The following is a 57671-nucleotide window of genomic DNA, read 5'->3' as shown; positions in this document are numbered from 1 at the left end:
TAGTAGCTTGAACTGGCGCTAACCAAGTAGGAAAAGCACCTTTGTATTCTTCAATCAAGTAAGCTACAAACCGTTCCATTGTAGAAACAATACCACGGTGAATAACTACAGGACGGTGATTATTTTCGCCATCTTCACCTACGTATGTCAGGTCAAAACGTTCTGGAAGTAAAAAGTCTAGTTGGATCGTTGAAAGTGTCTCTTCAATTCCGATAGCTGTTTTTACTAACACATCTAGTTTAGGACCATAAAAAGCTGCTTCTCCTTCTGCTTCAAAGTATTCTAATTCCATGTCATCCATAGCCGCTTTTAGCATTGTTTGAGCTTTTTCCCACATAGCATCATCGTCATAGTATTTTTCTGTATTATTAGGGTCGCGGTAACTTAGACGGAAACGATAATCAGTAATATTAAAATCACCATAGACAGCTAACATTAATTCCAGCGTACGTTTAAATTCTTCTTCAATTTGATCTGGGCGTACAAATGTATGTCCATCATTCAGAGTCATTTCACGTACTCTTTGCAACCCAGATAATGCTCCACTTTTTTCATAGCGATGCATTTGTCCTAATTCAGCAATCCGAATCGGCAACTCACGGTAGCTATGCACGTCATTTTTGTATACCATCATATGATGTGGGCAGTTCATTGGGCGCAATACAAGCATTTCGCCATCACCCATATCCATAGGCGGGAACATATCTTCATGATAATGATCCCAGTGACCAGAAGTCTTATATAAGTTTACATCAGCCATAATAGGTGTGTAGACATGTTGGTAACCTAAACTGATTTCACGGTCAACGATATAACGTTCAATTGTACGACGAATCGTAGCGCCTTTTGGCAACCAGAACGGCAATCCAGATCCAACTTCAGGAGAAATCATGAATAAGTCTAATTCTTTTCCTAATTTACGATGATCACGTAATTTAGCTTCTTCACGCATTTTTATAAACTCTTTCAAGTCTTTTTTATCAAAGAACGCTGTTCCGTAAATCCGTTGCATCATTTTATTGTCCGAGTTTCCTCTCCAGTAGGCACCTGCAAGAGATAACAGTTTAAATACTTGAATGCGACCTGTAGACGGCACATGGACACCACGACATAAATCCACAAAATCACCTTGGTCATACACTGTGATTTTTTCTGATTCAGGTAAAGCTGTAATCAACTCTACTTTGTAAGGATCATCTTTGAAGATATCTAACGCTTCTTCGCGAGTAACTTCTTTGCGAACAATGGGATTATTTTCTTTTACAATTGCCATCATTTCAGCTTCAATTTTAGGAATATCCTCATCTGTTATTGGTGCTTCAGAATCTGTATCATAGTAAAACCCAGTTGAAATGGCAGGGCCCACTCCAAATTTTATATCTGGGTATAAACGGCGTAAAGCATTAGCCATTAAGTGAGCAGTTGAATGACGCAAAATTTGCAAAGCATCCTCATGATCAGGTGTGATGATTTCAATCTGACCATCTACTTCGATTGGGCGTACTAGATCCACTAATTCTCCGTTAATTTTGCCGGCTAACGCTTTTTTAGCTAAACCTTTGCTGATACTTTCAGCAATATCTTTTGTAGATGAACCCGCTGGAAATATCTTTACTGCTCCATCTGGAAACGTAATTTTAATTTCTGACATAGTTTATTCCTCCATATTCTAATTTAAAAATACCATCTTTGTTCAGCTAGAAAACAAAAAAGCCCCTTTTATAGTATATAAAATACCATAAAAGGGACGTTCATTACGTGGTTCCACCCAGATTCAGAATTTAGCAAATACACTAAATCCACTCTAAGCTGTTAACGCTAGCTAAACGACCAACTGCTAATTCGACAAACGGTTCACAGTGGCACTCGAAAGGGGTCAAAACAAGAACGAAATTAGAAAACTTTCAGCAGATGTTTTCTTCTCTAAAAAAATCGCAACCAAGTTTTGGTGTCTTTCTCAATGATTTCTTTTATAACTATTATTAAAGCACTTTTTGATTCTAATTTCAAGGAGAGGATGTGTATTTTTTATTTCTTTATTGGAGATGGCGCCGATTAGAACCTAACATTTTTACTTCTTTGGCTAGATAACGAACTCTTTCCATTATTCTTTTTGCTTTTAATGGTTCATCTTCGCCTCTTTGCGTTACTCTTAAGTGTTCCTCTTCAAGTTGTTTCATATCAAAATTAGAAGAGAAAAAAGTAGGCAGTTGTTCTTGCATACGATACTGTAAAATGACTCCTAATACATCATCCCTTATCCAACTAGACATAGAATCCGCACCAATATCATCTAACATAAGTATTGGTGCTTTTTTTACAAACTCTAACTTTTCCCCGGTATTATTCTTGCCAATAGACTGTTTCATTTCCACAGCAAATGACGGAAAGTGCATAAGCGTAGAAGGAAACCCGTTTTTAGCTAATTCGTGTGCTAACGCACCTAAGAGATATGTTTTCCCTACACCAAAGGATCCTTGGAAATACAAGCCTTTATGGTAGCCTCTAGGATTCGTCATATAAGCATCGATAAAGTCGTACACCTCTGAAATCGCAAACCTGCGTTCATCCGTCAATTCAAAATCAGCTAGTTTTGCATTTCGAACATCTTTAGGCATATCCATAGAATAAATACGATTTTTGATTTCCAATTCTTTTTGCCTAGCGATCAACTCAGCAGAAGGCACATACGTTACATCGATGTAATGGTAGTTTAAAATCAATTTAGGATGGTAACCTGGTGCCATCATACCTTTGTTTAAATGAAATTTCTTTTTTTCTTGTACATATTCATACAGCTTAGCATAACTTTTGACAATCGCTTCATCGTCCAATTTTTGGCGATTGTCTTCAATAAATTGCATAACATCTGGATCATCTAATACTTCTTGGATCAATTCCTCATATTTATGATTCAAATTACGCTCTTTGATCATTCGCGTTAGGCTTTCACCAATATCTTCCATCATTATTCACCTTCTTTGCCGAAATTTTGAATTCTTTTCAATCTTTCCATAAATGCTTTTTGTTCTTCTTCACTCATCGGCTTTTCTTCTGATTGTTTATTTCCTTCTTTAGCCCAATCGGGAAGTGTTTCTTTTCTTATCGTTGTTTGATTGCCATAATTTACTTTGCCTCTGTTTTGCGTATATGATTTACTACGATTTTCTTGTTGTTGTCGTTTTTCAGCATTTTCAGAATACATTTTTTTCACCTTTTGAATCGCTTCTTCAGGTGCAACGACTTTCTCTTGCGCCCAATCATTCGCGATTTTATAGGCTAGTTTTTGATCCAATGTTGGGTTATTCTTTACAACTAGAATATAATGAATCAAAATATTGATAACGGCCGTTGGCAAGTTAGCTTTTTTGACAATCTCTTCTAGTGTCCATTCTTCTGGCTTTGTGACAAACCCGCCTTTTTGATCTTTAATAGAATTCATAAAATCAACCGGACTTATTTGCTCACTCACTTCAATAACGGCAATGTCTTCTTTGGTTAACCCTCTTTTAGTTAGTTCTGTTTCGCGCATTTTTTGTTGGTTGGAATCTACTTCTATATCTTTTTCTACAACGTCTTTTAACGAGATATTTTGTTGGTTTTTATTGTGGTAATCATCATACGCCAACTTTTTCAATCTTTTTTCGTCAATTTTACCCGTTTCTATATCCGAAGCATTTAATACGAATTGTTGCATAGCTAACTCATCTAAACCGTATAGCGTATGCAATACCAGTATTGTCTCTTCAATTTCTTTTGTAATCGAAGAACGGTTGACGTATTGGTGATTTAACCCTGTATAAAAGAATTTCAAATCAAATGTTTTAGGATCAACTTTTGGTCTTGTAGAACTTGTATTGCCAATATAAGAAACCGGTTGTTTGAGTAAGTCTTTTTCTCTTTTTAGTAATTCAGCATCAAACTGAAAAACATCCAAAAAAGACTTTGTGATCTCTTGAAATTTATTCTTATCTATGGTTTCTACAACAAAGCGATTTCTCAATTTTTTGAATTTTCGTTCTCCAACTTTTTCTAATAGCAACAAACTCAATAAATCATCCTTAAAAAAAACGTCACTCGTTTGAGGAGCCTGTAATTCATAGATAATCAACTTTGTCGGATTTGTTTGAAGGTACGTCTTAATCAGCCCTATTGCTTCAAGCTTAATTCTAGCTTGATATAACTCAGGGATACCAATATTTAACAAAGCTAGCAATTCAGAGTGCAAGATTCCTTCACTCCAGTAATTCTCTTCTTCTATCTCTGTCCACAAAGTCATATAAAGACTGTATGCAGCATTTCCTACTAAAGGTTGATACAAAAAAGTGAGAATTTTTTGATCGATATCCGAAAGCAATGCCTGTTGTTTCACTAAAAAACCATCCTTGGGACTTAAGTTTTTCCATGGATATCCCAAAACGACTCCCACCTTTCTATTTCAATTAATTTTTTTCAGTTTTTTTTCTTTCAAATTCCTGTAATTCTTTTAAAAAGACATTCATATCTTTAAATTGGCGATAAACACTAGCAAAACGTATATATGCTACCTCATCTACATCAGCTAATTTTTCCATAATGTATTCTCCAATAATAGCAGAAGCAATTTCATTTTCGCCTAACCCTCTGATTTGATTCTCTACCTCATCAACTATTTTTTCAACTTGCTCCATTGCTACAGGTCTTTTTTCACACGAACGAATCAATCCTCTTAGAATTTTTTCGCGATTAAATTCTTCTCTGGTTCCATTCTTTTTAATAACTAAAAGTGGTGTTTTTTCTACTCGTTCAAATGTAGTAAAGCGGAAATTGCAGGCTTCACATTCTCTCCGTCTGCGAATAGCACGCCCATCATCTGCTGGACGACTATCGACAACTTTAGAACCATTATTTTGACAGCGTGGACATTGCATGTTTATCATTCCTATCTTTAAGTGTTATTCTTAGCAACACTCTATTTGTACGCAATTATTTACTCTATTATACCACACAAGAACTAGAGATAAAACCGGTTAAATAAGGCGCAAATTTGATCTATAAAAAAAGAACAAGCGAAAATACTTGTTCTTACATCTCTTATTTGGCTGTTATTTTGTCTATCCAATTTATAACTTGCTGTTTCGTATTTTCAGTTGACCCGCTATTGTCAATAACGCTATCTCCAAGAACAATTTTTTCTGAAATTGGAAGTTGAGAGTTGATTTTTTGAATTGCCTCTTCTTTTCCTATCTTATCCCTCTTCATCAATCGATCGATTTGAATTTCTTTGGACGTAGATACTACCATCACTTGATCCACTTCTTTTTCATAACCCGCCTCGAATAAAAGCGGGATGTCCAAAACAAGAATCGCAGGGTCTCGTTTCAAACACTCTTTTTTTTGATCCATCATCCATTGATAGATGCGTTTAGATAAGATCGTGTTTAGCTTCTCTCTTTGTTTTTCATCTTTAAATACAATCTTCCCTAATGCAGCTCGGTTCAACGTACCGTCAGCCAAAATAACCCTATCGCCAAATTGTTTTTTTATTTCACTTAATCCTTCTGTTCCTGGTTTAACGACTTCTCTTGCTCCAAGATCTGCATCCACCACAGGAAAGCCTTGCTCTTTAAAAATATTGCTAACAGTTGATTTCCCTGTAGCAATACTTCCGGTTAATCCTAAGATCACAGTCATTCTATCGCCTCTTTTTTATTAATCAATTATTAATCGCTGACAATTAGGACAAAAATGAGTCCCTCTTTGTGCAACTTTAATCTTTTCGATTGGTGTACCACAACGAACGCATGGTAGCCCTTTTTTGCCATAGACAGACAATTTCACCTGAAAGGAGCCAGCTTCTCCTAACGCATTTTGATACGTACGAATGGTCGTTCCCCCCGCTTCAACTGCGTCCCCAAGTACTTTTATGATTGCTTCATGTAATTGAGAAACTTCAGTTTTTTGTAAACTATTCGCCGTTCTTAAGGGATGGATTTTGGCTAAAAATAGTGCTTCATCTACATAGATATTCCCTAGACCTGCTACTATCTTTTGATCTAATAAAAGAGGTTTAATCGCTCTTTTTTTTGTTTGCAAGGTCTTATAAAAAGTTGCTTCATCAAAGGTTTCTACCGTAGGCTCTGGGCCCAATAATCTTATCCCTGTTGCAGTGAATTCTTCTCCTATCGGCACAAGGGTCATTCTTCCAAATTTACGCACATCCAAATAACGTAGGTCTCTCCCATCCGTTAAATGAAAAACCACATGCGTATGTTTTTTTAGAGGTGCTGATGATTCTTCTACTTCATACTTCCCCTCCATGCGCAAATGCGAGACTAATGCCCAATGTTTAAAACGAATGATAATGTATTTGCCTCGTCTATCAAATTCCACAATTTTTTCACCCATTAAAATGCGCTTAAACTCAGTAGTTTCAATGGGTCCTGAAATGATACGATCCCAGTATACATCAACGGATTCTATCGTTTCTTTTAGTACAAGTTTTTCTAAACCTTTTCTAACTGTTTCAACTTCAGGTAATTCTGGCAACGTATTTCTTCCTTTCTAGATAAAATAAGTGTTTCTGCTATTAATAACCATAGCAGAAACACGTTCTTTATTATTTAGCTTCATACCAGCTTTTTCCACTATTGCTGTCGACTTTTAATGGAACAGATAACTCTACTGCACCTTCCATAACTTCAACAACTAATGCTCTTAATTGTTCAATTTCTTCTTTAGGCGCTTCAAAAATCAGTTCATCATGTACTTGTAACAGCATAGTTGCTTGCATAGTTGATTCTTTTAATTTTTCGTCCATTTTAATCATAGCAATTTTTATAATATCTGCTGCACTACCTTGGATAGGTGTGTTGATAGCTGTTCTTTCAGCAAATGAGCGCAAATTGAAATTTCGAGAATTGATCTCTGGTAAATAACGACGACGTTGGAAGAGCGTTTCAACAAACCCTTTATCTTTTGCCTCTCTCACGATATCTTCCATATATTTTTTTACGCCAGGATATTTTTCAAAATACGTATCAATAAATTGCTGTGCTTCTTTTCGACTAATTCCTAAATTTTGCGATAAGCCATAATCGCTTATGCCGTAAACAATCCCAAAATTAACGGCCTTAGCTCTACGACGCATCTCAGAGGAAACTTCTTCTGGTGATTCAATACCAAATACGCGCATAGCCGTACTTGAATGGATGTCTTGCCCTTCAATAAAAGCTTCCTTTAATAATTTATCGTCTGAAACATGACCCAATACACGCAATTCGATTTGCGAGTAATCAGATGCAAATATTTCCCAACCTTCATGACTAGGAACAAAGGCTTGTCTAATCTTTCGGCCTTCTTCTAATCGAATCGGAATATTTTGTAAGTTAGGATCAACTGAACTTAAACGTCCCGTTTGAGCAATCGTCTGCATGTAGCGTGTATGAATTTTTCCGGTTTTTTTATCGATTACTTTCAATAAACCTTCTATATAAGTGGATTGTATTTTAGCAATTTGACGATAATCTAGAATATGCTCAACAATCGGAGCTTGCTCTCTTAATTGCTCTAAAACATCCACTGCAGTAGAATAACCTGTTTTAGTCTTTTTAATCACAGGGTAACCCATCTTCTCAAATAAAATAACGCCTAATTGTTTTGGTGAGTTTAAATTGAATTTTTCACCAGCTAATTCATATACCCGTTGTTCAATATCTGTTAGACGAATGGCAAATTCTTCTTTCATTTCCACTAATCGTTTATCATTTACTTTTACCCCAGTGAGTTCCATTTCAGCTAAAACGATGGATAAAGGCAATTCCATTTCATTAAACAACTTGGTTTGCTCATTTTTTTCTAAGTTTTCTCCTAATTGTTTACTTAAGATACGAATCGCTTTTATCTTTCTTGCAATATGATCGTATGTCACAGTATTATCTTCTGGAATGGCGATTTTTGCCCCTTTTCCATAAACACTTTCATCTGAGGAAACCTCATAATAATCATGTTCTGTAGCCACTTCAGATAAATCTTTACTATTGTCTTTAGTATTTAGCAAATAAGAAGCCAACAAGATATCGAAGTCTATTGATGTGATATCCACATTTTGTCTCTTTAACGCAACATAAGTCCTTTTAGCATCAAATACTTGCTTTTGAGCTCCATTATCTTTTGCCCAGTTTTTAAAATCATCTGATGCAAAAACAACTTTTGGTTCCGCAACATATATATGTTCGTCATCTCCCCATCCAATACAAAAAATAGGAGAAGTATGATAGTTGTCACCTAACATTTCTACATAAAGAGCCATATTATCGTTAAACATATTCTTTGTAATTTCCGTAACGATCGTATATGAAATAGCTTCTTTTTGACTATTTTGTTCTGCATCATATTCCGCAGTATCAAGTTTACTTAAATGAGAATTAAAATCCATTTCTTTATAAAAAGAAATAAGTTTTTCCATGTTCGGCCCATTGAAACTCAATTCTTCAACGCCAACTTTTATAGGAGAGTCGGTATCAATAGTCGCAAGTCGTTTACTTAGTAGGGCTGTTTCCTTTTCATTTATCAGGTTTTCTTTCATTTTACTTTTCTTTAATAAATCAATATTTTCATAAATTCCTTCTACTGATCCATACTCTTTCAATAACTTAAGAGCTGTCTTTTCGCCAATCTTTGTTACACCTGGTATATTATCTGATGCATCCCCTGCTAAACCCTTCATATCAATGATTTGAAGCGGGCTAATACCCATCTCTTCATAAATTGATTCAGTTGTGTACCCTTTTAACTCACTAACACCTTTTACTGTAATGTCCACTCGAACATTCTCTTTTGCCAATTGTGTTAAATCTCGATCACCAGAAATAACCACTACATCATATATTGTTGGATCAACTTGTGTTGCCAAAGTTCCAATAATATCATCTGCCTCGAAGTTTTCTAATTCATAATGTCTAATTCCAAATCCATCCAACAACTCTCTTAGATAAGGCATTTGTTCTGAGAATTCTCTTGGTGTCTTTGACCGACCGGCTTTATACTCATCAAAGAAACTATGGCGAAAGGTTGTATTCCCAGCATCAAAAGCAACCAAAACATGTGTTGGCTTTTCTTTTGTTAATACACTATCAATCATATTATGAAAACCATATAATGCATTCGTGTGTAAACCGTTCTTATTTTTCATTCTTTCTAATTGAGAATGTAATGCAAAAAAAGCTCTATATGCAACACTATTTCCATCAATCAATACTAATTTCTTTTTCTCATTCATCATAAAACTCCTTTAGCTGCTACTGTTTTAATAAATTTAGTCATCTAATAATTTCTTTTGAAAGCCTTACTTATCGTTACTATTTTAACAAAAAAACAGAAGGATAGCGAACTTGATTACACTTTTCATGATTTCTCTAGTGTTGTAATTACTGAATTAAGTTTAGTAATCTTAGGATGGTCCGTTAATTAAAATGAGACATTTTTTCTATATTGGATAACAACGAATTTAGATAACGAATAGGTAAAATCAAGTTTTGAAAAAAGACCAAAAGCTATGGTTAATCTCATAGCTTTTGGTCTTTTTTCTATTCTTTTGTTAATGCCGAATGACTTAGCAATGTTTCGTATGCTAATTCAAATTTTTGAACATCTCCAGCTCCCATAAAAATAGCAACTGCATCATGATGGTCTAACAATGGTGACATATTTTCTTCACTTAATATTGACGCTCCATTATCGATCTTGTTAACTAAATCTTGTATCGTAATGTCTCCTTGATTCTCACGTACTGATCCAAAGATATCACATAGATAAATAGAGTCAGCTAAATTCAACGATTCTGCAAAATCACTCAGCAATGCAACTGTCCGAGTAAAGGTATGTGGTTGAAAAATAGCAATAATTTCTTTATCTGGATATTTTTGACGAGCGGCGTCAATCGTTGCACGGATTTCAGATGGGTGATGCGCATAATCATCAATGATTACCATGTCCAACATTTGTTTTTCGCTAAATCTACGTTTAACGCCTTTAAATGTTTTTAAGTTTTCCATTACGCCTTCTTTATCAATATTTTCATATTGGCAAATAGCGATCACACTAAGTGCATTAAGAATATTGTGTTTACCAAACGTTGGAATTTCAAAATGTCCATAAAATTCATCTCTTACATAAACATCAAATGTAGAACCTGTAGTTGAACGAGTCATATTTTTAGCTTGAAAATCATTATGATCTTCAAAACCATAATACAGGATTGGTACATTAGCTTGGAGTTTTTGTAATTGTTCGTCATCTCCACAAGCCACAATAGCTTTCTTTACTTGAACTGCCATTGATTGGAAAGCATCAAAAACGTCACTAAGACTGCTATAATAGTCAGGATGATCAAAATCAATATTTGTCATAATTGCATAATCAGGTTGATAAGCTAAAAAATGACGACGGTATTCACATGCTTCTAAAATAAAGAAGTCTGCATCCGGTACACCATGTCCGGTTCCATCTCCTATTAAGTAACTTGTGTTTTTAAGCGGACTTAACACATGTGCTAATAATCCTGTTGTACTTGTTTTTCCATGTGACCCTGTAACTGCAACACTAGTGAATTGACCAATAAATTGCGCCAAGAAATCATGGTAGCGAATAACGGTTAGGCCTAATTCATTAGCTGCAACTATTTCCTCATGAGTATCCGGAAAAGCATTCCCCGCAATAACGGTTAATCCTTGATGAATATTTTCTTTGTTAAAGTTTAACATTGGAATTTTAGCTTCTTCTATGTTTTTTTGTGTAAAGAAATACTTTTCGATATCCGATCCTTGAACTTTAAATCCTTTATCGTGCAAAATTAAAGCTAGAGCACTCATACCAGAACCTTTAATACCAACGAAATGATAAATTGTTTCTTTTTTCATTACTTTATTTCCTCCATATTCGTAAATTCAGCCTTATGCCTTTTGAATAGTTGTGTTTGAGAGAGACTATTTAATGTATCGTGTTCCAGTACGTTCTTTAAAATTATTATAGAACGATGCGTTAAAAAAAACCATCTTTGTATTTATTGTTAAAATAAGATGGTTCGTTTAGCGTTAGTAAAAAAAGACAAAATTACAACGAAATTAGTATACCATGAATTAATTTAATAGCACACTTAAAAACTCGTTTTCCTCTGACTCTTAGCAGAATGAAATATTGTGAACGGATTCAATTATACAATTGACATACTTTTTTAATAATATTTTTGTAAATGACATGTTTTTTCTAATTAAATATAGTAAACAAGACACAAAACGACCTCCAACAATCAGCATTTTGGAGGTCGACTTATGAGGAACACATTTTTCACTTTTCAGTAAAACTGTTTATAAAAATTTTTCTTCATAATCAGCTTTAGTCAAAAATACTTCGCGTGGTTTAGATCCTTTATTTCCTGATATAAAATTTTCATTTTCTAATGATTCAATCAGATTAGCTGCTCGATTAAACCCTATTTTAAATTTCCGTTGAAGTGCTGACGCTGATATTTGACCCTCAGAAACAATAAACGGAAGAACATCTTCAAATAATTCGTCTTTTCCTTCAACTGATTCTAATTTAGCCATCAATGATTCTGGCTCAAAAAGATACCTTGCAGGTCGTTGATCTTTTACATGTCTGACGATTCGTTCTATTTCTTTTTCAACATACGTTCCTTGAACACGTATTGGACGACCTGAACCATTTTCTTGGAACAGCATATCCCCTCTACCAAGAAGTTTTTCAGCTCCACCTGTATCTAAAATTGTCCGCGAGTCTACCTGACTAGATACCATAAAGGCTACTCTAGTTGGAATATTATTTTTTATTGTTCCCGTAATAACATCTACACTTGGACGTTGTGTAGCCACAATTAAATGGATACCTGCTGCTCTAGCTTTTTGCGTAATTCTTGCAATAGAGTCTTGTACATCGCTACTGGCAACCATCATTAAATCGGCTAATTCATCGATGACGATTACAATATAAGGCATTTTCAATCCGAAATCATTATGTTCCTCTGCTTTTTCATTAAAGCGTTGGATATTTCGAACTCCTGCAGCTGCTAGTTTTTGGTAACGTTCTTCCATTTCGTTTACTGCCCATTTTAAAGCTTCACTTGCTGCTTTAGGTTCAGAAATAACAGGAGAAAGTAAATGGGGAATTTCATTATAAGGAGCCAACTCAACTGCTTTTGGATCAATTAAAATCAACCTAACTTCACTTGGTGTAGCTTTATACAATAGACTCACTAAAAGCGAATTAATAAAGACACTTTTTCCTGAACCTGTTGCTCCCGCAATCAAACCATGAGGCATTTTATCGATAGTCGAAACAACTGCTTCTCCTGCTATATTAACCCCAATTGCAACCGTTAAAGGAGAATGACTTTCTTTAAACTCTTTACTTTCCATCACTTCTGATAGCATCACAGGTCTAGATTTTTTATTTGGAATTTCAATCCCTACTGAACTTTTCCCAGGAATTGGAGCTTCTATACGAATATCCTTTGCCGCTAGCGAAAGTTTTAAATCATCAGATAGGTTCGTAATTTTGTTAACTTTCACGCCACGACCTAATTGAAGCTCGAATTGTGTGACTGCTGGACCAATTGTCCAACCGATTACTTGAGCATGAATATTAAACGCATCTAAGGTCTCATTTAATATTTCAGCTTGTTCTAAAACCCAATCGTCAATTGCATTTGGTTCAAGTTTTACAGGTCGAAGCAATAGATCTACTGATGGGAACATATAATTTTCATCGTATATTTCTTCAGTCATCTCCATTAATGGAGTGATAATTTCACTGCTCATATCCATAGTATCTTCTAATTCATCACGGTTTGATTCTTCTAAGCTGATGATAGAATGAGTTTCTTCAATAGATTCAGTAAGAGTTGTATTCAGTTGTGTTTCTGGTTGTGTTTCTATGATTTCTTCAGTTTGCTCTAGTTTTTCAGATTGCTTTAAATCATTAGTTGGAAATGCTTGCTTATCTAAATAATTCATTCGACTTAGGGCTGCCATAAGTTCCATATTTTCAATTTCTTCCGAACTTTGAATTTTAGGCTTGCCAGAAACCCGGGTTGACTTAATAGAATGTTTTGCTTTTTTTGGTGTGGCTTTCCCTTCACCAAAATATCTTGCTACATTTTTCCCACGATTAAGACGGATATTTTGCTCTTCTTCGATCATACCGGCTAAAGAACGAGATAATCCACGCTTTTTCTTTGCAGAATTTAACGAGTCCTCAACAACTATTGATTCAGAATTACTAGTAGCAACTTCTGTAATTTCCTCAGATATTTCTTCTACTGGTGCTTGAATCACCTCTACTTCTTGTATCGCTTTTGCTTCTGGTAATACTTCTACCTCTTGTACAGTTTCCACTTCTGGTAGTACTACTATTTCTTGTACCGCTTCTACTTCTGGTGATACTTCTACTTCTTGTATCGTTTCTACTTCTTGAAGTGATTCCACTTCAGGTAATACTTCTGCTTCTTGTATCGTTTCTACTTTTTGAAGTGATTCCACTTCAGGTAACACTTCTGCTTCTTGTATTGTTTCTACCTCTTGAAGTGATTCTACTTCAGGTAACACTTCTGCTTCTTGTATCGTTTCTACTTCTTGAAGTGATTCTACTTCAGGTAACACTTCTGCTTCTTGTATTGTTTCTACTTCTGATAGTACTTCTGCTTCTTGTTCCTCTTCTGTATGTACAAAAGACTGGTTTGATTCATTTAATAAATGCTCTTCAAATAGCAAGAAATCTTCTGATTTCTTTTCTAATTCTAAAAGAATCGTTGTGTAATCTGTTTCTTCACTTTTCTTATTAGATCTCTTTTGAAAGCCATAATAAGGTGAAGGAATCTTTTGAACTTTAAAAGGAGTTGAACTTCTTCCTTCTTGAAAAGGTGTAGCTGCATGTTTTAACGATTCTTTTGAATAAGTCGTTTGTTTAATTCTTTTCTCAATTTGTTTTTTTTGTTTTTTCAATTCAAGTTGTTTCTGTTGTTCCTCTTTCCCAATGGTTGAGAGGTAATTTCTAACAGAAATATTGTCTTTTTGAAACGTTGTAAAGTCAATCCTAGAATTTTTTTCTTCACTTTTTTTTACTTGTTTAGTTGGTTGACTATCCTTATTTTTTAATCGGGAAGTTTTAATCGATTCTTCCTTATTCGTTGCATTTTCAGCATCACGATAGAAAGGAAATTTGAATTTTTTTTGGCGATCTTGATTTTTTTCATAACTAGGTCCATCATATTTGGGCATGATGACCCTCCTTTCCTACCTTACTACGAATCTTAGTTTACCATAAAAAATAGCGCGATTATAGGTGCTTTCTTTAAGAAACACACGATATCTTTTCAAAACAGACACAAAAAAAAGACTTTACAAAAAGCCCACTTTCAAAAAATACATTTCTTATTTTTTGAAAATGGGCTTTTGAGTCTTTTTTTTAAATTAATTCAATTGAAATTGTTCACCTGTTACGGCAGAATCTGGCAAAACTAAAATACCTTTTTGTTCTGGAACACCTGTTAAGTTTAACTCTCGAGCTGAACAAACCATACCGTGACTTGGTTCTCCTCTTAACTCTCCATCCCATATAGCCATTCCGTTAGGCATCAAAGCACCTACTTTAGCAACCACAACTTTTTGACCTTGAGCTATATTAGATGCCCCACAAACTATTTGAAGTATTTCTCCATTGTCTACCTCAGTTTGCGTAATAGATAAATGATCCGAATCAGGATGAGCGACACATTCTTTTACTTCTCCGATTACAAATTTCGGAGATTCATCTGACTCCAAAGTATCGGAAAATCCAGCCAAAGCAATGGCTTCATTTAAACTGTTTATGTGTTCCTTAGTCAAAAATACTTGCCCCGTTCCCTGAACAGCAACTAAATTAGAACTATTGAAAAAATTATACCCAACTGTTTGATTGGTTTCTTCTTTAAAAATTCGAACGACATCTTGATTTTTTTCAAAATTTTGTTCTTTTGGTTCACTATTGTCTAACATCACAATAAGAGTGTCACCAATACCTGCTTTATTATAAATACTAATCATTATTAACTTCCTCATCTTGTTTTTTATTTCGTACAACTAGAACATCGCAAGGAGCATGGCGAATAATATGTTCACTTACGCTACCCATCATCCATCTTTCAACAACATTCATACCCGTTTGACCGACCACAATTAAATCTACATGGTAATCATTTGGTATACCTTGAGTTAATTCTATTTTTGGAGTACCTTGTACCATGATTGTTTCAATGTTTTTCAGTTTATGTTTAGTAGCTCTTTGTTTATACTCATTTAAAAGATTTTCCATTATTTCCTTGTCCGTATCAATTCCGATTGCGTCTATAGCAGTTATACCCGCAGTATCTATCATTCCTAAAGCATAAGAGTTTACATCAAAAACGTGAGCAATAATTAATTCACTGTCGTTTCTTTCCGCTATTTTAATAGCCTTTGTAAGTGCGTTCTCTGAAGATTCACTTCCATCTACTGCAATCAGTATACGTTGGTATTGTTGTGTATCTAACATAATCACATCTCCTCTTATCATTTTAGTTATCCATTACAGGGTTGCTATAAACTGCTCTATTTCTTCTTTAGTTTTACGGTCTTTGTTCACAAAACGTCCAGTCTCTTCTCCGTTTTCAAATGCTACAAAACTAGGGATTCCAAAAATAGACAAATCGCCACAAAGATCAATAAATTTATCACGGTCGACTTCTACAAAATCAATTTCAGAATGGTTTTCGATTATTTCAGGCATGATAGGTTTGATAAATTGACAATCTCCACACCAATCAGCTGTGAAAAAGAAAATCGTTTTTCTTTTACTTTCTTTAACCATTATATAAAATTCCTCAACTGTATTTAATAATTCCATTTTATTAATCCTCTCTATGTTCAATTAATTATTTTTCATAATTGTTTCAAACGCACTGCGGTCTAATGTTCGTGCAACTTGCACAACCATCTCTTTTGCTGCAGCATAGTCGTCAATATGAAAAACCGTTTGATGAGTGTGGATATAACGAGCACACACCCCAATTACTGCACTTGGAACTCCATTGTTCATTTGATGAGCTGCACCAGCATCTGTACCGCCTTTAGAAACAAAATATTGATATGGGATATTATATGTTGCTGCAGTATCCAGCAAGAACTCACGCATTCCTTTTAATGTAATCATTCCCGGATCTTGAATCCTTAATAAGAAACCTTCTCCTAGATGACCAAACTTGTCTTTATCGCCAGTCAAATCATCCGCTGGTGAACAATCTACAGCAAAGAATAAATCAGGTTTAAATTGGTGAACAGCACCTTTTGCTCCACGCAAACCTACTTCTTCCTGAACGTTAGCTCCAGCAATTAGTGTATTCGGAAGCTGCTCACCTTGTAGTTCTTTTAAGGCTTCAATAACAACAGTTGTACCATAGCGATTATCCCAAGCTTTGCTTAGGATTTTTTTACCATTAGCCATTTTTATCGTTTCCACATCAGGTACGATTGCATCTCCTGGGCGTACACCAAATGCTTCAGCTTCTTCTTTAGAATCAAAACCTGCATCAAATAAAATATCAGCGATGTCTAATTTGCTCCCAGCTCCATCTTTGCCTCTTAATAAGTGAGGCGGAACGGAGGAAGAAACACACGGATAGTCGCCTTTAGCTGTTTGAAGTGTAAAACGTTGTGCTGAAACCACATACGGATTCCATCCACCTAAAGGTACTACTCTAAATAATCCTTGTTTTGAAATGCTAGCTATCATAAAACCAACTTCATCCATATGAGCTGCTACCATAATTTTCGGTGCATTTTCCGTTTTACTTTTGCGGATTCCAAAAATACCTCCAAGACCATCTTGTTGGACTTCATCTACTAAAGGTGTCATTTCTTTACGCATAATATCACGCACACGGTGTTCGAAGCCACTTGTTCCTTGAGCTTCAGTTAATTTCTTGATTAAATCGAATGTTTTATCTTCCATTATTGTTTTCCCATATAGGTACTTTTAATTCAACCTACATGATCTATCCCCCTTATAACTCTATTTATTCTATTATACCTTAAATCAAATTAATTTTAAGAAGGAATGCTTTAATTTCATTTATTTTTAAACATGGTATACTATAAAAAAATAATATTAGATTGGAGAGTTTATTAAATGGTATGTAAAACAAAAGAAACAACACCATATATTTTAGCTGGCGGCTTACTTTTAGGAGCTGGATTAACTTGCGGCTATGTTCTTCATAAACTAATCACTGCAAAAAAGACAATCCATGGAGATGCCATTTTAAAATACGTTAAACAATTATTTTTAAAAGAAGGTCCTATAGAAGGTTCATGGATAGAATTACAAAAAGTTCCCTTACAAAAATTTGCGCTTAAAACAGATGTTTATTATGGCGGAATTTCAAGAATTGAAGAAGACCAATTAATTCAATACGAATTTATCGCAGATGCTTACACAGGTAGTATCTTAGATTTATACCGTATTTAAATAAAAAAAAGCGTTAAACCCAGAATAGATTCTAGGTTTAACGCTTTTCTTATTTGGTTTTTTTAGGGAATTTTGCTACCACACGATAAATCCTACTGCCTCTCGAAGAAAATTTTTCTTCATATTCAGTCCTAACATTCCCTTCAAAGTCACTCTCATGTAAGTTTAACCATACTTGTTCAAGTGTCATGCCGTACTTTGAAAAACTGCTCAATGAATATTCAAATAGCCCTTGATTATCCGTTTTAAAGTGAATTTCGCCTTCAGATACAAGGATAGTCTCATAACTTTCTAAAAAGCTCTTATACGTTAGACGTCTTTTTTCATGACGTGTTTTTGGCCATGGATCAGAAAAGTTTAAATAAACTTGGTCAACTTCTCCTTCTGCAAAATATTGAGTTACAGAACCCCCATTAACATGTAACAGTTGAAGATTCGGTAATTGTTCCTCGATTAACCTATCTAATGCAACAACTATGACACTCATCTGAAGTTCAATACCAATATAATTGATTTCTGGGTGTAACTTTGCCATTTCAGTAATAAAACGGCCTTTTCCTGTACCGACTTCAATATGAATAGGGTGATCATTGCCAAATCTTTCGTGCCATCTTCCTACCCAATTATCCGGTTGTTCTGGTATATACTGAGGGAAATCAGCAATTTTTTGTGGTGCATTTGGTTTATTTCTTAAACGCATATTCTTATTCTCCATTCTTTTTGTATTCCATTATTTTTTACTAGTTACATAGAAAAATCCTCTTCAAAAACAGGAAGAGGATTTGAATAAATGCTAAAACTAGGTAGAGCTAATTGTTAATTAAAAAAAGTAATTTTGACCTTGATAAAGAGTTTGTAGCATCATAATGTCTTTATTCATTTCATGGAATCTGGTTTCGCTATGGTGTTTTTTTGTTTGAATCAAATAATTCATCAATGCATACCACATAATACGCGTTTTCAGTTCTTCTGTTAGCTCCGTATCATAGTGAACTAACCAATCAACCCAGTTATCTTTTGGTACATATTGGCAAAGCAACATACTCAGATCCATCGCTGGATCACATAGCATAGCTGAATCCCAATCAACTAGATAAAGACGGTTCTCATCTGATAAAAGCCAATTTTTCCGGTAAATATCTCCATGACAAACTTTTGTTTCAACTATATTCATTAATTCTACTTCAGCTTTTAGTTTTGTTATTATTCGTGATAGTAACGGATGATTGTATAAATCTAAAGGCAAGTTATCTTCATACTTTTGAATTAACTGATCAGGAGTAACAATTTCACCGCCTACACGAGCAAGCATTCTTCTCAATGTCGCAGAATTATGTATTCGACTAATGAGCCGTGCTACCTGTGGTGAGGACATTTCTGTTTTAGTAAGTGCTCTTCCGTTTAACCACTCTTGAGCGGTTAGTACATCTCCATTGCCGATGCGTTTTGTCCACATCAATCTTGGTGTAATTCCCTCAACAGATAATGCAGCTAAAAAAGGTGAAGAATTTCGCTTCAAAAAAAGCTTTTCTTCTGCCCTTGTACCCATATACGCTTGTCCAGTGTCACCACCAACGGGATGCAATTTCCATCCAGAATCTATTTCAAAATCCATACCAAATCATTCCTTGCTTTATATTCTGAAACATTTCTACACAGACGTGAAAAGCAAAACGGGATTGTAACATCTTATTCGAATAAGCGAAAAAGTTTAAACCCGTTAAACCAATAGCACTAAATCATTTATAGTTTACCCGTAAAGCCAGACAAAAAAAGGACAGATATCACAAAAGACATCTATCTTTCTGTTCATTTTCTATTTTAGATAGAATTTCTTTCTACGTCAAGCATATATACGTTCTTTTTCTATAAATACGTTTATTTTATTTCTATGAAAACGGATGATAGAAGTTGGCACGAGCCGTTCATTGCATTTTTATTTCATTTTTTTAACATCCTACTTTATTAGTGTCATTTTTTCTACAAAAAAAATCAGCCAAACAAAACAGTTCGGCTGGTTTTCTTATAATCTCTATCTTATTTGTCCACACTCTTCTTCAACCGCATCAACGTATAATTGTTGAAGATTTTCAACAATGGCTCCACGTTTTCCATGTCCAACAGGATTTCCATCTATACTTATGATAGGCATAGCTTCCATCGTTGTACTTGAAGCAAATACTTCATCTGCCTCTTTTAAATCTTCTATAGTAAAGGCTTCTTCCTTAACTAACATTCCTGCTTTTCGAGCAACCTTTAACAACATTATTTTAGTGATCCCAGGTAGAACAAGATTGCCATCTGGATGTGTATAGATAGTACCATCTTTAATCATCCATACATTTGAAGAGGAACATTCTGTAACAACACCATCGCGGTGCAGTATCGCTTCATCTCCACCTTTTTTATGGGCTTCGTGCTTAGCCATTATGTTTCCAAGTAAACTAATTGATTTAATGTCGCATCTCAACCATCGCATATCAGGTACGATAAAAGCAGACATCCCTTGATCCATTTTTTCTTGATCTCGCGGAACAATCGTAGTTGTAGCTGTAAATACTGGCGGTACTAACTCTGGATCAGTATATGTGTGATTTCTGGGAATTCCAATTCCTCTAGTTAATTGCATGTATATATTACCCGTATCGATACCATTTTCTTTAATCAAAGCACTTAAAAGCTGTTTTAGTTCCCCTTTTGTAAAAGGCATAACCAGTTCAATTTTTTCGGCACTTGAAAACAATCGATCTACATGTTCATTTAACGTAAAAAACTTACCATTATAAGCCCTTACGACATCATAAATCCCATCTGCAAATTGATAACCTCTGTCTTCCATGTCAATTTTAACTTCACTACGTTCAACAATTTGATTATTCCAAATAACTTTCATTTTTCAACCTCTTCCTTCAAAAAATAATACCTGCTAAATTTTTTCTATCATATCAAAAATCATGGTACTTTGCATTCTAAATCTTTAATTAGTTAAGCTCACTGAGTGCTTAATGCTGTAATTTGATCATTTTATTTATCCGTGACGGTAAATAAAGTTGACAAAACCCTATGTTAAACGCGACAACAACGCTTCCTGCAATCAGTACTTCTGTAAAGGATAGGTAAAAAGCAGAGACACCAATAATCAAAAAACCTTCAATCATCATAATTATCAGCATTAACTTCTTTATTGCCTGAAGTTTATTGCTTTTCTTTACAGGGTACAAAACTGTTAACGATAGATTATCAAAATGAAAATAAAGTGGCAATAGTTGAAAGGCAGTTAGGTAAAGAAATACGACTGTTAAAAAGAGACTTAATATAAATGATTGTCCTAAACTGCTAAGCAACATAGCAATAACAACCAACCGAACATATAAACCACTATATTCAGTACCCCTCACAAATGCTCTAGCATACAGATAGTAAAAAACATTTTTGTGGTTTTTTTTGATAGGATTCAAAAAAACATCTAAATAAACTCTTCTTTTAACAGACCCCTTTAATGCTGGAATATCAGTGAACAAGTTAATAAACTGATAGATCCGCTTCATTCGATTAGTCTCATCTTTTATCATTTTTTCCCATTGATACGTTAGAGCAACATTCTTTTGATTGGCTAAAAAGCGATAACTTACAGCTACAACCACAGCTCCTACTAATCCAACTATAGGACTGATAAATAGCGCAAGACTTGACACGATCAAATAAATACCAAATAAAAGAAAGCGTATTTTAATCCATTCTTTTGTTTCTTTTATTTTTAAATTGAGGACCTGAGCATTGAGATCAGTCTCTTTTAAAATAATCAACATTAGTACAAAATAAAACATATCAGAAAAAGCAAATCCAGACATTGCAACTAGTAATGGCATTAATACAGCCACAACAACTAGAATGACAAAACTAGGGAGCCACAAACTTCTCGATTTAGCCTGTTTAAAATAGTCTTCCATAGCACTTTCTTTAGGTAGCATAAATACAGCATCCGCTGGTTGAATAAGTGTCGCTAGTTTTCCAATGCTGAGTACCACTGTAAAAACGACGACTCCTATTAATTGCCCTTTTACATCATAAGACGTTAGGGTTTTCAGATAATTAGAATACGCATATCCCATCGCACCGACTAAAAATAAACACACTATGACAAAATGATCATTAAAAATATATTTCATGTACTTCATCATTTTCTTTTGGTGTTGCTTCACTCGCTTCTTCCAAATTTCTTTCATCATTTACTGTCCTCTTCTTTTGTTAATTGAATGTACAACTCATCTAGCGTTGCATCAGGCATGTTAAAAGTTTTTCTCAAGTCTTCTAGAGTCCCTTCAGCTTTTACTTTGCCTTCATGTAATAAAACAAATCCATCACATTGTCTTTCAGCTGTAGCCAATATGTGAGTAGACATTAAAATTGAAGCACCTTGTTTTTTCATCTCTTCCATAAGTTCCAAAAGGGCGTTGATGCCTAGAGGGTCCAATCCCAAGAATGGTTCATCGATGATGTATAGACTTGGCTCCACTAAAAAAGCACAAAGAATCATAACTTTTTGCTTCATTCCTTTAGAGAAATTTGCTGGGAACCATTCCAACTTATTTTCTAATCTAAATGTTTTTAATAATTTATTGGCACGTTCATAAGCGATTTCGATTGGTATATCATAAGCCATTGCTGTAATTTCAATGTGCTCTTTTAAGGTCAATTCTTCATATAAAACAGGCGTTTCAGGAATAAAACCAAATTTTTTCCGGTAATTTTCTTTATCGTTCTTTAAGGTTAAACCATCGATACTGATTTCTCCTTTTTGAGATTGTAACAGACCAATAATATGTTTTATAGTTGTACTTTTACCTGCTCCATTTAAACCGATTAAGCCAATTAATTTTCCAGATCCTACTTCAAAAGATACGTCTTTTAATACAGGAATTTGACTATAGCCTCCTGTAACATGTGTTACTGTTAAACTCATAATTAGTTTAGTCCCTTCTACACAATTTATTGTAGTAATTGTACCATAAGAACAGGAGAGAATCTTTTCTGTTTTAATGTGTTACCGTTTCACTTTCCTTAAGTTTTATGATACATTTGTTAAATAAGAGAATGTATTTCTCTATTAATTGCACATTATATATAAAGAGTTTGCAGCGGAAAGAAGGATTATAAATGTCAGACTGTATTTTTTGTAAAATTATTAACAATGAAATACCTAGCAGAAAAATTTATGAGGACAATGATGTAGTAGCTTTTTTAGATATTACTCAAGTAACACCAGGTCATACCTTAGTCGTTCCTAAAAAACATGTTGCGGATATTTTTGAATTAGATGAAAATTTAGCGGCTACGATTGGTAGCAAAATCCCAAAAATTGCAACAGCAATCAAGAAATCCAATCCTGCTATTAAAGGAATGAATATCATTAATAATAATGGTACTGTTGCTTATCAATCTGTTTTCCATTCACACATACATATCTTGCCTCGTTATGACGAACAAGATGATTTTTCTATTCATTTCGGTGATCATTCCGGTAATTTCACCACTGAAGAATTAGATAGTATCGCAGTAAACATAAAAAACAAATTGGAGGGATATTAATGTCTAATCATTTTATAAATGGGTTGATTTTAGGTGCTGCAGCTGGAGGAGTATATGGTCTTCTTAAGTCTCCACGTACTGGTAAAGAAAATAGAGCTGTATTAAAAACGTATGTTGATGACACAACTGTATTAGTAAATGACGTATCTAGAAGTGTTAATGATTTAAAAGGAGCAATAGCTCAATTAACAAACGAAGGTAAAACATTAGCAGAAGAATTTACACAAGATGTAAAAGAGTCTGTTGATGAGTTCACCTATGAAGCAGAACCTCGTATGCGCCGAATTCAAGAACATACTGAGAAACTAACCGCAGACATGGAAGATTTAACACAAAGTATGAAAGAAGCTTAGTCAGTTACTTTAATAATGGAGTTGAGACCTTTAGGTCTCAACTCCATTTGTTTATCTAAATGTAACTTTAAAGAGCTAATATAATCATTTGTAAAAAATAGAGAAAAATTCGTAGCTATAAGTGTCTATTCCATCTGATTTTTTTCAAAAACTCGATTGATTGTGCTTTTTTTGTGATTTTTAATTGACTTTAAACTAAATAATGGGATTTTAGTTTTTTTTATACAAATGAGTATGGTATATTTATATTTGTCATTAGGAAATAGTTTGGTAACGTAAAATAAAAGAAATGGATGTGTAAGGGAAATGAAAAAATTATTACTAGCTACAGCTACTATCTTAGCCGGATTAACAATTGCAGGTTGTTCAGATAGCACTGTTGCCTCATCAACTGCAGGAAAAATTACAGAAGATGAGTTTTATGAAGCAATGAAAGAAACCGTTGGAACAAGCATGCTTCAACAATTGATTATCGAAGATGTCTTAACTGATTTATACGGAGATACAGTTACAGATGAAGTAGTAGACAAACAATACTCTACTGAAGAAGAAAATTATGGTGGCGCTGAAGCATTTGAATACATCATGTTGCAACAAGGTTATACCGCTGAAAATTATAAAGACACGATTCGTTTAAATCTTTTAATTGAAGAAGCAGTAAAAGATAAAACAGAATTTACTGAAGAAGAAATCCAAGCAGCTTATGATGCTTATGTACCTTCTGTAACAGCCGCTCATATTCTTGTAGAAGATGAAGAAACTGCAAAAGACCTTATCACTCAAATAAATGATGGTGCTGATTTTGCAGAACTGGCTACTGAAAACTCTATAGATACTGCTACTGCTCCTAATGGTGGAGAAATAACTTTCGCATCTGGGGAAATGGTTCCTGAGTTCGAAGAAGCAGCTTTTGCTTTAGAAGAAGGCGAAATGACAACTGAACCCGTTGCTACAGAATATGGTTTCCACGTTATCAAAATGATTGAAAAACCTGAAAAAGGAACACTTGAAGAAGAAACGGACACAATCAAAGATCAATTATTAACTGCTACATTAGCTGATAGTGCTGCTATTCAAGAAGTAATCTCAGGTATTATGCAAGATGCAAACATCATTATTGATGATAAAGATTTAGCTACTGCAATGGACGCTTACTTGGCTCCTGCAGAAGACTCTGCTGTTGAAGAATCTACTACTGAGGAACCAGCTGCTGATAGTTCTGCTACTGAGGAATCTACTACTGAAGAACCAGCTGCTGATAGCTCTGCTACTGAGGAATCAGCTGTAGAAGACTCTGCTGCTGAATAATCATTAGTGGATCTAGCAACATTAAATAATTAAAAAAAAATGGAGTTAGGATATTCATCCTAACTCCATTTTTTTTATTTACTTTCAGTTGTTTTTTCCGATTCATTAGGTTTGTAGAATGTCCGATTATCTAATCCAAAAATTCTTTCTGTAAACATCCCTGGCTCTGTTCTATTTAATGTCGAATTTAACATATTAACAGTTGCATCTAAATTATCGATCATATATAAAATTTCAGCTTCTCTTAACTTTGGTCTAACCGGAGAACCATACTCAAGCAGTCCATGATGGGCCAATACCATATGTTTCAAAAGTAAAACATCTTCACTTTTTTCATCAATTTTTAGCGCAAGACAAGCTTTCGTGATTTCTTCATCTACTATCACAATATGACCTAAAAGATTTCCTTCTAAAGTATACTCTGTAGATATTGGTCCAGACAGTTCAATAATTTTGCCTAAATCATGCAAGATAACACCAGCATAAAGTAACGGCTTATTGATATCTTCGTATTGAGTCGCAATTGTCTTTGCAATTCTTAACATGGACACGGTATGGAAAGCTAGTCCACCAGTAAAAGCATGGTGAAATCGTTTAGCTGCTGGGTGCTGAAAGAAAGGTTTTTGGTAATGATTCAATAAATAACGTACAATCCGATTCATATTCGCATTTGTAATCTCAAATAATGTATCGTTTATTTCTTCCATCATATCTTCTTTCTTTAATGGTGCTCTTTCAACATATAAATCAGGATTATCTGGATCTCCCGATTTTGTTACTGCAATTTTAAATAGTTTGATTTGAGGATTTCCTTGATAAAGCTCTCTTTTACCTGAAACTTTCACCACTTTTCCAGCAGTAAATGCTGCAATATCATCTTCTGAAGCATCCCAATATTTACCATCCATTTGACCGCTTGTATCTTGAAACGTAAAAGCAATAAATTTTTTACCATTTTTAGCAACTCGAATATCAGCTGATTTGATTAATAAATAAATGTCGAAGGTATCATCATTCGTATACTCAAATAATTTCTTTTCCATTTGACTCCCTCTTTCTATTTGCATCTTTTCTTTATTATAACATTTCTATCTGCTCTTTTCGAAAAACATCTGTTACAGATTCATCAAATGTAAAATAAAATACTTGTATGTCTTCACTAATTCTCTGTAATAGTTGATACATCTCTTTTTTCCTTTGGTGATCAAAATTTACAAATCCATCATCTACTAACAACGGCAATTGAATTAAGTCACTAGCATTTTTTACGAATGAAAAACGCAGAGCCACATACAGTTGTTCAGCCGTTGCTTGGGAAATTTCAGAAGCCTCAAATAAAGTGCCGTCTTTACGTTGAACCGTTATCGTTTGGTCTTTTAAGAAAACTTTTTGGTAATTTCCATTTGTCAAAATAGCAAAAAAGTAGGTCGTATCACGAATAGTAGCTGGGAAACGATCTTTCCTAGCTTCAGTTAACGTTCGTTCAATAAGTTCTGCAGCTATTTTATATGTTGTCCATTCATCAACTAAAATTTGTGTTTCACTCTTTAAATTAGCATATTCTTGCAATAATTCAGAATAAGCTCCACCAACTTCTAAATTTTTTAATGCGACTTCTGTTTTAATTTTTTTATTTAATTTGCTTTCAATCAATTCTTTTAATTGTTGCAGATTCGCTTTTAAACCTTGGATGCTTTCAATTAAAGCAGCCTTATCACGATATTTTTCTAACAATGCACTGTATTCACCAACTTGCTGTTCTAACAAATTTAAACGAGCTTTTTTTGTTGTTAATTCTTCCTCTAATACATATTTTTTCCGGAAGTCTTCTTCAGTTTTAGCTTTAACAGTTTGAAGAAGATACCTTCTCTTTTGTTCAAACTCTTTTTGTTGCATAATGAGCTGCTCGATATGCTGATGCGCTACTTTATGCTGCCTTATAAGATCTTTTATTTTTTCCTCATCAGCTGTAACTTCTTTAAAAAATTGTTTTATTCCTTCAATTAGCTGCATATTACTATTCCAGTCAACAAAAATAACCGGCTGCAAATAACTGATAGATTCTTTCCACTCAATTATTTCACTTTCCATCTGGCTTAATTGTGTTTGTTTTTCATAAATACTGTTTGCTTTTTCTCTTATTGCTTCGAAAATATCCGTTTCTTGCATCAATTCGCTTGTTGAATACTCTAGTGGATAACCACATACTTGTTTCCATGATCGAAATTCTTTTTCAATATGAAGTTGTTGATTTTCAGCGTCTTCATATTGAGCCTGTTTCTCGTTTAATTCAAGAATGACTTGATCAATTTCTGCAAGTTTTTCTCGCCATTGTTTTCGAATTTCCGTTTGTTGAATATATTCTTCAAATGAATACGAAGTCTCTCTAATCTCTTCTATTTTATTTGGTATTTTAGTTTTTTTAACGATTGACCAAATACTATAGAGTAGGAGGCCTAAACCAGCAGTTGTAAGAACTAAACCAATTCCATTAGACATATACAGGCCTAAAATACTTATCATTAACCCGACAACTAGGTTGATGAGTTTTCCTTTACTTAATTTTTTCTCACTTTGCTTATCTACTTTATTATACGCACGTAGATCAGGATTATTTTTTTCTAGTTGATCTTCTACTTTTTGATAGGTTTGATTATCCCATAGTCTTTTTTCTAATTTATCTAGTTGATTTCCTAAAGATTCTTGCTGGAAGTTCAAAAACGCTATACGTTCTGTTAGTTGTTTTATTCTTTGCTCAACTTGAGCTTGTTTGACTTGTAAATCATTTAATTTAAACCGACTTTCCTCAGTCATAACAGCTGGTATAGCTTGTTGTTCCTCTAGACCTAATTGTTGTTTTTCACGTAAAAATTGGTGTTGTGTAGCCAAAATGGTTTCTTTAATAAAAGTAGTTTCTTGTAACTTAGCTTGGATATGATCCAGATTTTCCATCAATTGGATCATTTCATCTCTATGTTCAATAAACACTTTAAGTTGCCTTGTTTCCTCTGTTTTATCTCTAAGATAATGCACTTTTTCTTGCTGTTGCGTAATGGTTAATTTAAGTTGATTTATTTCTTGATTGTAATGATTGAGCTGGTACAATCCATCTTTCGGCAATTCTTCCAGCTGTTCCTTTTTTATTTGATGCTGAATGTCTTGCATCTCACTAAAAAGTACCCAATTTGATTCTAATTGGTTTAACTTAAATACTTTATTTTCATAATGTGTCCGTTGTTCTCGTAGGCTGATCAACTCTTTTTCAAGATTATCTTTTTCAAGCAGCCAATTCATGTACTGACTATTCTTTTCTTTTGCTAGTTTTACTTGCTTCCTTTTTGCTTCAACATCGGCCATTTTTTTATTAATAACGGTCACTCGTCCATTGGGCTTAAACAACTTGCTCGCTTCCGTTTGAAATTTATCTGCAACCTTTAACAACTGTTCGTTCCCAATTGTTCCTACACTTAAAAAATAACGATTCAATTTTTCACGATTTAATTGTTGGACTTTTTGAAGACCCGCTAAATTAAAAGAAAATAACGCTTGATAAGTTGTCTTATCAAGCCCAGATAATATTTTTTCAAGCCATTCTTCGCCACCTGTTTCTCCACTAGCAAAAGTTACCGTAACCGTGCCGTTTGCTTTTCCTCGTACACGCTCAATTTGAACATCCCCATATTGTGTACCAGTTAAAAAGAGCCTTCCTCCGTATTGGCTGCTACTCTTAGGTTCATATCTTAGCTCAGAACTCATCTTAGAAGGAAATCCAAAAAGAACACTGTGAATAAACGACATTAAAGTTGTTTTTCCAGCTTCATTTTCTCCATAAAACAATTGCAAGTTAGTTATATCCTCGATTTTGTGGTCTACCCATTTTCCATAACCATATATTTCCATTGATTTAATCTTCAAGGTCATCACTTCTTTCAAATCCAAGTTGATTGCGAACCAACTCTTTAGCATCTTTTACAATTTTTTTTCGGTAATTTTCTTCACGTGTTTCCACAACTTCTTCCATTCCTGGGAAATCAAAAAGAGCATTCGTTATTTCATTAAATAAACTTTCTTTTTCAATTTCTTTCTGAATTTGTTCCCATTCATTTGGAAAAATCTTTTGGATAGCTGGTATCCGATTTTCAACTACTGTCTGCAATTCTATTTTGTGGACCCATACGAAAGTATCTGTTTTTGGAATTTGTTGTAAGGCTTCTAATAATTCACCTTGATTGATTTTTTTTAGGACTCCTTCAAGCAAATTCTCACTATCCACTAAATGAATGGAAAGGAATAGACTATAGAAATCATTTTTTTGTTCTTCGATAACAGTCTTCAAGACTTTGTAAAGCTCATCTAAACTCTTGATTTCTTTAATTGAAAGGTCAATTGTCTTCCATTGAATCGTTGAAGTCGGTCTAAATTCCATTGACACTCCAGATTCAGTCAAGCTTACTAATTCAAAACCTTTTTCTCCACTTTCCTTGCTGCTTCTACCTTGAGTATTTCCAGGATAGATGACAGGTGGATTTTCAGCTAACTGTTGTCTCTTATGAATATGACCTAAGGCCCAGTAATCATATCTCTTACTTCTCAACTCTCCTAATGAGAATGGTGCATAGTTTCCGTGTTCTGAATCTAAGCCTTCAGAGAAGCCGTGTAACAGTCCAATATGATACTTTGCATGTGGATATTTTTCTGGATACTCCTTAATTTTTCGTTCAAGGACCCATCTTTTATCGTAACTAAAACCACTAATGGCGACCTGATCCTTTTCCGTTGTCGTATACCACTTTGTTTCCACTGTTTCTGTAAATAAAACGACATTTTCGGGCATTTCTAAGTGTAACCCAGTATTTTCTATGTAATCATGATTTCCATGTAATAGATAGACTGGTATTTCAGCTTTATTCAATCGTTCCATTTCATTTCGTAAATATGCTTGAGCTTTCACACTACGCTCATCATTATCATAAATATCTCCAACTAGGCAGATAAAATCCACCTTTTCTTGTATCGCACTATCCACGATTGTAGTCAAAGCTGAAAAAGTAGATAAATAAATAGCATTCCAAATAAAATCAGGTAACGTTTTTAAGCCAATAAAAGGGCTATCCAAATGCAGATCAGCTGCATGAATAAATTTAACCATCGTATCCACTCTTTCCTTTCTTTTTATAGCCTCCAGCTTATGAAGGGCACATACGTTCCTTTAATATCAGAAAAAAAAGAACTCACTACTCTTTTATACTAGTGAGTTCTTTTTTGCCCTCTATTGCTTAACCTTGGTAAACATCTTGAACAGGTTTCATAATGATGCGGTTTAAATCTTCGATCAATGTGCTTAAACGTTGTTCAGCTTCCATCAATTCTTTGATAACATCATTTTCTCCAGAAGTTTGAGCTAAGTTTTGAGCTTCAGCGATTTCTTCTTCAGTAATTTGTTCACCTGACATTTGTTTTTGTTGTAATTTAATTTGAACTTCTTGGAAGTCAAAGTACATTTTGCTAGCTGCTTCGTCTTTTTTCACTTCATCAAAAGCTGCTACTAAAACAGTGTATTCTTCACTATCTCTTAATTCTTTTTCTAAAGCGTTGGCTGTATCATAAATATTTGTACTCATAATATACTTCACTCTCCAATTCAAATAATGGTTTCATCTTAATAACTATATCATTTCACGCATTATTTTTCCAATATTCTCATCTAAATCACTAACTTTTTTTCTATTGCGTCACTTTATTTTTAAATTGATCAAGCAAGTTTCCAATTTTGTCTTTAACAATATCCGAACCTTCCTTTACTTTTCCGCCAATTGAATCAATTGTGTCTTTTACACCTTGTTTCCAGTCATTAGAACCTGCTTCATTTTCTGCTTCTGCAGCAACAATTTCTTGGGCACTCTCTGTATTGAAAGCTGTTAGTTCAGTGTATGGAAGAATATTCTCCATTTGTTTTTTAAACAAAGGTCCTACACCAGTGGAACTACCTGTTGTCATATAATGTTCTTCATCAGTTGGGTCAAATCCCATCCAAGTTGCAACTACAATATCAGGTGTATAACCAACTGTCCATTGATCCGTTGTACCACCCTCATCATTAAATGTTACTTCTGTACTCCCAGTTTTTCCAGCTATCGTATAACCAGATGGTTTATTATTTTGTGCTGTACCATTTGTAAAGACGCCCATCAGCATGCTCGTCATTTGATCTGCAACTTCTGGAGTAGTCACTTTTTTCATTTCGGGTTCTGTGTTATCAACAATGACTGCGCCTGTGGCATCAACGATTTTAGTAATGAAATGTCCTTCACTCATCACACCGCCATTAGCGAACGTTGTATAGGCACTCGCCATTTGAAGAGGAGAGACTCCTTTACTTAATCCACCTAGAGCTAGCCCTAGATATTCATCCCCTTCAGTTCCTTCTGTTAGAGGAATACCGAAATCTTCAACTTTTTTAAATCCTTTGTTTAACCCGATTTCATTTAGAAGCCAGACCGCTGAGGTATTCTTACTCTCTGCCAATGCTTGATACATCGGTACTTCTCCTTCATACTCATGGTCAACATTTTCAGGAGTATACTTATCTTTTCCATAAGAAATTGGCTCATCAACTAACATTGAATCAATGGTGTATCCTTGCTCTAAAGCAACAGTATAAACAGCTAATGGTTTGATGATAGAACCCGGTTGTCTAACCATTTGAGTCGCATAATTAAAGCCTCTAAATGTATGTTCTTTTCTCCCCCCAAAGATGGCGAAAACTCCTCCAGTCTCAGGATCTAATGCAACAGAACCACTTTCTAACAACGTTCCATCTGCTGCATTTTGGAATAAGTAATCATTTTCATAAGCTAAATCCATTGCGCGTTGGTAATCCTGATTTAATGAGGTATAAATTTTATACCCTTTGTTTAAGATTTGTTCTTCACTTAAATCATAAGTGTAAATAGCTTCATTTACTACTGCATCAAAGTAAGAAGGGTATTGATATCCTTCTTTTTCTGAGTACGCATCAACTAGTGTTAACCCTCCAGCTTTTGTAGTGTCTACTTCTTCTTGAGTAACAATCTCGTTTGTTGCCATTAAGTCCAAAACAACGTTTCTTCGTGAAATAGCATTATCATAATCATCAATAGGATTATAATTTGTAGGTGCCTTCAACATACCGGCTATTGTAGCGGCTTCTGATAAAGTTACTTCTGCTGCAGATTTCCCAAAGTATTTTTGAGAAGCATCTTCGACTCCCCAAACACCATTTCCAAAATAAGAATTATTGAGATACATTTCTAGTATCTCATCTTTTGTATAAACTTTTTCAATTTCGATAGCTAAAAAAAGTTCCTTTAATTTCCGAATAAATGTTTGATCCAATGTCAGATAAGCATTTTTAGCTAATTGCTGAGTGATTGTGCTCCCGCCTCCGACAATATTCCCGCCATTGATAACGTAACCAACCGCCGCTCTGGCAATTCCAATTGGATCAAATCCTGAGTGTTTGTAAAAGCGTTTGTCTTCAGTCGAAATGACGGCTTGTTCAATCGAGTCAGATATATTATCAACAGAAATAAACGTTCCTTTTTGTGAGTATAAGGTTCCAGCTTCTTCATTATTGACATCATAGATCGTTGTTGTTTGTTCTAGACCTGCTTTTAACGTAGAGACATTTGCTGTTTTTGCTAAGTACAACAAATAAACACTTGCAACTAAAGAAACAGTTAATATGACCAAAAGGATAATTTTATTTATATGGTATTTTTTCCAAATTCGTTGTCGTATTTTATGGAACTTTAGTAGATACGGTTTTGCCCATTTCCAAAAATTGAGCAAAGTTTTTTTTAACTTCTCTAAAAAAGAAGATTTATTCATTCGCATTCATTCCTTATTCTTTTTATTCTAAATCGTTCTTTATTATACTTAGTGTAGCAAATCAATAATAAAGACACATCCTCCTTAAGTAGGATATGCCTTCATTGACCAATTGTTTTTTTTCGCCATTTTACTTAGTTTTTACTACTTTTTTCTTTATCATTTTACCATATTGATGTAGAGTAAAGTTAAAGACTTTATTAAAATGGAAAAATTGACTGTTTTTTTAATACTAGTTTTAAAAAAAAGGATGAGGTGAGACCTTGGGACAGAAAATAGAATAAAGGTATTGATTCATCAAAAGGGTAGTTTTAGCTATTCAACTATTTCTTTTGGTCTTTTTTCACCTTGTATTTCAGCCTCATCCTGAGGAACTTACTATTAATGACCATTGAACTACTCTTTGTATGATGAACTATTTATAAACATGACTTATTGCAAACAACACTACAAGGAGGTGAAGTCTACGTTATAACTCTAGCGTAGACAATAATTTGTCAATTACAACTGGAATCATTGCATTCTTTATTATTTTATTTATCGCAGCTTTATTCGTGATGTCAGAATTCGTACTAGTACGCATTCGCCCTTCAAGATTGGATTACTTAATTGAAAATGGCGACAAACGTGCAATACTTTTAAAAGAAATGACACAAAAACTAGATACGTATCTCTCAGCAACTCAATTAGGAGTAACCATTACTTCATTAGCCATTGGTTGGTTAGGTGACCCTACTTTTGGGCGCTTGTTTACTCTTTTATTCTCATCATTTGATATTCCGTCTTCTGTATCAACGATTGCTTCAATTACTTTATCTTTTATTATTTTAACCTCTCTTCAAGTTATTATTGGGGAGTTAGTACCTAAAAATATTGCCATCAATAAAACGGAACAAATTGGTCTATTTATTGCTAAACCACTACAGATATGGTTCCGTATCATGTATCCTTTAGTTTATATATTGAATCGAATCGCAAATGGTATTTCACGCCGACTCGGCATGAAAAATATCAGTGAACCCGAAGAAGGAGTTTCTGAAGAAGAACTTCGTATCATTATGGGTGAAAGTTTAAAAAGTGGCGAAATCAATCGCGATGAATATCAATTCGTAGAAAATGTATTTGCATTTGATGATCGAATGAGTCGTGAAATCATGGTGCCTCGTACTGAAATGGTGACTGTATCGACCTCAATGACTTTGAGAGAGATAGCTCAATTGGTAAGTAAAGAACGATTTACACGTTACCCGGTTATCAAAGATGGCGATAAAGATATTGTATTAGGAATTATAAATACAAAAGAAATATTCGCTGTTTATGTAGATGCCGTGGAAGCAAAATTATCTGAAACCTTTAGCTTTGCTGAATACATTAGACCCATCATTTCGGTTATTGAAACAATTCCTATTAAAGAGCTTCTAGTAAAAATGCAAAAAGAGAGAAATCAAATTGCTGTTCTTGTAGATGAATACGGTGGAACCAGTGGAATTATTTCAATGGAAGATATCGTTGAAGAAATTGTTGGTGATATTAGCGACGATTACGAAGTTGTTGGTGAGCCAGAAATCAAGAAAATTGGCGACCATCACTACCGCGTTAGTGCTAGGATGTTGATTGATGATGTAAATGACATTTTTGGTCTTTCCATCGAAGAAGAAGATGTCGACACCATCGGCGGCTGGATGATGAATCAAAAATACGATATTTCCATCGATGAAGAATTAACTTTTAATAATTACATCTTTAAAGTTATTAAGTCAGGAAATGGTACCCTTGAAGTTATAGATGTTATAAAAAAGACCCCTCAAGTTGCTATGAATGAAATAGACTAACTTTTAGATTTCAGGATAGATAAAAAGAGCCTAGATTGATTAATCTAGGCTCTTTTTATTATGTGCTTTCATTTATCTATTTTTATTGGCTTTGTTCAGCAACATGAATCAATTCATGAATGATTTGGTCTACTTCACGTAGATCTTTTGCGTTAGCTCCACTAGCTAATGGATGACCGCCACCATCATGTTTTTTGGCTACTTCATTAATTACTGGTCCTTTAGACCGCAAACGGCAACGGAAATGTCCATCCGGCTGTTCAACAAATATCCCCCATAAAACGACTTCTTCAAGTGCACTAGGTAAGGAAACCACTGCAGAAGTTTCAGCATCTGTTAACCCAAATTGATCCAAGATCGTCTTAGTAAGAACGACTTTTCCTACACCAGATGGATGAATTTCTATATTTTGTAAAACATAACCTGAAAGATGTGCCACTTTTCGCGACATAGCATTCATTTTCTGATTGATTTCATCCGGTTTAAAAGAAAACTCCATTAAGTCGGCAACAATGCGCATAGTTTTAGGCGTAGTTGCAGGGTATAAGAAACGACCTGTATCTCCAACAATACCTGCATACAATAATCTAGCAGCTGTAGTTGTCATCTTCAGTGTTTCTTTTTGTTGAAAACAGAAATCAGCAATTATTTCACTAGAACTGCTGGCTTTTGTATCCACTAAAGCAATATCTCCATAAGCATCATCATTGGGGTGATGATCCATTTTAACTAAGTACTTTCCTTGATTGTATCGTTCATCGCTAATACGGGGTGTATTTGCCGTATCTGTTACAATGACCAAAGCTTCTTGATAATCTTCATCTAAAACATTATCCATTTGAGTTAAATAGCTTAAATCGCCCACTGGTCCGCCTGCTTTTAAGACCTTTTTAGTTGGAAAACTAGCTTTTATAATTTCTGCTAATCCTCCTTGAGACCCTAACGCATCTGGATCAGGATTTTTGTGTCTATGAACAATAATGGTTTCTGATTCTCTAATTTTTTCAAGTATTTGATTGTATAAGTTTATAGCCATTCTTTCTCTCCTTTAACTTCTTTGCATCAATTGACATACAACAGTTGCTTTTGCTACTAAAACCGTATCGGTGTAAACCTCAATATCCAATTTAGCGGTTCTTCTGCCAATTTCAAAGACACTCGGTCTAATTTCTATTTCACTTCCGAGTTGGACCAATTTCAAATAATACAGATTCATTTGTTCCACCATAGCATTTTTCTTTTGGTAAACAACCAAGGTATTTTTTGTTACGGTAGAAATCACTTCACTCAACAATCCAAATGAGAGTGTCCCAACATTATCAGTCATTTGCGGTGTCACTTTAAATTTATAATAAGGGATTTTAGAAGACCTTTCTTCTGAAGAAGTTGTTAAAACCTCTATATTTTCATTTACTTGATCAGACAATGTGTCTCCCATTTGTGGCTGTCGCTGAGATGATTGCATAGCTTTCATGACATCTTGACGTGAGACAATACCAATAAGTGTTAAATCATCTTCAACGATAGGCATCACTTCCAACCCATCCCAAATCATTAAATGGCCCACACTTGCTACACTCATGTGTGTTTTGGCAAATGTAGGATTTTTTGTCATGACTCGTTCAATGCTGACATGATCCTGTTTACCAATAATATCTTTAGCGGTAACCATCCCAATTAAACGCCCTTTTTTATTCACAACAGGGAAACGCGTATGGTGGCTTTCATCATTTAATTTCCGATAATCTAGAACGACTTGATTAGCTGTTAAATACAGCGTTTTATCAGCTTTTGTATAAATATCATCAACGAGCATAATTTCTTTTTTTATGAGTTGGTCTGTAATTGCTCGGTTGATCAAAGTTGCTACCGTAAAAGAATCATATGTTGTACTTAGTACAGGCATTTTCAATTTATTGGCTAATAAGATAATATTTTCATTTGTTTTAAAGCCACCTGTAATCAAGACTGCCGCACCACATTCAAGGGCCAACTTCTGTGCATTTTCACGATTCCCTACTATCATCAAGGAACCAGGTGTAATGTATCGCATCATTGCCTCTTCCGTCATTGCACCAATGATAAACTTGCTTAAATCTTTATCTAGTCCTTCTTCACCGCCCAAGATATCGCCGTCTATAATTTTTACGACTTCCCCATAAGTCAATGTTTCGAAAGTCTCTTTCATTTTACGCTCAATTCGAATTGTTCCAACTCGTTGAATTGTTGAAACCAATCCATCATTTTGTGCGTCTTTAATAGCACGGTAGGCTGTTCCTTCACTGACATTTAAATTTTTTGCAATTGACCGAACTGAAATTTTTTCTCCAACCGGTAATGTTTCAATGTACGTGATGATCTGATCGTGTTTAGTAGTCATTCATTTGCCTCCATACTACATATAAGATAAATCGATTACTTCTCCAATTTTCAAAGCTAAACCTTGATTTTCAGACAAGCTTGTGCAAAACTCTTCTGCATTCTGTTCAATGAGTGGAAACGTATTATAATGAATAGGAACAACTTTTTTAGCTTGGATATAACTTGCAGCAATGATAGCATCTTCTGGTCCCATAGTATAATTATCTCCTATAGGTAAAAAGGCTACATCTATTGTTTTATAGGCACCGATTAATTTCATATCTGTAAACAATGCTGTATCACCAGCATGATAAATTGTTTGATCGTCCGCACTAAAAATAATACCAGCAGCAAGGCCCAAGGTAACAGCTTCTCCCTCTACTTCATATGATGATCCATGAATAGCAGGCGTCATCTTAACTTCACCAAAATCAAATTGATGTCTCCCACCCATTTGCATGCCATGTGTTTCAAAGCCTTTCTTTTCAAAAAAAGACGCTATTTCTACATTTGCAACAATTAATGCTCCTGTTCTTTTAGCAATAGGCTCCGTATCTCCGATATGGTCACCATGTCCATGCGTTAAAATAATCACATCTGCTTGAACTGTATTGGGGTCTAAATCACTTTTAGGATTTCCGGTAATAAAAGGATCCATTAAAATAGTCATTCCTGAATCAGTCAATAATTGTAAACAAGATTGTCCGTGCCAAGAAATTTTCATCTTATTACTCCCCTTTCGTTCGTTGAAACGAACTCTCGATAGAATAATTTTATTATACAGTTGTCAAAAATAGAATGCAATTAGTCTTGTTATATAACAAAACTCAATAACCGGTTTCTTTATCCCATAATGGCAAGACAATATTTTCATAGGCTAAAGGATCTAAGTTAGTTATTGTTATCCCAAGTAATCGTATCCCTCTATCCAGCACTCCAATTTCATCCCATAGGTTTTGAGCATGAAAGAATATTTCTTCCCCATCTTTCACATAATTAGGTAACGTTAGTCGTTTTGTAGCTGTCTCAAAATTTGAATACCTCACCTTTAATACCACTGTTTTCCCGTGTTTCTGATTTTTTTGAAGTGAGATTTGCACTTTATTTGCGATAAATCTTAATTCGCTCAAAACTTCTTGTTCGGTTGTAAGATTTTTTCCATAAGTTAACTCTCTGCCAACTGACTTTCTTTCACGACTTATTCGAACAGGTGAATTATCGATTCCTCTGACTTTACGGTAAAGAGAATATCCCATTCTGCCAAACTTTTGAATCAGTTCCATTTCATTTTTTTGAAATAAATCTTCTCCCGTATAAATAGAAAGGTCATGCATTTTTTCAACAGTCTTTTTTCCCACACCATAAAATTTTTCAATGGGTAGGTTCCGTAAAAAGTCTAGTGCTTCATCAGGTGGGATAACGGTTATTCCAGCAGGTTTATGGTAATCAGAAGCTAATTTTGCAATAAACTTGTTGTAGGATACTCCAGCTGAACTAGTTAATTGAACTTCTTGCCAGATATCTCGTTGAATGAGCTTGGCAATATAAGTTGCACTCGTTAGGTTCTGTTTATTTACAGTTACATCTAAATAGGCTTCGTCTAAAGAAAGAGGTTCAATCGTATCGGTGTAACGCTCAAATATAGACCGAACTTCTGCAGAAATTTCGCGGTATAAGTCATAATGTCCAGAGATAAAATTTCCGTGTGGACATAGTTCGTATGCTTTTTGGGCACTCATTGCAGAATGCACGCCATACTTGCGCGCTTCATAATTAGCTGTAGCTACGACCCCTTTTCCCCCTGTTTCTTTTGGATGTCGTGCGATAATAACGGGCTTCCCTTTTAAATCAGGATTTTCTCGTTCCTCTACTGAGGCAAAAAAGGCGTCCATATCAATGTGTATAATTTTCCTTGTTGTGTCTCTCTTAGGTTCATCAAATCTTAATACACCAATGTCCATCCTCTTTCACCTCCTTCACCCTTATTATAAGGGAACGTATATTCTGAATCAAGATTTATAAGTTTAGCGCATTGAATTGATTTTTTCTCATCTTCGTTAAAATTAGATAGCAAAAATGCAAAAAAGGTCTAAGACTCTCGTCCAGACCTTTTCTAACTTTTAGTTCAAATGATTAATTTCTAACGCCTTTTTTAATGTTTTTTTCTGTCTTTTTTTACGATGGATCTCATAGATGAATCCTTTTTTAGGAGAAAATATAAAAATTAAGATAAAGGTTAGACCAGTAACAACTGCAATCATACCCGCAATGGAAACGTCAAAGTACATAGATAGTTGAAAACCAATCAGACTATTTACAGCTCCTAAAGCAGCACTGATTCCTAACATATAACTTAACCGATTTGTTAACAGGTACGCTGAAACTGGGGGTCCTACCATAAACGCTACCACCAATATTGATCCAACTGCCTCGAAAGCCCCTACTGCTGTTACGGACACCAATGACATCAGCGCGTAATGCAGCAAGATAGGAGAAAACCCTAACGACGCTGCCAACAAAGGATCGAATGAAGTCAATTTTAGTTCTTTGTAGAAAAAACCTATGAACAATAGCAATAGGATAAGGATAGCAGACATTGAATATATAGCCTGTGGACCTACATCAATTCCAAAGAGTATCAAACGATCAAAAGGGGCAAAAGCTAATTCCCCTAATAACACTGAATCTGTGTCTAAATGTACATCTCCAGCATATCGGGTAATGAGAATAATAGCGATACTAAACAATAATGGAAAAATGATTCCAATAGAGGCATCTTTATCCAATAATTTTGTTTGATGAATCAATTCAGTCAACCAAACTGTAAGAATACCTACAAATGCTGCACCTACAATCAGTAATGGCGAATTTAAATCTTGGGTAATAAAGAATGCTACTACAATACCCAACAAAATCGTATGTGTAATGGCATCTGTCATCATAGCCATCCCTCGAATGACCAGAAAAACTCCTGGCAGTGCACAAGCAACAGAAACTAAAACTGCAATGAGTTGTATTTCAAAAACAGGGTTCATACTTATCCACCTTTCTTTAATTGAGATGCAAATTCTTTTTTACGTTGATTATTTTTCATCATTTTCCAAATAATCCCTCTACTTGGAGCGAAAAGAATACTGATCAACACAATTGAACTGATGATTAAAACAATCGTTGGTCCTGTTGGAATTTGTTGCCCTAATGAACTGATCATCGTTCCAATGATTCCAGAAATACATCCAAAAACTGCTGCTAACCCTACCATAATGGATAAATGATTTGTCCATTGTCTGGCTGCTACGGCTGGTCCAATTAAAAGAGAACTCATCAAGATAACTCCAACTGATTGTAGTCCCATCACGATAACGATCACCGTTAGAGTAGCCAACAGACTATTCATCCAATAGACTGGTAATCCAATACTAGTAGCAAATGACTGATCAAAAGCCATTAATTTAAATTCTTTCCAGAATGCGATTACCACGATCAATAACACGGCTCCTACTAAGAACATAATTCTGACATCTCGTTCTAAAAGAGTAGACGATTGTCCAAAAATAAATTTTTCCAAACCAGCTTGATTAGAATTTGGGCTCTTTTGGATAAAGGTCAGCAAAACTAAACCAAGACCAAAGAAAACGGCTGTTGTTAACGCTAGTGCACTATCGAATTTGACTTTAGAGTGTTTAACGATGACCATGATCAACCAAGTAGCCAACAAGCCTGAAATAAGTGCCCCAAGCAACAAAATTTCCATTTGCTTATTTGAGGTAAGAATAAATGCTAGACAAATTCCTGGCAGTGCTGCATGACTTACCGCATCTCCAAGTAAGCTTTGTTTACGTAAAACAGCAAAACTTCCGATAACTCCACTTAATAAACCTAAGATACTCGAACCGAAAACGACTACTTGAAAAGTATAATCAAAGAAAAGAGCACTTAGTACATCCATTTACTCTTCCTCCCATGGTTTTGTTTGATTTTGACGATAAGTTTTGGCAATCAATTCTTTAGTAAAGGTTGTTTCAATTGGTCCGCTTCCAATCAATTCACGATTGATCAAAATAACTTCATCAAAGTATTCAGGCACAGTTTGTAAATCATGGTGAACAACGACAATCGTTTTCCCCTCTGTTTTCAATTCTTTTAGTAATTGAATAATAATTTTTTCTGTTTGCGCATCTACACCTTGGAAAGGTTCATCCATTAAGTAAATCTCCGCTTCTTGAACCAATGCACGGGCTAGAAAGACACGCTGTCTTTGTCCACCAGATAATTGACTAATTTGTTTATCTTTGAAATCAACCATACCTACTTTTGCGAGCATCTCATTTGCTAAGGCTTTATCTTTCTTTTTAGGCCTTTTAAACCAACCTAAATGACCATATCTTCCCATCACAACGACATCTAAAACCGTTGTTGGAAAATCCCAATCCACACTTCCATTTTGAGGTACATATGCAACTAAATTTTTATTTTTTCCGTAATTTTCATCTTTTGTTTGTTCAAAAGTAAAATCTACTTCACCAGCAATTGGCTTGATTAAATTGATCAAAGATTTGATAAGTGTAGATTTACCCGCACCATTTGGTCCAACTATAGCTGTTAATGTGCCTTTAGGAATATTTACTGAAATATTCCACAAAACCGGTTGTGCTTCATAAGCTACAGTTAGTTGATTTAAGCGTATTGCAGTCTTTTTTTCTATTTGTTCATTCTCCATGCTTTATGCACTCCAGTCTCTTTGATTTATTTCAACGCATCAACAATGGTATCTACATTAGATTTCACTGTTTTTATATAAGTTTCGGTGTCGTTTGCTTCATCTCCAAGAGAATCCGAGTAAAGTTCTCCGCCGATTTCAACTTCAAAGCCTTTTGCTTTAGTAGCTGCCTGTAAAGATTCAATGGTTCTTGTTGGAACAGAAGACTCAATAAAAATAGCTTTTATACCATTGTCTACAATATAATCTGCTAATTGGCTGATATCGCCTGTCCCTGCTTCAGCATTTGTGTTTAATCCTTGAAGCCCAATAACGTTAAATCCATATCCTTCACCAAAGTAACTAAAGGCATCATGAGCTGTTACTAAAACACGATCATCTTCTGGTATTTCATTTACACGATTGGTTACATATTGGTCTAACTCTTCCAATTCAAGCAAATAACTTTCTAAGTTTGATTGATAACTTGTTTCATTTTTAGGATCCGCAGAGATCAATCCTTTAGATACTTCTATTGCTGATTTTTTCCATAGACCTACGTCAAACCAAATATGCGGGTCAATGGAAGTACTGCCTTCTCCAGCAGAGAGAACATCATCTTCATTTAAACCATCTTCTAAAGCAATAACGGTTTTTTTCTGTTCTTCTAGTCCTTGAAATATTTCACCCATTTTCCCTTCAAGTTCTAGTCCATTGTAAGCTACTACATCTGCAGACTGCATATAAATGACATCTCTTGCACTTGCTTTATACAAATGAGGATCTACCCCCGCAGACATCAGTCCGGTCACATCAACATGTTCCCCACCTATTTCTTTTAATAAATCGGTTAACATAGTCGTTGTGGCTACGACTTGTAACTTATCTGAATCCTGATCTGACCCAAAACTATAACAACCTGTTAGAAAAATAAATGCAATAAACAGTGAACTTAAAAGAGTGCGCTTAATAGTTTTCATCTTTTTCCTACTTTCTATGCCATTTCAATAAAAATACTCGTAGCAGCTTTATAACTGATTGCTAGCTGCTTACCTTCTGATTCAAGTATAATAGGTCCTTCATAAGCCCCTATATCCATTATTTTATATATATCGCCTATGTTAACTTCTAATGAAGCTAAATAATCCAACAATTCTTTCTCATCAGCGACTCGTTTGATCTTAACCACATCATAAACTTGTTTATCTACTAGATTTGGAAGTGTTTTTTCATCGATGATGCCTTTTTCAGTTGGAATCATTCCTCCATGAGGACAAACAGTGGGGAAATTTAAGTAATGATCTAATTTCCTTGCTAACTCAACGGAAGTAACGTGTTCTAATACCTCAGCTTCTTCATGAACCTCATTCCAGGCATATCCTAAATGACTAACTAAAAAAACTTCCCACAAGCGATGCTTTCTTACTAAAGCACTTGCTTTTTGAAGGCCCTCTGGGGTTAATTGAATCCCTTGATAAGGAACATGTTCAACAAATCCTCCTTTTAACAATTTGGTCACCATTTCGCTGACAGATGCAGCAGATACCTTTAGCCCTGCAACGAGTTCTTTATTGGTTACTTTTTTAGTTGTACCACCAAGTTCATAAATCATTTTCAAGTAATCTTCTTTATTTGGCGTCATAGTTTTCTCCTAACATATTTTTTAGGTTTATCCTTTTAAGTACTGTAGATAAGATAATCTAATTGGATTATCTTTTTTGACCTGTTATTTGGAGCCCTAACAGCATCCAATCACATTTTTTAGGCTTACCTAACTTATATTAAAAGTATACCTTGATTTTTTTTTTTTGCAAGTCCTTTAGCCAACTAATTGCATTTTGAATACAAAAAAGAAAAGCTAAGGCAATTTGCCTTAGCTTTTCTTTTTTGTTCTTAATGTATTTCTTCAAATGCATCAATAATAATTTGTTTCAACTCACTAATTAAGGGTTGTTTTGGATTAGCTGTGGTACATTGATCTTCAAATGCTAATTCTGCTAACTGATCAACTGTATCATATAAAGTTTCAGAAGTTACACCTTGACCTTTCAAGCTCATATCAATACCAACATCTTTTCCTAATTTATTGATTTCTTGGACCAAAGATTCTACTAATTCTTCTGTAGTGTTCCCTTTAAATCCTAAGAAACGAGCGATTTCAGCATAATCTTCATGTGCATGGAAATATTCATATTTTGGAAACAAAGCATGTTTTGCTGGATCTTTTGCATTGTATCGAATAACATGAGGCATCAAGATTGCATTTGTACGTCCATGAGGAATGTCATATGCTGCGCCAATTTTATGTGCAATTGAATGGTTGATTCCTAAGAATGCATTTGCAAATGCCATCCCTGCCATAGTTGAAGCATTATGCATTTTTTCTCGTGCTTCTTCTGTCCCATATTCATATGAATTACGCAAATTCTCAAACACAAGTTTGATTGCTTGGAGGCTAAGCCCTTTTGTATAATCACTAGCCATTACTGAAACATAAGATTCAATCGCATGTGTTAAAACATCCATACCTGTGTCAGCTGTAACAGATTTCGGAACACTCATCACAAACTGAGGATCAATTATTGCTACATCCGGAGTAAGTGCATAATCTGCTAGTGGATATTTCACATGAGTTTCACTATCTGTTATAACTGCAAAAGGTGTCACTTCAGAACCTGTACCAGAGGTTGTCGGTATGCAAACAAACTGTGTTTTTGTTAGATTTGGAATTTTATAAGTTCTTTTGCGAATATCTAAAAACTTCTGTTTAGCTCCAAAGAAAATTGTCTCAGGTTTCTCATAGAACAACCACATTCCTTTTGCAGCATCCATTGCTGAACCTCCACCAATAGCAATAATCGTATCTGGTTGAAAACGAATCATAGCTTCTGTTCCAGCTTTAACAGTCTCTGTAGAAGGATTTGGCTCTACATCTGAAAAAATTTCAATTTGAACTTTATTTGTTCGCTTCATTAGCTCTTGTACTACTGTATCTGCATAGCCAAATTGCACCATACCAGGATCGCAGACTAGAAAAACACGTTCGACATTTTCCATGTCTTGTAAATAAGCCAGAGAATTTTTTTCAAAATAAACTTTTGCTGGTAATTTAAACCACTGCATGTTATTTCTCCGTTTCGCAATTGTTTTAACGTTCATCAAGTTTACTGCCGTAACATTTTTAGAGATTGAATTTTTTCCATACGATCCGCAACCTAGTGTTAATGAAGGAATCATGTTGTTGTATAAATCTCCTATTCCGCCTTGAGCTGTTGGAGAATTCACTAAAATACGACAAGCCTTCATTTCTACTCCAAATTTTTCTGCTAGCGTATCATTTTGAGTATGAATCGCAGCTGAATGACCTAATCCGCCCAATTCTAGCATCTGTTGGGATAAATCAAATGCATGACGAGTAGAATCTGCTTTTATCATTGCAAGTACTGGAGATAATTTTTCGCGAGATAACGGATAATCTACACCAACTCCGTTTATTTCTACTACAATCATTTTCGTTTCTTTTGGTATTTCTATACCGGCAAGTGCTGCAATTTTGTAAGGAGCTTGTCCTACTATTTCTGGATTTACAGCAACTTTTGCTTCATTCATAACAGCATTTTCAAATTTTTCTATTTCGTTTGGTTTAGCAAAATAAATAGAATGTTTTTTAAACTCCTCTTTTACTTCTTGATAAATTTCTTTATCTACAATAACTGCTTGTTCTGAAGCACAAATCATTCCATTATCAAATGTTTTTGAGGCAATGATATCATTGACTGCACGTTTGATTTTTGCAGATTTTTCAATGTAACTTGGGACATTCCCTGGTCCTACTCCTAAAGCCGGTTTGCCAGTGGAATAAGCTGATTTAACCATCGCCGCTCCTCCAGTTGCTAATACGATCGCAACTCCTGGATGCTGCATCAAACTATTCGTAGCTTCCAAAGAAGGGTGCTCGATCCATTGTATACAGTTTTCTGGTGCTCCAGCTTTTATAGCAGCTTCTTTCAAGACAGTTGCTGCGGCTATGGAACATTTTTGTGCACTTGGATGAAAAGAGAAAATAATTGGGTTACGTGTTTTTAAAGCAATTAAAGCTTTAAACATTGTTGTAGATGTTGGATTAGTAACAGGCGTTACACCACACACTACTCCGACTGGTGTGGCTACTTCTATCAATTCAGTTTGACTATCCTTACTAATGATTCCAACTGTTTTATTATCTTTTATAGAATTCCAAATAGATTCTGTGGCAAACATATTTTTAATGCACTTATCTTCATAGATTCCTCTGCCTGTTTCTTCAACTGCCATTTTAGCCAATGGCATATGTTGGTTTAAACCTGCCATTGCCATTTGATGGACAATAAAATCCACTTTTTCTTGATCGAATGTTTCTAAAATACTTAAAGCTTCTTTCCCTTGGTTAACTAAGGTGTCGATTGCATCGGATACACTAACTTGATTGCTTACAGCACTTTTTTTATTTGTTTTGATTTTTTCTTTCATACTAACTTCCATCATTTCAAATCCTCCTAGTATTGTTATCAATTTCACAATTATCATACTTTATTTTTATTTTTTTGTAAAGCAAAATAATGTCATTTGATTAATTTCATTTAAAAACCTTTAAATGAAAGGTTTTTAAACTTTATACATTTCAAACATTTTATTTTCTTAATGTTAAACAATTCACAAATACACTTTAAAAAAAGAGGGACAGCAAATACACTGATTCCTCTTTTTAAAATAAATCATCAAAGTTCATATCTTCAAGTGAAGTAACTTTATAAACTTGGGCTTCTACAGCAGCATAATCTAAGTACTGATTTGGTGTGATTTTCATAATATCATTAATTTGTTGGTAATAGTGTGTTGGTCTTATTCTTTTCCAACAGAAGCTTGTAACGTAATTCCATAAATCTTCTTCGTTTATTTGATGGTAACCCATTTGATTAAATTCTTGCATTTTCAACTTTAACCATGGTTCATACTTAGCATAGTAAGCAAAGGATTCATTGATCAACAGCATGCACTCCTTATCTAAAAACTGTTTTCATTCCCTTTATGTAACTACTACAGAACTTTAAAACAAAATAACATAATTTGTTTTAAAACACAACTATTGCATTAAAAAAGGATGCTACCAGTTTTAGTCTGATAGCACCCTTTAAGTTCTTAAGTGTAACGATTAAAGTTTTTCGTCAGTATTGTTTTCTACTATATCTTGAGGTGGTGTGTTTGTTCCAAGATCTTCTACAGGAGTTGAAACTCCGTTAGTCACTATGCGAGCAATAGCTTTCTTTTCAAATGTTAAAAAGATTCCGTCACAATCAAGTACAACAGTATTATTGGTTGTATTCACTTCATCAATAATCCCATGTAGTCCACCAATTGTTACGACTGAGTCGCCTTTTTTCATAGCATCAAGCATATTTTGTGTTTTTGTAGCAGCTTTTTTTTGCGGGCGAATCATCATAAAATACATCAAACCCATAATCGCAATAAAAGGTACAAAATTAAGAATTAACTCCATTTTTCCACTCCATTCTCCGATTCAATCATCTTTACATTACTTACTTTACCAAACATATAGTCTTTTTACTATCTCTTAAATAAAATTCTTATAAAACCTTTAGAAATTTCTGGCATTTGGTTTATTATAACCATATTCTTCAAAAAAGCTTTCTCTATACTCCAATAAATTATCATCCATAATAGCCTGTCTTACATCTTTCATTACATTTAACAAGAAATACAGATTATGGTAACTAGTCAAACGTAACCCGAATGTTTCATCCGCTTTAATCAAATGACGGATATAAGCTCTTGTATAATTTCGACAAGTGTAGCAATCACATTTATCATCCAATGGTCCAAAATCACGTTCATATTGTGCGTTTTTGATAACCACTCGACCTTTACTGGTCATACATGTCCCATTACGAGCAATACGAGTAGGCAATACGCAATCAAACATATCGACTCCTCTCATGACCCCATCGATCAATGAATCGGCAGTCCCTACGCCCATCAAATAACGCGGTTTATCATCTGGAATAAGAGGTGTAGTATATTCTAGTACTTTATTCATACTTTCTTTTGGTTCTCCAACAGATAACCCTCCTATTGAATACCCAGGAAAATCCATTGAAACCAAGTCACGAGCGCTTTGTTGACGAAGTTCTTTAAATCCAGCACCTTGGATAATACCAAATAAACCTTGACGATCAGGATTTGCATGTGCTTTTAAGCCTCTTTCAGCCCAACGACTTGTTCGTTCAACTGATTTTTTTACATAGTCAAAACTTTCGTCAAAAGGCGGACATTCATCAAAACTCATCATAATATCTGGACCAAGTTTATTTTGAATATTAATGGCTTTTTCAGGAGACAAGAACATTTTCGAGCCATTCAAATGGTTTCTGAAATGAACCCCTTCTTCTTCAATTCTACGCAAATCACTTAATGAAAATACTTGGAATCCGCCTGAATCGGTTAAAATACCTTTGTCCCAATTCATGAACTTGTGTAGTCCACCTGCTTCTTCAACGATATCCTCACCCGGACGTAGCCATAAATGATACGTATTGCTTAAAATAATATTAGCTCCCATTGACTCTAATTCTTCAGGAGCAATACTTTTTACAGTAGCTAACGTTCCAACTGGCATAAACATAGGTGTTGGAAAAGTTCCGTGAGGAGTAATAATTTCTCCTAGTCTTGCACCTGTATGTTTTTCTTTTTTTATCAATCGGTATTTAATTGCTGGTTCTGACATGTTTCTATTCCTACTTTCGTTCTTCTTAGATTACAGATTTATTAACAATTTTTTATTTACAATTCCTTAACGCACGGTTTTTAGTATTAACTCAATAACATCATTCAAATGAATTGTCAGTCCTTGTTCATCCTCTGAGTATTCTTTTCTAGCTTTATCAACTAAAAGACTCATAATAGCACTATTAAACATAAAAATAATGGTTTCATACTGTTGATCCGTTAATGAATGGTCTTTTGAAAACTCTTTTAATTTAGTACACAGTAATTGTTGGATGTATTCTTGTTTATAGTTAAAAATCGATTTTGTTTGTTCATTGCCTACTTCTTTAATCGTACTAAGAACAATTTGGCGATGTCTATCAAAAATATCCGCAATAAAGCGACCGGACTGTTGCATTAAATCCGTTGTATCTTTAAAACTCTGAGAAAAAAATTCATCTACTTCATTAGTAATTTGTTTTGTGTGTTGTTTAAAAGCAGTATCCATTAAAACTTGTTTAGATTGAAAATTTTTAAAAATAGTTGTTTCATTAACTTCAGCTTTTTGTGCGATCATCTTTGTTGTAGTACTTTTATAACCCACATGTGAAACTAAATCTAATGCTGCATCAATTATGCGTTGCTGCGTTTGTGTTAATGCTTCCGCGTTTACATTTGCCACTTAATTATGACCTCCAAATTTACCATACTTTTAAACAAGTATGTACTCACTCAATATAATAGTTTATCACACTAATTTTAGAAAACAAGCTATTTTTTAACTTTAAGACACTTTATTGGTAACCGCTTTCTACTTGTGGTATATTATAGGTGGATAGAGAGACGCTTATATGAGTGAATCAGTTGAATTTCTTTAGTGTTTAGAAGTAGAAGAAGCAAAAAATCAACATTCTGTTTTTAGTTACAAGATTCACTGTCACATTCGTTTAAAAATAAAGCTGTACCTTAAGAAACACAGTAGTTACGATTTTTAAAGGTTTAAAGGCAGTTTAACCAAAGTAGTAAAGAAACTGTATGTCGTTTTAAAAGAAGTTCAAGTAAATGTTTGTTTTTAACTATTCGCTGATTCGCTCCTATCCTCTCTAAAAACCAATAGAAGTTGGCCTGAAAAGCCAACTTCTATTTTTTTTATTCAGCTTAATGGTAAGTCTTTACTTGACAAACATTGCATCTCCAAAACTAAAGAAACGATATTTTTCGTCTACTGCATGTTGATAAGCAGCTAAAACATGCTCTCTTCCTGCAAAAGCACTGACCAACATTACTAATGTTGATTTTGGCAAATGAAAATTAGTTGAAAAAGCATCTACAACTTTAAATGTATAGCCCGGTGATATAAAAATATCCGTCCATCCGCTGTCTGCTTTTATTTCTCCATTAAATTTGGTACCAATCGTTTCTAACGTACGAATAGAGGTTGTTCCTACAGCAACAATTCTACCGCCATTGTTTCGAACAGTCGTTAATTCTGCGGCAGATTCTTCTGTTAATCGATAAAATTCTGAATGCATTTCATGATCTTCAATCGAATCTACACTAACGGGTCTGAAAGTACCGAGACCTACATGTAACGTTAAAAAGATCAATTTTACACCTTTTGATTTGATTTTTTCTAGTAATTCTTCTGTGAAATGCAGGCCAGCTGTAGGGGCAGCAGCAGAACCGTTTTCTTTTGCGTACACGGTTTGATAACGTTCACTATCTTCTAATCGCTCTTTGATGTATGGAGGAAGAGGCATTTCTCCTAATGATTCTAAAACTTCTAAAAAGATACCATCGTAAGAAAAATCAATGATTCTTCCTCCATGAGTTAATTCTTCCATTACAGTCGCAGTCAGTCTTCCATCTCCAAAAGAAATGACATCACCCACTATAGCTTTCTTAGCTGGTTTAACAAGCGTTTCCCATTGATCTTTTTCTGTGTTTTTTAATAACAATATTTCAAGATGTGCGCCTGTTGCTGGTTTTACTCCGTGTAACCGTGCTGGAAGTACACGTGTATCATTCATAACCAGTGCATCACCTTCATTAAGTTCCTCAAGGATATCCGTGAAGTGTTTATCGTCAACCTCTCCAGTTTCTTTATCTAAAATCAATAATTTTGAACTTGAGCGGTTTTCTAAAGGTGTTTGAGCAATTAATTCTTCTGGTAAATCAAAATCAAAATCTTTTGTTGTTAACATAGTCATACTCCTAATCTGTATAAGTAATTGGGTAACCGAGATGAGTGTAGCCCATATGAGTTACAATTCTTCCACGTGGGGTCCGTTGAAGGAAGCCTGCTTGCAACAAATATGGCTCAACCATATCTTCAATCGTTTCAATTTCTTCTCCAATATTAGCTGCAATCGTAGACAATCCAACTGGTCCCCCATGATAATTTTCAATCATCGTTTTTAATAATTTTTGATCAACAAAATCTAATCCTTCTTGATCGATTCGCAGCATCGCCAATGCTTCATCTGCTATTTGTTTTTTTATCACACCATTAGACTCTACTTGAGCATAATCCCTTACACGTTTCAACAAGCGATTTGCTACTCGAGGAGTCCCTCTCGATCGTCTGGCAATTTCGATTGCACCTGATTCGATTATTTCAGTATTAAAGATATCTGCTGAACGCAAAACAATATCACTCAGCTCTTCTACTGTGTAATATTCCATATGCGAGACAATGCCAAAACGGTCCCTTAAAGGAGCTGATAACAATCCTGCTCTTGTTGTTGCACCCACAAGAGTAAAAGGCGGCAACGGGAAGTGAACAGGGTGTGCAGTTGGCCCTTGTCCTACAATGATGTCTACAAAGTAATCCTCCATAGCAGAATACAACATTTCTTCAACTAGTCTTGGCATACGATGGATTTCATCTATAAATAGAACGTCACCAGCTTCTAACTCATTCAAAAGAGCAACTAAATCTCCTGCTTTCTCGATTGCAGGACCACTTGTTGTTCGTATTGCTACGTCCATTTCATTTGAGATCACCATTGCCATCGTTGTTTTCCCTAAACCAGGCGGGCCATAAAGTAAGACGTGATCTAGCGCTTCTTCACGATTCTTTGCTGCTTCTATATAAATAGACAATTCTCTTTTTACTTTTTCTTGGCCGATGTATTCCTCTAAATAATGTGGACGTAGTGATTTTTCTAACGAAATTTCTTCTGTCGTACTGCTATCACCGGAAATAATGCGTTCTTCTGGATTCATTGTTTTTCACCACTTTTCTTTTTTTGCACTTTGTTTACTTCTTCATCAATAATCGCAAAGCTTCTCGTAAATAAGCATCTGTTGATTCCTTATTTAATTTACGAATTTGCGGTTCAATTTTTTTGATTTCTTTCGCACTATATCCTAACGCTTCTAGAGCTTCCATTGCTTCAGTAACATGATTGTAATTAGTGGATAACACTAATTCCTGTTGATAATCAGCTGTATTTTCTAATGGTGCAACTGTCAAGTCAGCTAATTTCCCTTTTAGATCCAAAACGATTTGTGACGCCGTCTTTTTACCCACTCCTGGAAATTTTGTTAAATAAGCTGCGTCTTCATTTTCGATTGCTTGTACAAGACCTTGATGATTATCATTAGCTAAAATAGCTAATCCACTTTTGGGACCGATACCTGAAACGCTAAGCAATTTTAAGTACAATTGTTTTTCAGTATAGTCTTTAAATCCATATAACGTAATGGCATCTTCTCGAACAGCTTGGTGGACATAAATTGTTATTTCCTCATTTAATTTACTTGAAAAGCGAAAGGGGTTAGCTATAAACAATTGATACCCTATCCCATTCGTTTCAAGGACAATGTACGCAGGACTAACAAAAGTCACTATCCCTTTAATGTATTCATACATATTATTTTCTCCATTCACTCATTCTATCGTTTTACTAGATGCAAAAAGGCACACCTGTTCGCTATTTATTTTACCACATTTGCATCCATAAAAGGAGCTGCTGCCTAAAAAATCCTAGACAGAATATAAAAGCACCCTCTAAACCGTGTAAACAGTTAGAGAGTGCTTTTCCTATTTAACTTACTACATTAAGCAAATAATTTGCGGTAACTGTCGTACCCTTCTTCTTCTAATTTATCCACTGGTACAAATCTTAGAGCTGCTGAATTGATACAGTAGCGTAAACCACCCTGATCTTGAGGACCATCCGGAAAGACATGTCCTAAATGAGAGTTTGCTTCTGAACTTCTTACTTCAGTGCGTTGCATACCAAATTTTACATCCATTTTCTCAATAACTTCTTTTTCTTCAATTGGTTTTGTGAATGACGGCCAACCGCATCCTGCATCATATTTATCATTTGAAGAGAATAATGGTTTTCCACTGACAACGTCTACAAAAATACCATCTTTATAAAAGTCATCGTATTCACCTGTAAATGGACGTTCAGTAGCTTCATTTTGAGTTACTTCATATTGAATATCGGTTAATTTATTCTTCAATTCGTTTTTATCATAGCTGTTCATGAAAATCCTCCTTTTTGTTTCTACTTTCATTCTACACTTTTTAAAGAACTGCTACAATTCATTGAATTTAATTTATTGAATTCAATGAGGATCTTGGATACGTTTGAACATTTTTTCCATATCTTTATTGGTAAAATGAATTAACACTGGTCTTCCATGCGGGCAATTATATGGGTTTTCTGTCTTCTTTAAATCTTTTAATAACGCTCTAGCTTCTGCATCATTTAAATAATGATTTGCTTTGATCGAGCCTTTACAGCTCATCATAATGGCTGTAGCTTCTCTAAACTTAGCAACACTTACACTGCCTTGCTCCAATAACAAATCGATCATTTCTCTTACGATACTTTCTTCTTCTCCTTGGTTGAACCATACAGGATGACTTCTTAGTAGAAAACTATTTTGGCCAAATGGTTCTAAAAAAATACCCACAGTCTCCAATGCATCATTATTTTCTTTGATCTTGATTGCATCACTATTTGGGTAATCCAGCATTATAGGTACCAATAAATCCTGTAAATCATTACTGACTTCACCAATTTTTTTTCGGAAGTACTCGTACTTTATTCTCTCTTGAGCAGCATGCTGATCCAAGATATACAACCCTTTTTCATTTTGCGCAAATAAATACGTTCCATGCATTTGACCAACATATTCTAGCGTCGGAAATTGGTCAACAGATTCAGTAGGGATCTTTTTTTTCTCCATTAATTTACTGGCTGTTTTTAATGGCGATTCTTGGTGATAATCAACTAATTCACTGACTAGTTGATTTGGGACTTCTCCACCATGACTTTCTTGCGGAACATATCCAAAGGGAGTCTCTTGAGTATTTTCTTTCAAGAAAAAGGGATCTTCTTCAGCATCATCTACACTATCCTTTTCAAAAGATGTAGGTTGACGATGAGCGTTATAAGAGGTAGAAGATGAAAAAACATTCTCGGACTCTTTGTTATCTTCGTTTTTTATTTCTGGGTTTCTTTCTTGATGAAACTCAAATGTTGTTTGTTCATTTCCTACCATCGGCAAGTCTGTTTTCTTTTTAAAAGATAAATTTTCTAAAGCATCAGGAATAAGTTGTTCTTTACTTAGACTCTCATGAATAGCGGACTCTATCAGTTGCATCAATTCTTTTTCTTTACTAATACGAACTTCTTGCTTTGTCGGATGCACATTTACATCTACCAGCAAAGGATCCATCTCAATTTCAATGGCAGCAACCGGATAGCGTCCAACCATAAGTTTAGACCGATAACCTGAAATAATAGCTTTATTCAATAAATAATTCTTAATGTAGCGCCCATTTATAATAATTGAAATATAATTTCGACTTGCCCTCGTAAGTTCGGGTAATGAAATAAAACCTGACACTCTAAAATCCAAATCTTCTTTCTTAATTTCTCTCATTTTTTTGGCTGTGGCAACCCCATAAATACCTGCTAGAGTTTGTTTCAAATTGCCATTGCCAGCTGTTCGCAACAACTGATTGCCATCATGAACTAAGCGAAAAGCAATATTCGGGTGACTGATAGCCAATCGATTGACAATATCTGTCACATTCGACAGTTCTGTTTGTAAGCTCTTTACGTATTTTAATCGTGCAGGCGTATTGAAAAAAAGGTTTTCTATTGTGATCTTACTTCCTTTTCTTGCTTCATTCGCTCTTTCCTCAATGATTTTACCGCCTTTTAAAGAAAGGTACGTTCCACGTTCTCCACCGATCGATGTTTCTAGCGTAACCTCTGAAACGGAGGCAATACTGGGCAGAGCCTCGCCGCGAAATCCAAGTGTACGAATTCGGAAAAGATCATCACGAGAATAAATTTTACTTGTTGCATGTCGCTTGAATGCATTTTGAACTTCTTCTGGTTCGATACCTAGTCCATTATCAATGATCTGTATTTTTTTCAATCCAGCTTCTTCGATAAGAATGTCAATCTGGCTGCTTTCTGCATCAATTGCATTTTCAATCAATTCTTTTACTACTGAAGCAGGTCGCTCAATTACTTCGCCAGCCGCGATTTGATTAGCTAATACATCTGAGAGTTCTTGAATTTTTGCCATCTCTTCCATTCCTTCCTACTAACTATAATCAGTTCAGTTTCTGTTGCCATTCGCTAATGCAATTCAATGCTTCTAAAGGGGTCATTGTTAATAAATTCATTTTTCGAACAGCTTTAACGACTTCAGTCTCAGAATCTTCAAGCAGCCCGAATAAAGAAAGCTGTCCTTCATCCTTCTCTTCAACTTTTCCTTTTTGAGAAGACTTACTTGAAACTGACGTTTCTTTAGCTGAATCTATTTGAGTAGAGTGATTCAACACGATTTCTTCTTTTTGCTCCAGTTGTTCTAAAATAACAGCTGCGCGTGAAAGCAAATCATTAGGAAGCCCAGCAAGTTTAGCTACTTGTATCCCATAACTTTTATCTGCAGGACCAGGAAGCATTTTGTGTAAAAAGACTAATTCTCCCTCTTCTTCTACTGCACCTACATGGACATTTGTTAAACGATCCAGTCGCTCATCTAACACCGTTAATTCATGGTAATGGGTTGAAAATAATGTTTTTGCATGGACATTCTCATGAATGTATTCAATAATAGCTTCTGCTAAAGCCATACCGTCATAGGTGGCTGTTCCACGTCCAATTTCGTCAAATAAAATCAAGCTGTTCTTAGAAGCGTAACGCAAAGCTTCGTTCGCTTCCATCATTTCGACCATAAAGGTACTTTGGCCTGCAATTAAATCATCTGCTGCTCCAATACGGGTAAATATTTGATCAAATATCGGCATTGTCGCTTTATCAGCAGGAACAAAACAGCCCATTTGAGCCATAATAACGGTTAAGGCTAATTGCCTCATATACGTACTTTTACCTGACATATTCGGACCAGTAATAAGTAAAATTTCATTATCTTGATCCATTTCAACACTATTTGGCACATACGTTTGTTGTCCTAAAACTTTTTCTACAACGGGATGTCGTCCTTCTATCAAACTGATTTCTTGACTATTAGCAGTCATTAAAGGACGAGTATAATGGTATTTTTCGCTTATCGTTGCAAAACTCTGTAACACATCAATAGCGGCTACCGTTTTGGCTAATTTTTGCAATCGTTCAATGTAATCTTTAATCGTTTCTCTAACCTCAGCAAATAAAGTGTATTCTAGAAGCATGGATTTTTCTTCAGCTTCCAGAATTAAAACTTCTTTTTCTTTTAATTCTGGAGTAATAAACCGTTCAGCATTTGCTAAAGTTTGTTTCCGTTCGTAACGCCCTTCAGGCAAATTAGCAAGATTAGCTTTAGTGATCTCAATATAGTAACCAAAGATACGGTTGTAGCCAATTTTCAAGTTTCTAATGCCTGTTGCTGCTTTTTCTTCAGCCTCTAACTGAGCGATCCACTTTTTACCGTTACGCATAGCATCACGGTAAGTATCCAACTGATCATTGAACCCATCTTTAATGACTCCGCCATCTTTTATAGAAAGAGGAGCATTTTCATCTATTGCTTGATCAATCAACTGAACAACTTCAGGGACTTGATCTAAGTCGGTAATCAATTGATCCCATTCACCTTTATTCATCAACTGTATGATCTCAATTAGCTGAGGAATTTGAAGCAACGAGGTTTGGAGTTGAATTAAGTCACGTCCATTAACATTACCAAATGCTACCCTTCCAGCTAACCTTTCTAAATCATATACTCTCGTCAATGCTTCATTTAAATCTGTTCTTTCAAAGAAATGATTGATTAAACTTTCAACAATATTCTGTCTCATCGTGATCTGTTGTTCTTGAATGAGAGGTCTATCGATCCATTGCTTTAAAAGTCTTCCTCCCATTGCTGTTTTTGTTTCATCCAGCAACCACAAGAGAGTCCCTTTTTTTTGTCCTGTACGAATCGAAGAAACCAATTCTAAATTATGCTTAGAATAATGATCCATTTTCAAATAATTAGTAGGAGAATAAACTTCTACTTTTTGTAGGTGACCTAAATTTCGTTTTTGGGTAACATATAAATAAGAAAACAATAATTTTACAACATCAATCAAATCGCTGTTCTCTATCTCACTTGTGAGGTAAGAAAATTCTGCACGTTCAATCATTTCTTTTTGAGTAGATACCATAATGCCTAATTTTGTTTCTAATTCCGCTTGTACATCTACTTCCATCGCTTCTTTAAAAACAACTTCTTTTGCTTTCAAACTCATTAGTTCACTCATTACTGCTTCCAATGAATTTAATTTTGTCGTTTTTAATTCTCCTGTACTTAAATCAGCATAGGCTAAGTGATAATGATCTGTATTGGTACTCATCAAAGCAGCTAAATAATTATTTGTTTTAGCGTCCATAGACTTGGTATCCATAGCTGTTCCTGGTGTAATTAACTGAACGACCTCTCTTTTCACCATACCTTTTGCGGTTTTTGGATCCTCTACTTGTTCACAAATGGCTACTTTGTATCCTCGTTCTATTAAGCTGTCAATGTACCCTTTTGCTGCATGATAAGGAACCCCACACATTGGAATTGGTTCATCTGCATTACGGTTCCGACTCGTTAACGTAACTTCTAAAAGTTGCGAAGCCTTAATAGCATCTTCATTAAATAGTTCATAAAAATCTCCCAAGCGATAAAACAAAAAAGCATCTGGGTAATTTGCCTTTATTCCTAGATACTGTTCCATCATAGGCGTTTGTTTTGTTTTTTGTGGCACTTTTCCCGCCCCCTTGTGATTAATCTGTCGTTCACTAGTGATATTTATTCAAAACCGCCATTGAACGGTCGGTCATCATTGATGACAATATTTTCAATAGTTTTAGCTTCCCCTGTATTATCATCGATATCAATAAAACAACC

General features: G+C 34.8%; 48 protein-coding genes (1 of these 48 running past the window's edge). 5 read left to right on the top strand and 43 right to left on the bottom strand.

All coding sequences use genetic code 11. From position 1 onward, the window contains the following. The 13 genes from thrS to pepA all read right to left on the bottom strand — a co-directional run. Positions 1 to 1651 carry the 5' portion of a threonine--tRNA ligase gene (gene thrS / locus ABS911_RS02705; protein WP_350466177.1) on the bottom strand. 287 nt of this gene lie to the left of the window's left edge, so only the first 1651 of its 1938 coding nucleotides appear in the window; its start codon is at positions 1649 to 1651; its stop codon lies beyond the left edge, outside the window. Positions 1652 to 2036: 385 nt separating this feature from the next. Continuing rightward, the gene (gene dnaI, locus ABS911_RS02700) at positions 2037 to 2966 is read right to left on the bottom strand and encodes a primosomal protein DnaI (protein WP_350466187.1); all 930 of its coding nucleotides are present in this window, start codon (positions 2964 to 2966) and stop codon (positions 2037 to 2039) included. 2 nt (positions 2967 to 2968) lie between these two features. Next, on the bottom strand, positions 2969 to 4429 hold the full coding sequence (locus ABS911_RS02695) for a replication initiation and membrane attachment family protein (protein ID WP_502880490.1): 1461 nt from the start codon (positions 4427 to 4429) through the stop codon (positions 2969 to 2971). A gap of 13 nt (positions 4430 to 4442) precedes the next feature. Further along, positions 4443 to 4910, bottom strand: a complete 468-nt coding sequence (gene nrdR, locus ABS911_RS02690; RefSeq protein ID WP_350466175.1) for a transcriptional regulator NrdR — start codon at positions 4908 to 4910, stop codon at positions 4443 to 4445. 163 nt (positions 4911 to 5073) lie between these two features. After that, positions 5074 to 5673 (bottom strand): dephospho-CoA kinase, encoded by a 600-nt coding sequence (gene coaE, locus ABS911_RS02685; protein ID WP_350466174.1) that lies wholly within the window; start codon positions 5671 to 5673, stop codon positions 5074 to 5076. 18 nt (positions 5674 to 5691) lie between these two features. Further along, a complete protein-coding gene (mutM, locus tag ABS911_RS02680) occupies positions 5692 to 6528 on the bottom strand; it encodes a DNA-formamidopyrimidine glycosylase (RefSeq protein ID WP_350466173.1) in 837 nt (278 codons plus the stop codon). 70 nt (positions 6529 to 6598) lie between these two features. Further along, positions 6599 to 9259: a DNA polymerase I gene (polA, locus tag ABS911_RS02675; RefSeq protein ID WP_350466172.1), complete on the bottom strand. Its 2661-nt coding sequence runs from the start codon at positions 9257 to 9259 to the stop codon at positions 6599 to 6601. Between the two features lie 307 nt (positions 9260 to 9566). Beyond that, positions 9567 to 10898: a UDP-N-acetylmuramate--L-alanine ligase gene (gene murC, locus ABS911_RS02670; RefSeq protein WP_350466171.1), complete on the bottom strand. Its 1332-nt coding sequence runs from the start codon at positions 10896 to 10898 to the stop codon at positions 9567 to 9569. A gap of 447 nt (positions 10899 to 11345) precedes the next feature. Further along, positions 11346 to 14273 (bottom strand): DNA translocase FtsK, encoded by a 2928-nt coding sequence (locus ABS911_RS02665; protein WP_350466170.1) that lies wholly within the window; start codon positions 14271 to 14273, stop codon positions 11346 to 11348. 192 nt (positions 14274 to 14465) lie between these two features. Beyond that, positions 14466 to 15077: a YtpR family tRNA-binding protein gene (ytpR, locus tag ABS911_RS02660; RefSeq protein ID WP_350466169.1), complete on the bottom strand. Its 612-nt coding sequence runs from the start codon at positions 15075 to 15077 to the stop codon at positions 14466 to 14468. Next, entirely contained in the window at positions 15070 to 15564 is a 495-nt protein-coding gene (locus ABS911_RS02655; RefSeq protein WP_350466168.1) for a universal stress protein, read from the bottom strand. The genes ytpR and ABS911_RS02655 overlap by 8 nt, the downstream gene beginning before the upstream one ends. Before the next feature lie 33 nt (positions 15565 to 15597). Then, positions 15598 to 15915 carry a thioredoxin family protein gene (locus tag ABS911_RS02650; protein WP_350466167.1) on the bottom strand — a complete coding sequence of 106 codons (318 nt, stop codon included), beginning with the start codon at positions 15913 to 15915 and terminating at the stop codon, positions 15598 to 15600. Between the two features lie 24 nt (positions 15916 to 15939). Then, positions 15940 to 17019 carry a glutamyl aminopeptidase gene (gene pepA, locus ABS911_RS02645; protein WP_350466166.1) on the bottom strand — a complete coding sequence of 360 codons (1080 nt, stop codon included), beginning with the start codon at positions 17017 to 17019 and terminating at the stop codon, positions 15940 to 15942. A 177-nt stretch (positions 17020 to 17196) separates the two neighbouring features. Here pepA and ABS911_RS02640 point away from each other — a divergent pair, with 177 nt between their 5' ends. Beyond that, positions 17197 to 17535, top strand: coding sequence for a PepSY domain-containing protein (locus ABS911_RS02640; protein WP_350466165.1), 339 nt, complete (start codon positions 17197 to 17199; stop codon positions 17533 to 17535). A 49-nt stretch (positions 17536 to 17584) separates the two neighbouring features. Here the strand turns inward: ABS911_RS02640 and trmB are convergent, their stop codons facing one another. The 5 genes from trmB to ABS911_RS02615 all read right to left on the bottom strand — a co-directional run bounded on the left by trmB (position 17585) and on the right by ABS911_RS02615 (position 22498). Continuing rightward, positions 17585 to 18235, bottom strand: coding sequence for a tRNA (guanosine(46)-N7)-methyltransferase TrmB (gene trmB / locus ABS911_RS02635; RefSeq protein WP_350466164.1), 651 nt, complete (start codon positions 18233 to 18235; stop codon positions 17585 to 17587). A gap of 120 nt (positions 18236 to 18355) precedes the next feature. Next, the gene (locus ABS911_RS02630) at positions 18356 to 19150 is read right to left on the bottom strand and encodes a phosphotransferase family protein (RefSeq protein WP_350466163.1); all 795 of its coding nucleotides are present in this window, start codon (positions 19148 to 19150) and stop codon (positions 18356 to 18358) included. 417 nt (positions 19151 to 19567) lie between these two features. Beyond that, positions 19568 to 20428, bottom strand: a complete 861-nt coding sequence (gene dat, locus ABS911_RS02625) for a D-amino-acid transaminase (RefSeq protein WP_350466162.1) — start codon at positions 20426 to 20428, stop codon at positions 19568 to 19570. A 109-nt stretch (positions 20429 to 20537) separates the two neighbouring features. Then, the gene (locus ABS911_RS02620; protein ID WP_350466161.1) at positions 20538 to 21764 is read right to left on the bottom strand and encodes an ABC transporter permease; all 1227 of its coding nucleotides are present in this window, start codon (positions 21762 to 21764) and stop codon (positions 20538 to 20540) included. Then, positions 21761 to 22498 carry an ABC transporter ATP-binding protein gene (locus ABS911_RS02615; RefSeq protein ID WP_350466160.1) on the bottom strand — a complete coding sequence of 246 codons (738 nt, stop codon included), beginning with the start codon at positions 22496 to 22498 and terminating at the stop codon, positions 21761 to 21763. Before ABS911_RS02615 ends, ABS911_RS02620 begins: the two co-directional genes overlap by 4 nt. A 194-nt stretch (positions 22499 to 22692) precedes the next feature. Here ABS911_RS02615 and ABS911_RS02610 point away from each other — a divergent pair, with 194 nt between their 5' ends. From ABS911_RS02610 to ABS911_RS02600, 3 genes are all read left to right on the top strand, one after another. Further along, positions 22693 to 23124 carry an HIT family protein gene (locus ABS911_RS02610; RefSeq protein WP_350466159.1) on the top strand — a complete coding sequence of 144 codons (432 nt, stop codon included), beginning with the start codon at positions 22693 to 22695 and terminating at the stop codon, positions 23122 to 23124. Continuing rightward, complete coding sequence (locus ABS911_RS02605) at positions 23124 to 23477, top strand: YtxH domain-containing protein (protein ID WP_350466158.1); 354 nt, start codon at positions 23124 to 23126, stop codon at positions 23475 to 23477. The genes ABS911_RS02610 and ABS911_RS02605 overlap by 1 nt, the downstream gene beginning before the upstream one ends. Positions 23478 to 23783: 306 nt before the next feature. Next, a complete protein-coding gene (locus tag ABS911_RS02600) occupies positions 23784 to 24785 on the top strand; it encodes a peptidylprolyl isomerase (RefSeq protein WP_350466157.1) in 1002 nt (333 codons plus the stop codon). 74 nt (positions 24786 to 24859) lie between these two features. On the opposite strand, the gene ABS911_RS02595 is transcribed toward ABS911_RS02600, so the two are convergent. The 5 genes from ABS911_RS02595 to ABS911_RS02575 form a co-directional block, all read right to left on the bottom strand. Beyond that, positions 24860 to 25828 (bottom strand): 3'-5' exoribonuclease YhaM family protein, encoded by a 969-nt coding sequence (locus ABS911_RS02595; protein WP_350466156.1) that lies wholly within the window; start codon positions 25826 to 25828, stop codon positions 24860 to 24862. Positions 25829 to 25862: 34 nt separating this feature from the next. Further along, the gene (locus tag ABS911_RS02590) at positions 25863 to 28706 is read right to left on the bottom strand and encodes an ATP-binding protein (RefSeq protein ID WP_350466186.1); all 2844 of its coding nucleotides are present in this window, start codon (positions 28704 to 28706) and stop codon (positions 25863 to 25865) included. Further along, entirely contained in the window at positions 28690 to 29934 is a 1245-nt protein-coding gene (locus ABS911_RS02585; RefSeq protein WP_350466155.1) for a metallophosphoesterase family protein, read from the bottom strand. The genes ABS911_RS02590 and ABS911_RS02585 overlap by 17 nt, the downstream gene beginning before the upstream one ends. A 127-nt stretch (positions 29935 to 30061) precedes the next feature. Then, positions 30062 to 30406: a YlbF/YmcA family competence regulator gene (locus ABS911_RS02580; protein WP_350466154.1), complete on the bottom strand. Its 345-nt coding sequence runs from the start codon at positions 30404 to 30406 to the stop codon at positions 30062 to 30064. A gap of 103 nt (positions 30407 to 30509) precedes the next feature. Further along, complete coding sequence (locus ABS911_RS02575) at positions 30510 to 32654, bottom strand: PBP1A family penicillin-binding protein (RefSeq protein ID WP_350466153.1); 2145 nt, start codon at positions 32652 to 32654, stop codon at positions 30510 to 30512. 494 nt (positions 32655 to 33148) lie between these two features. Between ABS911_RS02575 and ABS911_RS02570 the strand changes: the two genes are divergently transcribed. Continuing rightward, positions 33149 to 34486: a hemolysin family protein gene (locus ABS911_RS02570; protein ID WP_350466152.1), complete on the top strand. Its 1338-nt coding sequence runs from the start codon at positions 33149 to 33151 to the stop codon at positions 34484 to 34486. Positions 34487 to 34568: 82 nt separating this feature from the next. On the opposite strand, the gene ABS911_RS02565 is transcribed toward ABS911_RS02570, so the two are convergent. The 20 genes from ABS911_RS02565 to mutS form a co-directional block, all read right to left on the bottom strand. Then, complete coding sequence (locus ABS911_RS02565; protein ID WP_350466151.1) at positions 34569 to 35522, bottom strand: DHH family phosphoesterase; 954 nt, start codon at positions 35520 to 35522, stop codon at positions 34569 to 34571. A gap of 12 nt (positions 35523 to 35534) precedes the next feature. Beyond that, positions 35535 to 36866 (bottom strand): DRTGG domain-containing protein, encoded by a 1332-nt coding sequence (locus tag ABS911_RS02560; protein ID WP_350466150.1) that lies wholly within the window; start codon positions 36864 to 36866, stop codon positions 35535 to 35537. A 15-nt stretch (positions 36867 to 36881) separates the two neighbouring features. Further along, positions 36882 to 37571, bottom strand: a complete 690-nt coding sequence (locus ABS911_RS02555; RefSeq protein WP_350466149.1) for a metal-dependent hydrolase — start codon at positions 37569 to 37571, stop codon at positions 36882 to 36884. Positions 37572 to 37674: 103 nt separating this feature from the next. Continuing rightward, positions 37675 to 38808: a DNA polymerase IV gene (gene dinB / locus ABS911_RS02550; protein WP_350466148.1), complete on the bottom strand. Its 1134-nt coding sequence runs from the start codon at positions 38806 to 38808 to the stop codon at positions 37675 to 37677. A 159-nt stretch (positions 38809 to 38967) separates the two neighbouring features. Next, entirely contained in the window at positions 38968 to 39882 is a 915-nt protein-coding gene (locus tag ABS911_RS02545; protein ID WP_350466147.1) for a metal ABC transporter permease, read from the bottom strand. 2 nt (positions 39883 to 39884) lie between these two features. After that, positions 39885 to 40796: a metal ABC transporter permease gene (locus tag ABS911_RS02540; RefSeq protein ID WP_350466146.1), complete on the bottom strand. Its 912-nt coding sequence runs from the start codon at positions 40794 to 40796 to the stop codon at positions 39885 to 39887. Continuing rightward, a complete protein-coding gene (locus ABS911_RS02535) occupies positions 40797 to 41567 on the bottom strand; it encodes a metal ABC transporter ATP-binding protein (protein WP_350466145.1) in 771 nt (256 codons plus the stop codon). It abuts the gene before it with no gap. Between the two features lie 26 nt (positions 41568 to 41593). Further along, complete coding sequence (locus tag ABS911_RS02530; RefSeq protein WP_350466144.1) at positions 41594 to 42526, bottom strand: metal ABC transporter solute-binding protein, Zn/Mn family; 933 nt, start codon at positions 42524 to 42526, stop codon at positions 41594 to 41596. Between the two features lie 14 nt (positions 42527 to 42540). Further along, positions 42541 to 43188, bottom strand: a complete 648-nt coding sequence (locus tag ABS911_RS02525) for a metal-dependent transcriptional regulator (protein WP_350466143.1) — start codon at positions 43186 to 43188, stop codon at positions 42541 to 42543. A gap of 251 nt (positions 43189 to 43439) precedes the next feature. Continuing rightward, on the bottom strand, positions 43440 to 46070 hold the full coding sequence (gene adhE, locus ABS911_RS02520) for a bifunctional acetaldehyde-CoA/alcohol dehydrogenase (RefSeq protein WP_350466142.1): 2631 nt from the start codon (positions 46068 to 46070) through the stop codon (positions 43440 to 43442). Between the two features lie 220 nt (positions 46071 to 46290). Then, the gene (locus ABS911_RS02515; RefSeq protein ID WP_350466141.1) at positions 46291 to 46578 is read right to left on the bottom strand and encodes a post-transcriptional regulator; all 288 of its coding nucleotides are present in this window, start codon (positions 46576 to 46578) and stop codon (positions 46291 to 46293) included. A 159-nt stretch (positions 46579 to 46737) separates the two neighbouring features. Next, positions 46738 to 47082 carry a preprotein translocase subunit YajC gene (yajC, locus tag ABS911_RS02510; RefSeq protein WP_350451916.1) on the bottom strand — a complete coding sequence of 115 codons (345 nt, stop codon included), beginning with the start codon at positions 47080 to 47082 and terminating at the stop codon, positions 46738 to 46740. A 99-nt stretch (positions 47083 to 47181) separates the two neighbouring features. Then, on the bottom strand, positions 47182 to 48327 hold the full coding sequence (tgt, locus tag ABS911_RS02505) for a tRNA guanosine(34) transglycosylase Tgt (RefSeq protein WP_350466140.1): 1146 nt from the start codon (positions 48325 to 48327) through the stop codon (positions 47182 to 47184). Between the two features lie 66 nt (positions 48328 to 48393). Beyond that, complete coding sequence (locus ABS911_RS02500; protein WP_350466139.1) at positions 48394 to 48990, bottom strand: TetR/AcrR family transcriptional regulator; 597 nt, start codon at positions 48988 to 48990, stop codon at positions 48394 to 48396. A gap of 490 nt (positions 48991 to 49480) precedes the next feature. Then, the gene (queA, locus tag ABS911_RS02495) at positions 49481 to 50512 is read right to left on the bottom strand and encodes a tRNA preQ1(34) S-adenosylmethionine ribosyltransferase-isomerase QueA (RefSeq protein WP_350466138.1); all 1032 of its coding nucleotides are present in this window, start codon (positions 50510 to 50512) and stop codon (positions 49481 to 49483) included. Between the two features lie 10 nt (positions 50513 to 50522). Then, positions 50523 to 51536: a Holliday junction branch migration DNA helicase RuvB gene (gene ruvB / locus ABS911_RS02490; RefSeq protein ID WP_350466137.1), complete on the bottom strand. Its 1014-nt coding sequence runs from the start codon at positions 51534 to 51536 to the stop codon at positions 50523 to 50525. A gap of 34 nt (positions 51537 to 51570) precedes the next feature. Then, positions 51571 to 52185: a Holliday junction branch migration protein RuvA gene (gene ruvA, locus ABS911_RS02485; RefSeq protein ID WP_350466136.1), complete on the bottom strand. Its 615-nt coding sequence runs from the start codon at positions 52183 to 52185 to the stop codon at positions 51571 to 51573. A 188-nt stretch (positions 52186 to 52373) separates the two neighbouring features. Beyond that, complete coding sequence (msrB, locus tag ABS911_RS02480) at positions 52374 to 52811, bottom strand: peptide-methionine (R)-S-oxide reductase MsrB (RefSeq protein WP_350466135.1); 438 nt, start codon at positions 52809 to 52811, stop codon at positions 52374 to 52376. Between the two features lie 81 nt (positions 52812 to 52892). Then, positions 52893 to 54875, bottom strand: coding sequence for a DNA mismatch repair endonuclease MutL (gene mutL / locus ABS911_RS02475; RefSeq protein WP_350466134.1), 1983 nt, complete (start codon positions 54873 to 54875; stop codon positions 52893 to 52895). 28 nt (positions 54876 to 54903) lie between these two features. Beyond that, positions 54904 to 57528 carry a DNA mismatch repair protein MutS gene (mutS, locus tag ABS911_RS02470; protein WP_350466133.1) on the bottom strand — a complete coding sequence of 875 codons (2625 nt, stop codon included), beginning with the start codon at positions 57526 to 57528 and terminating at the stop codon, positions 54904 to 54906. Between the last annotated feature and the right edge of the window lie 143 nt (positions 57529 to 57671).

This window comes from Carnobacterium sp., assembly GCF_040274425.1.
Note: the sequence above shows the minus strand (reverse complement) of the source record. Positions and strands in the feature narration are given on the sequence as shown.

Bases quoted from the DNA above. Each gene is read 5' to 3' on its own strand.
- dnaI (WP_350466187.1), bottom strand. From the start codon at position 2,966: ATGGAAGATATTGGTGAAAGCCTAACGCGAATGATCAAAGAGCGTAAT.
- nrdR (WP_350466175.1), bottom strand. From the start codon at position 4,910: ATGCAATGTCCACGCTGTCAAAATAATGGTTCTAAAGTTGTCGATAGT.
- coaE (WP_350466174.1), bottom strand. From the start codon at position 5,673: ATGACTGTGATCTTAGGATTAACCGGAAGTATTGCTACAGGGAAATCA.
- polA (WP_350466172.1), bottom strand. From the start codon at position 9,259: ATGAATGAGAAAAAGAAATTAGTATTGATTGATGGAAATAGTGTTGCA.
- murC (WP_350466171.1), bottom strand. From the start codon at position 10,898: ATGAAAAAAGAAACAATTTATCATTTCGTTGGTATTAAAGGTTCTGGT.
- ABS911_RS02665 (WP_350466170.1), bottom strand. From the start codon at position 14,273: ATGCCCAAATATGATGGACCTAGTTATGAAAAAAATCAAGATCGCCAA.
- ytpR (WP_350466169.1), bottom strand. From the start codon at position 15,077: ATGATTAGTATTTATAATAAAGCAGGTATTGGTGACACTCTTATTGTG.
- ABS911_RS02655 (WP_350466168.1), bottom strand. From the start codon at position 15,564: ATGTTAGATACACAACAATACCAACGTATACTGATTGCAGTAGATGGA.
- ABS911_RS02650 (WP_350466167.1), bottom strand. From the start codon at position 15,915: ATGGAATTATTAAATACAGTTGAGGAATTTTATATAATGGTTAAAGAA.
- pepA (WP_350466166.1), bottom strand. From the start codon at position 17,019: ATGGAAGATAAAACATTCGATTTAATCAAGAAATTAACTGAAGCTCAA.
- ABS911_RS02640 (WP_350466165.1), top strand. From the start codon at position 17,197: ATGGTATGTAAAACAAAAGAAACAACACCATATATTTTAGCTGGCGGC.
- trmB (WP_350466164.1), bottom strand. From the start codon at position 18,235: ATGCGTTTAAGAAATAAACCAAATGCACCACAAAAAATTGCTGATTTC.
- ABS911_RS02630 (WP_350466163.1), bottom strand. From the start codon at position 19,150: ATGGATTTTGAAATAGATTCTGGATGGAAATTGCATCCCGTTGGTGGT.
- dat (WP_350466162.1), bottom strand. From the start codon at position 20,428: ATGAAAGTTATTTGGAATAATCAAATTGTTGAACGTAGTGAAGTTAAA.
- ABS911_RS02620 (WP_350466161.1), bottom strand. From the start codon at position 21,764: ATGATGAAAGAAATTTGGAAGAAGCGAGTGAAGCAACACCAAAAGAAA.
- ABS911_RS02615 (WP_350466160.1), bottom strand. From the start codon at position 22,498: ATGAGTTTAACAGTAACACATGTTACAGGAGGCTATAGTCAAATTCCT.
- ABS911_RS02610 (WP_350466159.1), top strand. From the start codon at position 22,693: ATGTCAGACTGTATTTTTTGTAAAATTATTAACAATGAAATACCTAGC.
- ABS911_RS02605 (WP_350466158.1), top strand. From the start codon at position 23,124: ATGTCTAATCATTTTATAAATGGGTTGATTTTAGGTGCTGCAGCTGGA.
- ABS911_RS02600 (WP_350466157.1), top strand. From the start codon at position 23,784: ATGAAAAAATTATTACTAGCTACAGCTACTATCTTAGCCGGATTAACA.
- ABS911_RS02595 (WP_350466156.1), bottom strand. From the start codon at position 25,828: ATGGAAAAGAAATTATTTGAGTATACGAATGATGATACCTTCGACATT.
- ABS911_RS02590 (WP_350466186.1), bottom strand. From the start codon at position 28,706: ATGACCTTGAAGATTAAATCAATGGAAATATATGGTTATGGAAAATGG.
- ABS911_RS02585 (WP_350466155.1), bottom strand. From the start codon at position 29,934: ATGGTTAAATTTATTCATGCAGCTGATCTGCATTTGGATAGCCCTTTT.
- ABS911_RS02580 (WP_350466154.1), bottom strand. From the start codon at position 30,406: ATGAGTACAAATATTTATGATACAGCCAACGCTTTAGAAAAAGAATTA.
- ABS911_RS02575 (WP_350466153.1), bottom strand. From the start codon at position 32,654: ATGAATAAATCTTCTTTTTTAGAGAAGTTAAAAAAAACTTTGCTCAAT.
- ABS911_RS02565 (WP_350466151.1), bottom strand. From the start codon at position 35,522: ATGGCTATAAACTTATACAATCAAATACTTGAAAAAATTAGAGAATCA.
- ABS911_RS02560 (WP_350466150.1), bottom strand. From the start codon at position 36,866: ATGACTACTAAACACGATCAGATCATCACGTACATTGAAACATTACCG.
- ABS911_RS02555 (WP_350466149.1), bottom strand. From the start codon at position 37,571: ATGAAAATTTCTTGGCACGGACAATCTTGTTTACAATTATTGACTGAT.
- dinB (WP_350466148.1), bottom strand. From the start codon at position 38,808: ATGGACATTGGTGTATTAAGATTTGATGAACCTAAGAGAGACACAACA.
- ABS911_RS02545 (WP_350466147.1), bottom strand. From the start codon at position 39,882: ATGAACCCTGTTTTTGAAATACAACTCATTGCAGTTTTAGTTTCTGTT.
- ABS911_RS02540 (WP_350466146.1), bottom strand. From the start codon at position 40,796: ATGGATGTACTAAGTGCTCTTTTCTTTGATTATACTTTTCAAGTAGTC.
- ABS911_RS02535 (WP_350466145.1), bottom strand. From the start codon at position 41,567: ATGGAGAATGAACAAATAGAAAAAAAGACTGCAATACGCTTAAATCAA.
- ABS911_RS02530 (WP_350466144.1), bottom strand. From the start codon at position 42,526: ATGAAAACTATTAAGCGCACTCTTTTAAGTTCACTGTTTATTGCATTT.
- ABS911_RS02525 (WP_350466143.1), bottom strand. From the start codon at position 43,188: ATGACGCCAAATAAAGAAGATTACTTGAAAATGATTTATGAACTTGGT.
- adhE (WP_350466142.1), bottom strand. From the start codon at position 46,070: ATGATGGAAGTTAGTATGAAAGAAAAAATCAAAACAAATAAAAAAAGT.
- ABS911_RS02515 (WP_350466141.1), bottom strand. From the start codon at position 46,578: ATGCTGTTGATCAATGAATCCTTTGCTTACTATGCTAAGTATGAACCA.
- yajC (WP_350451916.1), bottom strand. From the start codon at position 47,082: ATGGAGTTAATTCTTAATTTTGTACCTTTTATTGCGATTATGGGTTTG.
- tgt (WP_350466140.1), bottom strand. From the start codon at position 48,327: ATGTCAGAACCAGCAATTAAATACCGATTGATAAAAAAAGAAAAACAT.
- queA (WP_350466138.1), bottom strand. From the start codon at position 50,512: ATGTTAACAACAAAAGATTTTGATTTTGATTTACCAGAAGAATTAATT.
- ruvB (WP_350466137.1), bottom strand. From the start codon at position 51,536: ATGAATCCAGAAGAACGCATTATTTCCGGTGATAGCAGTACGACAGAA.
- ruvA (WP_350466136.1), bottom strand. From the start codon at position 52,185: ATGTATGAATACATTAAAGGGATAGTGACTTTTGTTAGTCCTGCGTAC.
- msrB (WP_350466135.1), bottom strand. From the start codon at position 52,811: ATGAACAGCTATGATAAAAACGAATTGAAGAATAAATTAACCGATATT.
- mutL (WP_350466134.1), bottom strand. From the start codon at position 54,875: ATGGCAAAAATTCAAGAACTCTCAGATGTATTAGCTAATCAAATCGCG.